Raw genomic sequence first — 57,286 nt, forward strand, 5'->3', positions numbered from 1 at the left:
TACAAAAGAAGGCGATTCAATCATCGGTGAAGGTGTTACAAGAGTACTTGATGGCGTTGTTATGATGCTGACTGGTACAGATGAAGGCGGAGTTCAGATCGGTGAGTTCGGTTCTTCAGAAGGATACCTTGATGAGAACATCATGTGGGGACGTCCGGGTTGCCCAGATAAAGGAGAGATCTTTATCAAAGGTAATATCGTAATCCAGGAGAAGACAAACATGGAGCGTCGTGGACCTATGGCTGCTCATACAGCATTTGACATCATTACACAGGAAATCCGTGAAGTGATGAAAGAGTTAGATGAAAGCCTTGTAACAGATACAGAGGAATTGAAATCTATCCGTCGTCCTGGAAAGAAAAAAGTTGTAATTGTTAAGGAAATCATGGGACAGGGAGCTATGCATGATAACTTCATCCTTCCTGTAGAACCTGTTGGTATCCTTGGCGCAAGAGCTAACGTAGACTTAGGAAACGTTCCGATCTGCGTATCTCCGCTGGAAGTACTGGATGGATGTATCCATGCATTAACATGTATCGGACCTGCATCTAAAGAGATGTCCAGACATTATTGGAGAGAGCCTCTTGTACTGGAAGCACTTCATGATCCGGAAGTTGACCTTTGCGGAGTTGTATTTGTAGGATCTCCTCAGATCAATGCTGAGAAGTTCTATGTATCTCGTCGTGTAGGTCATACAGTAGAGATGATGGATGCGGATGGTGCTTTCGTTACAACAGAAGGTTTCGGAAATAACCACATTGACTTCGCAAGTCATATCGAGCAGATCGGTATGAGAGGTGTTCCGACAGTAGGTATGTCTTACTGTGCAGTACAGGGAGCACTTGTTGTTGGTAATAAACACATGCAGTACATGGTTGATAACAACAAATCTGAGTCCGGTATTGAGAACGAAGTACTTGGTTGCAATACTCTTTGCCAGGAAGATGCAATCCGTGCACTTGCTATGCTGAAGACAGCAATGGCTGGTGAAGAAGTAAAAGCTGCTGAGAAGAAATGGAATCCAAACGTTAAATCTACAAACGTTGAGCTGATTGAAGAAGCTTATGGCAAGAAAGTTGATCTTGTTGACAATGAGCAGGCACTTCCGATGAGCCAGAAACGTAAAGAGAAATACGATTAATTCCGGGTGACCGTGAATGAATAATGAGCGTTTGAATTATGGAGACAGAATCATTTATATGGAGGGTGTTGTAGTTGACGTTGATGATTGCAGCATCAGCATAGACTTGAAAGGTCGTTTGGGATTCTTCAAAGCTCCGAAGAGAATGTTTATCTGTGATACCGAGCCAAAAGTTGGTCAGGAATTCGGATGGAACATGAGTTTTCCGGAACAATTAGGACCTGAAGTAAATGATAAATATGTCAGTAACATAGAAAAAGAACGACGCAAACAAGAAGAAATGCGCGCACGTTTGGATGATAATAAGGAGGATTAAAAATGAGTTTAACGGTTGTTAAAGGCTTACAGTCTGAAATATTCGTTCCTATTACTCCACCGGCTGTATGGACTCCTGTAACAAAAGAGCTGAAAGATATGTCTATCGCTCTTGCTACAGCAGCAGGTGTTCATAAGAAGAGTCAGGAGAGATTCAACCTTGCAGGTGACTTCACTTGGAGAAAGATAGAGAACACTACACCATCAAGCGATCTGATGGTATCCCATGGTGGATATGATAACAGTGATGTTAACAAAGACATCAACTGTATGTTCCCGATTGACAGAATTCATGAATTAGCAGCAGAAGGATTTATCAGAGCTTGTGCTCCGGTACATGCTGGATTCATGGGTGGTGGCGGAAACCAGGAGAAATTTAAACATGAAACTGGTCCGGCTGTCGCTGAAATGTTCAAAAATGAGGATGTTGATGCAGTAATCCTCACAGCTGGTTGAGGTACTTGCCACCGCTCTGCAGTATTGGTGCAGAGAGCGATTGAAGAAGCTGGAATTCCTACAATTATTATTGCAGCTCTTCCACCAGTTGTTCGTCAGACTGGTACTCCTCGTGCAGTAGCTCCGCTGGTACCTATGGGTGCTAATGCTGGTGGACCGCACAATGTAGAACAGCAGACACAGATTGTAAAAGCAACTCTGGAGCAGTTAGAGAAAATCCAGACACCTGGAACTATTGTTCCGTTGCCATACGAGTATGTAGCTAAAATCTAATTTAAGCTAAAAGGGGCAGATGCGTTTAGCGCATCTGCCTTTTTTATAAAGACACATTTGCTTTTATAAAAATATAAAGAATACATTAAAAAAGAAAAAATAATTGCATGATAATTTGTTGGAAGTTCGTAGAATTTATTGTATAATAAATATATAATGTGAAAACATTGACGAGAAAAATATGGAGGTAACGAAGATGGCTGAAAAAGAGATTAATTTACGTCGCCTTGTTATCAAAGCCTTTCATATGACGGATGTTGAATGGGGCGATGAAAACAATATTACAACGGATGGCCATATGACTGTCAGCAAGGGGATGCTGGAACAGTTGACAGCAGAAGATGATTGCATTGAGAAGATTGATATCCAGATTATCAAACCGGGAGATCATGATCGCTGGACGAACACGATTATGGATATTATCCCGATTTCTACAAAGGTTCTTGGAAAGCTGGGAGAAGGTATTACACATACGGTAACAGGTGTATATGTAATGTTGACAGGTGTAGATGTGGATGGCAAGCAATGTCATGAATTCGGATCATCAGAGGGTAATCTGAAAGATCAGTTATATTTGAATCGAGCTGGTACACCGGGAGATGATGATTATATTATTTCCTTTGACGTTACATTTGCATCAGGTATGGGGCAAGAAAGACACGGACCATTTACTGCACACAGACTTTGCGATAAATTTATTCAGACCTATCGTGAAAAACTGAAAAAGTTTAAAGGTGAGAAATGCACAGAAAGACATGAATATCATGATAAAGTAAGACCTGGAAAGAAGAGAGTGGTGATTATTCGCCAAGTTGCAGGCCAGGGAGCAATGTACGATACGCATCTGTTTCCGGATGAACCGTCAGGGGTTGAAGGTGGTAAATCAATCATTGAAATGGGCAATATGCCGGTCATGATCACTCCGAATGAGTATCGTGATGGTATTATTCGCTCTATGCAGTAGGAGGTGTTAGTATGGGAATTGGACCGTCAACAAAGGAAACATCGTTACATCACTTCAGAGATCCGTTATTGGAAGTAGTGGCTGAAGATACAGATTTGGACCTGATGGGACTTATTATTGTAGGTACACCGGATGATAACAAAGACAAGATCCGTGTGGGTACAAGAGCTGCTGCTATGGCAGAGATGATGCGGGCAGATGGCGTAATTATTTCATCTGATGGATGGGGCAACAGTGATGTAGACTTTACAAATACATGTGAGCAGTTAGGCATCCGTGATATTCCGGTTACCGGACTGAATTTCAGCGGAACTGTAGCACAGTTTGTTGTTGTTAATGACTATCTGGATGGTATCGTGGATATCAATAAGAGTGCGGATGGTACAGAGACAGACGTTGTAGGCGAGAATAATATGGTCAAACTGGACTGCCTGAAAGCGAAAGCTTTGCTGAAATTGAAGATGCGCCAGAAAGAGCAGCGCCGGGAGTAGATATATATATGGAATGCCGTTCGGACAAAAGATGTATAAAATGAGTGATTTTAATTTATCTACTGGTATTTCATAAGTATATAATGGAGGGATGCAGTTTCCGGATTAAGAATCTGTATCCCCTTTTTAATGTTATGAGAGGTGACAAGATGGAAAAGAAGACATCACAGGATCGCAGGCGAGTGCATTATGAGGTGCAGACAAGACGTGATACGAAGCTAATAAAGAGATTCATCAATTTTAAAAATCGAGTAGAACATCCAACGGTAACACCGGGCTTGATTCTGATAGGCATTACATTCATTCTATTGCCATTTGTGAGACCGGAGATAAAGATGGATATAGGAAAATCAGGGGTTGCTGTCAGCGCCCTTATTGGGGCATTTCTGACGTTTTTGGGAATAGGAAGACAATATATAACGATAGCTTTGATGAAGAGAAATCCGGATATTACTTTAAATGAAGAAATTAATTATTTATTTGGAAATGAGGATATCCGTGCAAAGAAAGAACATTCCGAAGAACGTGTAGGATATTATAAGAACGTATATAGTTTGTGGGAAGATGAGAAGACATTTTATCTGGGAATTGAAAACGATGAACTGGTCATACTTCCCAAAAATGGATTTCTGACTGGGGAAGCAGAGGCGTTTAAATTATTTATCATAGAGAAAAGTAATGCGAAATATATATGGATGCCAATGAAATGGAAAAATATTTATAAAGCAAGAATGGTCAGACGCCAGATGAATAAGCAGCCGGAAAAAAACGAATAATCTGCAGAGCTTGTCCCTTGAATGTTTTAGGAACAATGAAAAATAGAATTTTCGGTTAGAATTTGTATGTATTAGAAAAATATTAAAACTGTGATAAGAAAAGACCTGAATCATAATATAAATGTTTCAGGTCTTTTTCACTCTTGTAAAATATCGCATAAAATTGCAAAAAATATCTATTTGTCATATGCCGGATGAATTGGTCCGTAAGGAATATCCGGATGGTGTTCCTGCATCCAGGTTTTAAACTGTTCAGAATCACCTTCTGTAAAAGAATCCTTGTCTAGCATAACACCTTCGTTTTGATCTCCAGAAGCAAGTTTGTAATAAGATTTTGCCTCTTCAAATCTGTTAATATCTTTCCAGTCCACTTTGTTGTTCAGCTTATTGTTGATATAAAGGGTGATATTCTTCTCGCCGATTATTACTTTGCAGGTCCAGTTCTTCCCGTTAAAGTATTGGCCGCGTGTTACGCGAAATGTTTTATCAGCGTGCATCCATTTGAAAAATACACCGCGGTAAACGGATATAAAGACAAGGAATGCACATACGGTTTTCCATCTGAGCGGTACAGTTATTGTATTGAAGTAAATCCAACTCAGAGTTCCGATGATAAAAATAAAACACCAAATGAAAAACATAGGACCTGATTTCCAGAACTTGGGAACAGACCATTTGTCATAACGCTTGCGAGTCATTGTATACTCATTAATAAACATGTAAATAATCTCCGTAATTTTATTATTGTATTTTAAATGAAGTTTAAGCAATAAGACTTATAAAAAAACCAATATTGCTAAAATATATAAGGCAGTTCTTAATTTAAGAACCGCCTCGTATTATTGTTGTAACTAATATTCAATTATTGTTTAAGCAACACCTGCTTTAGCGTCTTTCTTAGCTGCGCTTAACAGTGTGTAAGATGTCCACAGAAGAACAACACAGATCAGGTTGATCAGCCAGAACATCGGAAGTCCTGTAACCAGTTTCCAGGCAATAAATACACCGATACATCCGCCGAGAGCGTTACCGATTGTATGTGGAACATCGTATCTCTTTGTCTTAATAAATTCGATAGAGCAAGCTGGCATCAGACATGCACAAGATCCCATGAATACAGGGAAGCAAGCCTGCGCATCAACTCCGAGCAGAAGACAAGTAGCCATACACGGAGCATACAGACCAAATCCGATATCCATCAGAGCACCCCACAGAATATTAAGAACTGCGGCTACGATTAATTTCCAGCCTGTAAGACCTGTTAAAGTTCCTACGAGACCGAAAGGTCCAACACCTGTATTCTTGCAGAGCATAACAACAGCAAGTGGAATCATAACTGTACCAAGAGCGATTCTGATTTTGTTACGAGGCCATTTGGTAACAATAGACGCAAAACCAAACGAACCAACTGCAGCACAAACAAACATTATGATTAGAAACATAGGATCACAATTAACTGATGTTGTGAAGATGAATGCCTCAAAAATAACAGGGAAAGTATCTCCAACATTCAGTGTACCAGGAATATCGATATCATCAATCTGGTTGAATAACTTATACATGAATGTAGATGGTGCATAAGAACCACATCCTAATGTATCAAGGAAGTTGGCAATGATACCTACTGCGAAAGCAGAAGCCCACTGTTTACCAGTCGCATCTTTGATTTTGTCCATTCGATTCTTGGCAACGTCAACAACGAGTCCGACACCTGTACCTGCGAATAAGACACCGAGTAAAATTTGGATAGCTAATAACATATTACTCCTCCTTCAGATTATAAAATAATATTAAATTGTAAATGTACTACAGACATAATACGTCCCTCCAGTTGAATTGAACACACCCCGATTTGTATTACAATTCATATTCCGTAAAATGCCTCTTTTCACTAGTTTATCAGTTAATATGTTAAAAGTCAATCAATGGGATAGAAAAGTATGAAAAAATATGAACAAAATAACAAAACAACCGACAGAATATGGCAAAGAAAAAACACAGCACCGATGCGCTGTGTTTTTTCTTTTTGGTATGTCATTGAGAGGTTTTCCTCGTTGCATTGCAGTTTTGTTAATATACAAAGCTGGGGAATGCTCCTTCCTTCCGGAAGGTATATATTAATTGGAGTTTATCTCTGCAGGATTGTTCTTGGGGGAAACAATCGGCATCGACATAACTGCAATAACAACCATAATGGTTATCAAACTTAAAAGTACTTGATTCTAAAATAGCAGTCCCCATCTTCTTCGTTATAGGAAACCGCCATTGGTTATCAAGTGATGTTCTTTTAAGTTGTTTTTAATATACCACTTTTGCGTATTAACGTCAAGAATTAATAATATTTTTATGAATTGTAACGAATAACTATTAAAATGAAAAGAGATATTGTGCAATTTTCAAGAACAAAACTTGCAAATAAAGATATGCCAAATAATAGGGATGGTTTTCGGTAAACGCAAAGAAGCGCATTTTCATGCACTTCTTTGAATGATTCCCCTGTTCAATTGTATCAAAAATCTTATCGTTTAGAATTATCTCGCTGCTTTTCTTGCATCATGGAAGAACATACATGCACAAATTACCATAACTACACATACCAAATAAGTAAGTACGGTAAGTGGCAGGCTAGTAACGATGAGTCCTGCAATCAATACACCGATAGATCCACTAATAACCATCGGGATTGCAGCTCCGCGGTGATATTTACCACTCTTGATAAATTCAAAACCGGAAGCAGGACACAGATAAGCACAAGATCCCATCATAATCGGGAAAGCTACATCTGTACTCATACCCAATAACAGGACAACAGCCATACAAGGTGCGTACAGTCCGATACCTACAGTCATCAGAATGCCAAGAATGAAGTTCGCTACGATACCGATCACAAGTTTTGTGCCGGTAAGTCCTCGTGCTGTCCCGATGATACCAAAAGGACCAAAAGCATTGATCTTGCATAAAGTGATGATTGCTACCAGAATCAGTGCAACACCCATAACTGTACGGATCTTTGTAATGTCGAGCTTGGATACCATCTTAGCACCAATGACTGCGCCGACAACAGATGCAGCGATCATAAGGACCAGTGTCAGAGAGTCGGCTTGCACTTTCTTAATGAAAATAGTTGCCTCCACACAGATCGGAATGGCAAAGCTTACATTCAAGGATCCTGGAATCAGGTCATCGCTATTAGATTTGGTGAACTTCCAGGCAGAAGTTGCAATTGCATAACTTCCGATCCCCAGCGTGTCGAAGAAGTTTGCTACCAGACTGATAATAATGTTGTGTGGCAGTTTGTCGTTGTTGATTTCGTCCTTGTGTGCGATAACATCTTTAAGCAGAAAGATAAAATAAACTGCTGCGTATACCCACATAACGACGAGTAAGATTGTTGCTACGTTCATAAGAATCCCCCTTTTTGGAAAAATATATATCTATTGGATAAATCCAAAGACATTCAAAATGACAATTACCATAAAAGCAGGTACAACTACAATTGTTAATATCTTATCATATAATGATAGTTTACCATATTTTCCATCATTTGTTAATTCTTTTTCGTAATTTTTAAATCCCCAAATTTTAGCTACGAAAACACAAACCAACCAGCACCCAAGTGGTAGTAAGATATATCCTGTGAATGTATCCAGCCAGTCGTAAAGACCAAGATGTGAAATGCCGGTTGCGTCGATCCATGGAAGCTTCACACCGCTTAACACACCAAAGCCGAGAGATACGATGATATTGCCGATACCGATAATCAGTGCAGTTACAACAGTTGCTTTCTTACGTCCCATTTTACAGTTGTCTTCGAATGTTCTTGTAGAAATCTCGAAGAATGTAAATAAAGAAGAAATAACAGCAAATATCAGGGCAAGGAAGAAACAACATCCAATAATACGTCCGCCTGGAAGTTTGCCGAAGATGTCAGTCATAACAAGGAATACAAGTCCCGGACCGCTCTGCACGTCAACGCCGCCTGCAAATGCAGAAGGGATAATAACAAATCCAGCTAAAAGAGCGGCTCCGGTATCGCAGATGGATACGAGGATTGCGTCGCTTTTTAAGTTATTTTCTTTCGGAATGTTAGCTCCTAAAGTTTCGTATATACCCCAGCCAATACCAACAGAAAAGAGCACCTGTGTAGCAGCTTTGGCAAATACGGAAAAACTGAATTTGCTAAAGTCTGGAAGAAGGTAGAATTTTAATCCTTCCATCGCGTTATCGGTTACAAATAATGCCCATATGCCACAGACGATTAGAAATACAAACAACAGTGGCATGATGAACTTAGTAAGCTTTTCAACAATATTTGTAATTCCAAATAAAAGCATTATGGATACGAATACTAATATAACCAGTGCCCAGATGATTGGTTCAACAGTAGAAGATGTAAAATTGTTGAAGTACGCCTGTTTGTCTTCACCGAAGTCACCGCTGATGATATACTGTACAGCATATTTTAATACCCAACCGCCGACAACAACATAGTACATATTAATCATCCATGTACAGATGTTGGCAATCCAGCCGACGAAGCCCCATTTCTTGTTGATCCGTTCAAAACAGGTGACGGTGTCAGAAGCGCTGTGGCGACCGATTGCGGTTTCCATCTCGACCATCGGGTGTGCCATTAATGCAATAACAATTATGTAAACGATCAGGAAGATTCCGCCGCCGCCTTGGTAAGCAAGATACGGAAATTTCCAGATGTTTCCGAGGCCGATTGCAGCTCCGGCAGCAACCATAATATAGCCAAAGCGGGAGTTCCATTGTTGAGGTGCTTGATTTGTATTGTTACTCATAATTTCACGCTCCTATCTTTATTAATTACTGGACGATCATCTAAATTGTCCTGAAGTTTCTGCTGAGATTCCACATGACAACCGGGATCCGGATCTTCTTTTTGGGTGTCATGGATATAAAAAAAGGTACTCTGCATGTATGCGAGAGCACCTTTGCCTATCTCAATCCTCTCTTTTATTGTAACCACAGGAGAATAGAAAGTCAATATAAATATTACAAATGCTTATACCTACATTAGAAATATTTATGCTAATAATATGAATAATGCTGTATAAAATCTAAATCAATGATTGGAAAACGGACAATATGTATAGGGGAGAAAGCACGATCATAAAAACGGGAAGGTATAAGAAACTGTAATAGGAATATAAAGAATACTCGTTTCACAAACAGTGAAAAATGGGCTATACTCAAGGCAGATAAAGAAATAAAACATTCTTGGTTATGTGGGAGGTGTAAGAAATGATCGGATGGACAATCGTTGGAGCAGTAGCGCTTTACGGAGTAGTAACTGTAGCACAGGATGAAATGCATAAATAATCATTTTCCAAAAAGCAAATTTTCAGAAAAATCAAGTGAATAATAAAGAAATGTTATATAAAAACAAGGAGCAACTTTCCTCGCAGTAAAGGTTGCTCCTTGTTTTTGTGTTATGGCGACAAGGAAAGTGCACGCGTTTGCGCAAATGCATTTGATGACAAATACTTACTCATCATCCAGTAAGAAGTCCTTCGCATATTCAAGAAAGATCTTCGATGCCGGAGAGAGTTCTTCTTTGGAAGCGTATGCGAGTCCGAGCTGGCGTGATACCGTTGGCTTGATCGGTCGTGTTATAAAGTTGCCGACCTGACCACGCAGAAGCAGTCCTGGAAGAATAGAAAGACCAAGTTCATGTTCTACCATGGAAATGATAGAAAACTCATTGATAGTGATATAACGGATATCCGGTTTGACTTTCGCTTGTTTCAGAATCCGGTGAACATCACTTCCCGGAGTATATTCTGTAATAATAAATGGCTGCCCTTCAAAAGCTTCGATTGGCACAGCATCACATTCAGCAAAAGGATGGTTCTTTGGAATGACTGCAAAGAGTTCATCGTCCATTACCGGGAGGAATTGATAATTATGTCCCTTCTGATGGCTGATAAAGCCAATGTCTACACGCCGCTCCTGGATCCAGTCGGCAAGTTCACCCTCGACTCCTTCTACTATTTTAAAATGAATATCCGGATGCTCATGCTGGAATTCCCGGATGATCTTCGGGATCCAGTGAATAGAACAGCTCAAATAGGTTCCTATTTTAATAGTACCAACCTGTGCGCCTTTCAAAGAAGCGATTTCCTGATTGATCACTTCATCTGCATTGAGCAGTGCACGGATGGAAGGAATCAGTGATTTGGCATCTGCGGTCAGAGTCATTCCGTGATTGTCTTTGACAAACAGAGAAAATCCGACTTCTTTTTCCAAGGATTTCATCATCTGTGTAATGCCAGACTGTGTATACCCCAATTCTTCGCCTGCGCGCGTGAAACTTCCGTAGTCATCCACTGCAAGCATAACTTTCCATCTTTTTATATCCATATAGTCATTCCTCATTTCTGCATTAAAAAACGTTATGTAAGTATTTATATTTCTAATACTAAAGCAAAAGGGTGGGGAATACAAGGGCAATGAGGAAAAAACATAGGAAAAACATGATATGTCAAAGAAAAGGTTGCTGAGATAGAAGATGCCTATATATAATATAGAAAGAATTAAAGCGCGTAAGCCTGTGTGAAACAGGGAGCGCTCAGCGGGTATTTTTATATAATAGTGCGAATCTGTTTGTTTTTATTTATAAGGAAAAAAAGACGGAGCAGAGTGCATGAGAGAGTGAATATACTGTGAATGTATTAATATAAGGAAGAAAAGGATGAGAGAAAGTGGAAAAGAGAAAAAATATAGCGACAAAGAAGAGCATGGTTGTACAGTTTGTGCTACTTGGTATCTGCACGGCAGGAACAGCATTTTCACAGACACTGGCGTTGAAAGCGAATATCGGTGTCTGCGCATGCTGGGATGCGGTGGGATTGAATGTTTACCAGATATTTGGAATTAAGGTCGGAACGGTCAGCATGTGCCTACATGCAGTCTGTGTACTGGTACAGTTTCTGATTCAGAGAAAGGATTTTGAGAAGAGAAAGATTCTCCAGCTTCCTTATGTAATTGTATTTGGAATGTTGTTGAATTTCTTCTATTATAATGTACTTACATTTGAAGTACATGCTTATGTGGCAAAAGTCTTACTTGTGATCACGTCTTATCTGGGACTGGGTCTGTTCCTTGGACCTATGCTGCTGCTTAATTTGATCACTATTCCGAGTGAAGCAATGTGTAATGTGCTCAGCGGATATGCAAAGGTGGATTACGCAAAGGTTCGGATTGGACTGGACGGAGTATGTATCGCGGCTTCTCTGGTGCTGTCGTTCCTCGGTGGCGTGTCCCTTAAAGTAAGAGAAGGTACTGTGATGGGAATGTTGCTTCTTGGACCGTTGGAAAAGCTGAGCATGAAAGTGTTTGAACCACAGATTGAGCGTGTAAAAGATATAAAATGAATTGTATGCGAAAAAATACAATAAAATAGAAAAAGAGCTTGCAAAACATATAAACATCTTGTATACTAAGAGAGCTGTGACATGATAGCAAAGAAGCGCGAGGTTGCTGCCACAATCTGGCAGGTTTTCCGTGGAGCGAATGTCAAGTTAGGAAACTGGCGACAAGTCACTGTACGAATCAAAACTGATTACTGCTTACCAACTGGTAAAAGGTATGAAACAACGTGTGAGTTTCTCACGACACACACGGGAGAGTGTACAGTCACCGCTTGTCGTACTGAAGTTAAAAGTACGAAAAGGAGGCGACTTTTTTTATGGCAAGTCAAGTAATGAGAATCACTTTGAAAGCGTATGATCATCAGTTAGTAGATGCATCCGCTAAGAAAATCATCGAAACTGTAAAGAAAAATGGAGCAAAGGTGAGCGGACCGGTACCGCTTCCGACTAAGAAGGAAGTAGTAACAATCTTAAGAGCGGTTCACAAATACAAAGATTCCAGAGAACAGTTCGAACAGAGAACTCATAAGAGACTGATCGATATCGTAACACCAACACAGAAAACTGTTGATGCATTATCAAGATTAGAGATGCCGGCTGGTGTTTATATCGACATCAAGATGAAGAACAAATAAGACTTCATCGACACAATAACGACACAGTAATTCCTATATTTAGGATGAACGCGTAAGCGTTCCGCTGTAAATCACAGGAGGTAATTATAATGAAGAAAGCTATTTTAGCTACAAAAGTCGGAATGACACAGATCTTCAGCGAAGACGGAACACTGACACCGGTTACAGTTCTTCAGGCTGGTCCTTGTGTAGTAACACAGATCAAGACAGTTGAGAATGACGGTTATGAAGCTGTTCAGGTTGGATTCGTTGACAAGAAAGACAAGATCATCAACAAAGACAAGAGCGGTAAGAAAGAGATCGTTCATCGTCACGGTGTAACAAAGGCTGAGCAGGGACATTTTGCAAAAGCTGGAGTATCCGGAAAGAGATTTGTAAAAGAATTCAAACTTGAGAATGCAAGCGAATATACACTTGCACAGGAGATTAAAGTTGATATTTTTGAAGCAGGCGACAAGATTGACGCTACTGCAATTTCAAAAGGTAAAGGATTCCAGGGTGCGATTAAGAGACATAATCAGCACAGAGGACCTATGACACACGGTTCTAAGTTCCACCGTCATGCCGGTTCTAACGGAGCTGCATCTGATCCGAGCAAGGTATTCAAAGGAAAGAAGATGCCGGGACACATGGGAAGCAAGAAGATCACAATTCAGAATCTTGAAGTTGTCCGCGTAGATGCTGAGAACAATCTGCTCTTAGTAAAAGGTTCTGTGCCGGGACCGAAGAAATCTTTAGTAACTATTAAAGAAGCAGTAAAAGCTAACTAGGCTTAGACGAGGAAGGAGGACTTAAGATGGCAAACGTATCTGTTTATAATATCGAAGGTAAAGAAGTTGGAACAATCGACTTAAACGATGCGGTATTTGGTGTTGAAATTAACGAACACCTGGTACACATGGCAGTTGTTAACCAGCTTGCAAATAATCGTCAGGGAACACAGAAAGCAAAGACACGTTCTGAAGTTTCTGGTGGCGGAAGAAAACCGTGGAGACAGAAAGGTACCGGTCATGCAAGACAGGGATCTACAAGAGCTCCGCAGTGGACAGGCGGTGGAGTAGTATTCGCTCCAGTACCGAGAGATTATTCTTTCAAGATGAATAAGAAAGAAAAGAGAGCTGCTCTGAAATCTGCGCTTACAGCTAAGGTTGAAGAGAAGAAATTTGTAGTAGTTGACGAGATCAAATTCGACGAAATCAAGACTAAGAATTTCGCAAACATTTTAAAGAACCTGGAAGTATCCAAAGCATTAGTAGTATTAGAAGATGGAAATGACAACGCAGTAATCTCTGCCAAGAACATTGCAGATGTTAAGACTGCTGCTATCAATACAATTAATGTGTACGATGTCTTGAAATACAACACAGTAATCGCTACGAAAGCTGCTGTTGCAAAAATTGAGGAGGTGTACGCATAATGGCAAACGTTCAGTATTATGATGTAATCCTTAAACCGGTAGTAACTGAGAAGAGTATGGAGCTTATGGGAGAGAAGAAATATACATTCCTTGTACATCCAGAAGCTAACAAATCTCAGATCAAAGAAGCTGTTGAGAAAATGTTCGAAGGAACAAAGGTTGCTAAAGTCAACACAATGAACTGCGAAGGTAAGAAGAAAAGAGTTCGTGGAACTATGCAGTTTGGTATGACAGCTAAAACTAAAAAAGCAGTTGTTCAGCTTACAGAGGACAGCGCTGATATCGAGATCTTCGAAGGTCTCTAAAATTAACGAGGGTGTGCATGCCGGATGAGACGTGGCTGTAAGACGCACAAAGCATACGGACAGAAACCGTGACAATAAACAATCGAAAGGAGAACAATCATGGGAATTAAAACATACCGCCCATATACGCCTTCCAGAAGACAGATGACTGGTTCTGATTTCTCAGAAATCACAAAGACAACACCAGAGAAGTCTTTACTTGCTTCAAAGAGCAGACAGGCAGGACGTAACAATCAAGGAAAAATCACTGTTAGACACCGCGGAGGCGGAGCTAAGAAGAAATATAGAATTATCGACTTCAAGAGAAGAAAAGATAATGTTCACGCAACTGTAATTGGTATCGAGTACGATCCGAACAGAACAGCTAACATTGCACTGATCTGTTATGAAGATGGTGAGAAGGCATACATCCTTGCACCGGAAGGACTGAAAGACGGAATGAAAGTTATGAACGGACCGGAAGCCGAAGTTAAGATCGGTAACTGCCTGCCACTTTCTGAGATTCCGGTAGGTACTCAGATCCACAATATCGAGCTTTATCCTGGAAAAGGCGGACAGCTTGTTCGTTCCGCAGGAAACAGCGCACAGTTAATGGCTAAAGAAGGAAAGTATGCTACACTGAGACTTCCGTCAGGAGAGATGAGAATGGTTCCGATCATTTGCAGAGCTTCTATCGGAGTTGTAGGTAATGGAGATCACAACCTGATCAACATTGGTAAAGCAGGACGTAAACGTCACATGGGTATCAGACCAACAGTTCGTGGTTCTGTAATGAACCCGAATGACCATCCGCATGGTGGTGGTGAAGGTAAGACAGGAATCGGTCGTCCGGGTCCGTGTACACCTTGGGGTAAACCAGCACTTGGTCTTAAGACAAGAAAGAAAAATAAATCTTCTAACAAGATGATCGTAAGAAGAAGAGATGGTAAAGCAATCAAATAATTAAGGAGGTTAGAACCTATGGCACGTTCAATTAAAAAAGGACCATTCGCAGACGCAAGCCTGCTTAAGAAGATCGACGCAATGAACGCTGCGGGAGAAAAATCTGTTGTTAAAACATGGTCTCGCCGTTCTACAATCTTCCCAAGCATGGTTGGACATACAATTGCCGTTCATGACGGAAGAAAACATGTACCTGTATATGTAACAGAGGATATGGTAGGACACAAACTCGGTGAGTTCGTAGCTACCAGAACTTATAGAGGACATGGAAAAGACGAAAAGAAATCAAAAGTTAGATAATTAGATTGTGAAAGGAGGGTTCATCCATGGCTAAAGGACATAGATCCCAGATTAAGAGAGAAAGAAATGCTAACAAAGATACAAGACCTTCTGCTAAGTTATCTTACGCAAGAGTTTCTGTTCAGAAAGCATGCTTCGTATTAGATGCCATCAGAGGTAAGGATGTAACAACAGCACTTGGTATTTTGACATACAATCCAAGATATGCTTCTAGTTTAATAAAGAAATTATTAGAGTCTGCAATTGCTAATGCTGAGAACAATAACGGCATGAATGCTGAGAACCTGTATATTGCAGAGGCTTATGCAAACAAAGGACCAACAATGAAGAGAATCAGACCGAGAGCACAGGGCAGAGCTTACAGAATCGAGAAGAGAATGAGCCACATTACACTTGTGCTTGATGAAAGATAAGGAGGGCAAACATGGGACAGAAAGTTAATCCTCATGGCTTGAGAGTCGGTGTTATCAAAGACTGGGACTCAAGATGGTATGCAGAAAAAGATTTCGCAGACTACTTAGTAGAAGACCATGAAATCAGAACGTATCTTAAGAAAAGATTATACAGCGCCGGTGTTTCTAAGATCGAGATCGAAAGAGCATCTGACCGCGTTAAAATTATTATTTATACAGCAAAACCTGGAGTAGTAATCGGTAAAGGTGGAGCAGAGATTGAAAAAGTAAAAGGTGAACTTACACAGTTTACTGACAAGAAGTTAATCGTAGACATCAAAGAGGTTAAGAGACCGGATAAAGATGCTCAGTTAGTAGCAGAAAATATCGCTCTTCAGCTTGAGAACCGTATTTCTTTCAGACGTGCTATGAAATCCTGCATGTCAAGAACTATGAAATCAGGAGCTCTCGGAGTTAAGACATCTGTTTCCGGACGTCTTGGTGGAGCTGATATGGCTCGTACAGAGTTCTACAGCGAGGGAACAATTCCTCTTCAGACACTTAGAGCAGACATCGACTACGGATTCGCCGAGGCAAACACAACTTACGGAAAAGTTGGTGTTAAAGTATGGATTTACAAAGGCGAGGTTCTTCCGGAAAAAGCACATAAGGAAGGAGAGAAATAAATCATGTTAATGCCAAAAAGAGTAAAACGTCGTAAACAGTTCCGTGGTACCATGAAAGGTAAAGCACTTCGCGGAAATAAGATTACAAACGGTGAATATGGTATTGTTGCAATGGAACCATGCTGGATCCGTTCCAACCAGATCGAAGCAGCCCGTATCGCTATGACACGTTACATCAAGCGTGGTGGTAAAGTTTGGATCAAAATATTCCCAGATAAACCTGTAACTACAAAACCAGCTGAAACACGTATGGGTTCTGGTAAAGGAACCTTAGAGTACTGGGTAGCTGTTGTAAAACCGGGACGCGTAATGTTCGAGATCGCCGGTGTATCAGAAGAAGTTGCAAGAGAAGCTCTTCGTCTGGCAACACACAAGCTTCCTTGTAAATGTAAAGTAGTTTCTCGCGCAGACTTAGAAGGCGGTGATAACAGTGAAAATTAATGCATTTGTAGAAGATTTAAAAACAAAATCAGCTGCAGAGCTGAATGAAGAATTAGTAGCTGCTAAAAAGGAACTTTTCAACTTAAGATTCCAGAACGCAACAAATCAGTTAGATAATACAAGCAGAATCAAAGAAGTAAGAAGAAACATTGCCAGAATTCAGACAGTAATTACTGAAAAGGCAGCTCAATAAGCATCCAATAAAAGAAAGGAGCAGAGACTGTGGAAAGAAATCTTAGAAAAACCAGAGTTGGTAAGGTTATCAGCAATAAAATGGATAAGACCATAGTAGTTGCAGTTGAAGATCATGTAAAGCATCCTCTTTATAAGAAGATCGTAAAGAGAACATACAAATTAAAAGCACATGATGAAGCAAATGAATGCAACATTGGTGACAAAGTAAAAGTTATGGAAACAAGACCATTATCTAAAGATAAGAGATGGAGACTTGTTGAAATTATGGAAAAAGCAAAATAGTATAAGGAGGGAAACCTGCATGATACAGCAAGAAAGCAGACTGAAAGTAGCAGACAATACAGGTGCGAAAGAGTTACTGTGTATCCGTGTACTTGGTGGATCTACAAGAAGATATGCAAGTATCGGAGACGTGATCGTTGCTACTGTTAAAGATGCAACACCAGGCGGCGTTGTTAAAAAAGGTGACGTTGTAAAGGCAGTTGTTGTTCGTACTGTAAACAGCACTCGTCGTAAAGATGGTTCTTACATTCGTTTTGATGAGAACGCTGCAGTTATTATAAAAGATGACAAGACACCAAGAGGAACCCGTATCTTTGGGCCTGTAGCAAGAGAGCTTCGTGACAAACAGTTCATGAGAATTGTTTCCTTGGCTCCGGAAGTACTGTAAGGAGGTGCGAACGAAGATGTCAATGTTAAAGATTAAAAAAGGCGATACAGTTAAAGTTATCGCTGGTAAAGATAAAGACAAAGAAGGAAAAGTTCTTTCCGTAGATCAGAAAAACGCAAGAGTTGTTGTTGAAGGCGTAAACATGGTTACAAAGCACACAAAACCTAGTGCAACAAACCAGGCTGGTGGAATCATCCAGCAGGAAGCTGCTATCGACGTTTCTAACGTAATGTACATCCACAAAGGAAAAGCTACAAGAGTTGGAATCAAGATGGACGGAGACAAAAAAGTACGTTTCGCTAAATCAACAGGCGAAGTGATCGATTAATTCTGGAAAGGAGGGTATACACTTTGAGTAGACTGAAAGAACAGTATCAGAACGAGATCGTTGATGCATTAACGAAAAAGTTCGGATATAAGAATATTATGGAAGTACCGAAGCTCGATAAAGTTGTTATCAACATGGGTGTAGGTGAAGCAAAAGACAATGCAAAACTGTTAGATTCTGCAATCGCTGATATGGAGAAGATTACAGGACAGAAAGCAGTTATCTGCCGTGCTAAAAAATCTGTAGCGAACTTCAAATTAAGAGAAGGAATGGCTATCGGATGTAAAGTTACTTTAAGAGGAGAAAAGATGTATGAGTTCGTTGATCGTCTGATCAACCTTGCACTTCCTCGTGTACGTGACTTCAGAGGTGTTAATCCAAACGCATTTGACGGAAGAGGAAACTACGCACTCGGAATTAAAGAGCAGCTCATCTTCCCTGAAATCGAGTACGATAAAGTAGATAAAGTAAGAGGAATGGACATCATCTTTGTTACAACAGCAAAGACTGATGAAGAGGCTCGTGAATTGTTAACACAGTTCAACATGCCGTTCACAAAATAAGGAGGTAAATTATGGCTAAGACAGCAATGAAAGTAAAACAGCAGCGTAAGCAGAAATTCTCCACAAGAGAATATAATCGTTGCAAAATCTGTGGTCGTCCACATGCATATTTGAGAAAATATGGAATCTGCCGTGTTTGCTTCCGCGAATTGGCATACAAAGGACAGATCCCAGGCGTTAAGAAAGCAAGTTGGTAAAGGAGGAAACAATTCATGACTATGAGCGATCCAATTGCAGATATGCTTACAAGAATTCGTAATGCAAATACTGCGAAACACGATACAGTTGATGTACCGGCATCTAAAATGAAACTTGCGATTGCAAACATCCTGTTAGATGAAGGATATATCACAAAATATGATGTCATTGAAGACGGAATCTTCAAGACAATTCATATTACACTGAAATACGGTGTAGACAAGAATGAAAAGGTAATCACAGGTCTTAAGAGAATTTCTAAGCCAGGTCTTCGTGTTTACGCTAACAGCGCAGACATTCCGAAAGTAATGGGCGGACTTGGAACAGCGATCATCTCTACTAACAAAGGCGTGATCACAGATAAAGAAGCTAGAAAACTTGGCGTAGGTGGAGAAGTACTCTGCTACGTTTGGTAGTAACTGCAAACTGAAAACAGAGTGGGCGTAAGCTCACTCCGAGAATCTAAGTTAAGGAGGAACAGGATATGTCACGTATCGGAAGACATCCAGTTGCTATTCCTGCAGGCGTTGAAGTAACAATTGCAGAGAATAACTATGTGACCGTTAAAGGTCCAAAAGGAACACTTGAAAAAGCTCTCCCTGTAGAGATGGAAATCAAACAGGAAGGCGACGAAATCGTCGTAACAAGACCGAATGACTTAAAGAAAATGAAATCTTTACATGGTCTTACAAGAACACTGATCAACAACATGGTAGTAGGTGTTACAGCAGGATATGAGAAAGTTCTGGAAGTAAACGGAGTTGGTTACAGAGCAGCTAAATCCGGAAACAAATTAACACTGAACCTTGGATATTCTCATCCGGTAGAGATGGAAGATCCAGAAGGTGTTGAGACTGTTGTTGAAGGTCAGAACAAGATCACTGTTAAAGGTATTGATAAAGAAAAAGTAGGCCAGTATGCAGCTGAGATCAGAGATAAGAGAAGACCGGAGCCATATAAGGGCAAGGGAATCAAATATGCTGATGAAGTAATTAGACGTAAAGTCGGTAAGACTGGTAAGAAATAAGAAAGGAGAGTGTGAAAATGGTTAGCAAAAAATCTAGAAGTGAAGTACGTGTAAACAAACACAGAAAGTTACGTAACCGTTTAAGTGGTACAGCACAGTGCCCACGTCTGGCAGTGTTCAGAAGTAACAATCATATGTATGCACAGATCATCGATGACGTAGCACAGACAACTCTGGTTTCCGCATCCACTCTTCAGAAAGATGTGAAGGCAAACTTAGAGAAAACAAACAACGTTGATGCAGCAGCATATCTTGGAAAAGTAATCGCTGAGAAAGCTCTTGAAAAAGGAATCAAAGAAGTAGTTTTCGACAGAGGTGGATTTATTTACCAGGGTAAAGTACAGGCATTAGCAGATGCAGCTAGAGAAGCTGGATTGAATTTCTAATAAGGAGGAGCACACATGAGACAGGAACGTATTGATGCTAGTCAGTTAGAGTTAAATGAAAAAGTGGTATCAATCAAGCGTGTAACCAAAGTTGTTAAAGGTGGCCGTAACATGAGATTCACAGCTTTAGTAGTTGTCGGAGACGGAAATGGTCATGTTGGTGCAGGCTTAGGAAAAGCTACAGAGATTCCGGAAGCAATCCGTAAAGGAAAAGAAGATGCAGCAAAGAATCTTATCAATGTAGCATTAGATGAAAATGAAAGTATTACACACGATTTTATCGGTAAATTCGGAGGAGCTTCCGTATTACTTAAGAAAGCTCCGGAAGGTACTGGAGTTATCGCCGGTGGTCCGGCGCGTGCCGTAATCGAGATGGCAGGAATCAAGAACATCCGTACAAAATCTCTTGGTTCTAACAACAAACAGAATGTTGTTCTTGCTACAATCGAAGGATTACGTCAGGTTAAGACTCCGGAAGCAGTAGCTAAGCTTCGCGGTAAATCTGTTGAAGAGATCTTAGGCTAAGGAGGGAGAACCAAATGGCAAATTTAAAAGTTACATTAGTAAAATCTACAATTGGTGCTGTACCGAAGCATAAGAAAACTGTAGAAGCACTTGGACTGAAGAAAGTCAACAAAACAGTTGAACTTCCGGATAATGCAGCTACCAGAGGTATGGTAAAACAGGTACAACACCTGGTAAAAGTTGAAGAAGCGTAAGAATTTAGATATCAGATAAGGAGGTGTTACAATGGATTTATCTAACTTAAGACCAGCTGATGGATCAAAACAGAGTGATAATTTCAGAAAAGGACGTGGACACGGATCTGGAAATGGTAAAACAGCCGGTAAGGGACACAAAGGTCAGAAAGCTCGTTCAGGAGGCACAAGACCAGGTTTCGAAGGTGGACAGATGCCGTTATACAGAAGAATTCCGAAGAGAGGATTTACAAACAGAAATTCTAAGACAATCGTTGGAATTAACGTAGATGCTCTTGAAGTATTCGAGAACGATGCAGTTGTTTCAGTAGAGACACTGATCGAACAGGGAATCGTTAAAAATCCTAGAGATGGAGTTAAGATTCTTGGAAACGGAGAGTTAACTAAAAAGCTTACAGTACAGGCTAATGCATTCAGCAAAGGAGCAATTGCTAAGATTGAGGCTTTAGGTGGAAAAGCAGAGGTGATCTAATGTTTGATACATTGCGAAGAGCATTTAAAATTAAGGATCTCCGGAGAAGAATCGGATATACATTTTTAATGTTAATCGTGATTAGACTCGGTTCAGAACTGCCGACACCGGGAGTTAACCCAAGCTATATCAAAGAGTTTTTTGCACAGAACACAGGTGAAGCGTTTAATTTATTTAACGCTTTCACCGGTGGATCTTTTGAGCAGATGTCCGTATTTGCTCTGAGTATTACACCATACATTACATCATCCATCATTATCCAGCTTCTTACAATTGCGATTCCGCAGTTGGAAGAGATGCAGAAAGATGGTGAAGACGGAAGAAAGAAACTTACAAAAATTACCCGTTATCTTACAGTTGTACTTGCTCTGATCGAATCAATTGCGATGTCAGTTGGATTTGGACGTCAGGGACTTCTGAAAGAATACAACTTTGTAAATGCTGCAATCGTAGTATTAACACTGACAGCCGGATCCGCATTCTTGATGTGGGCAGGTGAACAGATTACAGAGAAGGGCGTAGGAAATGGTATTTCCATCGTTCTGGTGATTAATATTCTTTCCCGTGTACCGAATGATATGACAACACTTTACAGTCAGTTCGTAAAAGGCAAGAGCATTGCCAAAGGCGGACTTGCGGCAGTAATTATTCTTGCAATCATTCTTGCACTTGTAGTATTTACTACATTGCTTCAGGATGCTGAACGCAGAATCGCGGTACAGTATTCACAGAAGGTGACAGGAAGAAGAACATACGGTGGACAGACAACACACATCCCGTTGAAAGTAAACACCGCAGGTGTTATTCCGATCATCTTTGCATCATCTCTGATGCAGTTTCCGATTGTCATTGCTTCACTGGCAGGCAAGGGAAACGGTAACGGAATTGGAAGTCAGATCTTAAAGGGAATGAACCAGGGTAACTGGTTGAATCCAGATCAGATCCAGTACAGCTGGGGATTAGTCGTATACATTATACTGACAGTATTCTTTGCTTACTTCTATACATCCATTACATTCAATCCATTAGAGATTGCAAATAATATGAAAAAAAGCGGTGGATTTATCCCGGGTATCCGTCCTGGTAAACCAACCGTAGAATATTTAACAAAGAGACTTAACTATATCATCTTTATCGGAGCATGCGGACTTGTCATTGTACAGGTTATTCCGATTTTCTTTAATGGATGGTTAGGTGCAAAAGTATCCTTTGGTGGTACATCACTGATCATTATTGTCAGCGTCGTACTTGAAACACTCAAACAGATTGAGTCACAGTTATTAGTACGTAACTACAAAGGATTTTTGAATAGTTAAGCATATAAGCAATTTGACTCGCGGATTTTATCCGCGGGTTAAAATGCTATAAGGAGGAACTCATATGAAAATTATTATGTTAGGAGCCCCTGGAGCGGGCAAGGGAACTCAGGCAAAGAAAATTGCCGCAAAATATAACATTCCTCATATTTCAACCGGAGACATCTTTAGAGCAAACATTAAAAATGGTACGGAATTGGGTAAAAAAGCGAAAACGTACATGGATCAGGGACTTCTTGTCCCGGATGAACTGGTTGTAGATCTCGTTGTAGACCGCGTGAACCAGGAAGATTGTAAAGAAGGATATGTTCTGGACGGATTTCCGAGAACAATCCCGCAGGCAGAAGCATTGGATGTTGCACTTGAAAAACTGGGACAGAAAATAGATTATGCGATTGATGTAGATGTGCCGGATGAGAATATAGTTCATCGTATGGGTGGCCGCCGTGCATGTGTAGGTTGTGGCGCAACATATCATCTGGAATATGCTCCGACCAAAGTAGATGGTATCTGCGATACATGCGGAAAAGAGCTAATTTTAAGAGATGATGACAAGCCGGAGACAGTGAAGAAACGTCTTGGGGTATATCATGAGCAGACACAGCCGTTGATTGACTATTATACAAAAGCCGGAATACTGACTACAGTCGATGGAACGATTGATATCGAGGATGTATTCCAGACAATCGTAAAGATTTTAGGAGAATAAGAACATGCCAATTACAGTAAAATCGTCCAGAGAAATTGAATTAATGACAGAAGCCGGACGTATATTGGAAATTGTTCATAAGGAATTAGAAAAAGCACTTCATCCGGGAATGACGACCAAGGCAATCGACCGCCTTGGTGAAGAGATTATCCGCAGCTATGGATGTATTCCGTCATTTCTGGATTACAATGGATATCCGGCATCGATCTGTGTGTCAGTGAACGATGAAGTGGTTCACGGAATTCCGAGTGAACACAGGATCATCAGAGAAGGCGACATTGTCAGTCTGGATGCAGGAGTTATTTATAAAGGATATCACTCGGATGCAGCACGTACACATTGCGTTGGAGAAGTATCCAAAGAGGCGCAGGATCTGGTACGCGTGACAAGAGAGTGTTTCTTCGAAGGTATAAAATACGCGAAAGAAGGCAATCATTTATTTGATATATCCGGGGCAATCGGAAGATACGCCGAAGAGAGAGGATACGGCGTTGTGCGTGACCTGTGCGGCCATGGCATAGGAACAGCACTTCATGAGGCACCGGAGATACCGAATTATGAGATGAAGCGTAAAGGTGTACTGTTAAAAGCCGGAATGACACTTGCTATTGAACCTATGATTAACATCGGTGGATGGGAAGTTGACTGGATGGATGATGACTGGACTGTAGTAACAAGAGACCATTCGTTATCTGCACATTATGAGAATACGGTATTGATCACAGAAAACGAACCGAAACTTCTTTCTTTAACTGAGGGCATATAGTATGGACAGATTTGAAAAAGGAATGCTTGTCAGATCGAAAGCCGGACATGATGCGGGAGAGATCTTTATCATAACCGGAACAGAAGATGCATATGTATATCTGGCGGATGGAAGACTACGCACGTTACAGAAACCAAAAAAGAAAAAGAAGAAACATGTGCAGATCATATTGCAGCAATATGATATACAGGATGCAGACGATGTAAAGATCAGACGGATCATAAAGGAATGGAATAAGAAAGAAGAAAATCAGGAGGATTAGAGATGTCAAAAGCTGACGTAATTGAAATTGAAGGAACTGTAGTAGAAAAATTACCTAACGCAATGTTTCAGGTAGAACTGGAAAATGGTCACCAGGTACTTGCACATATCAGTGGAAAGCTTAGAATGAACTTTATCAAGATTCTGCCAGGTGACAAAGTAACTTTGGAATTATCCCCATATGATCTTTCAAAAGGAAGAATTATCTGGAGAGATAAATAAATTATAAAAAGTCTATTGACTTTGCTGGACAAATGATGCTATACTATATAAGCGCGTTTTCGGGCATTTCTATGTGTAAAGACGAATGAGTTGCGGTTTTTACAGCGAAAAAGCGCAAGATACAAAAGGCAGAGCAATGGATGAAAGGAGGATCCCCGTGAAGGTTAGATCATCAGTAAAACCAATTTGCGAAAAATGCAAAGTAATCAAAAGAAAAGGAAGCGTTCGCATTATCTGCGAGAACCCGAAGCATAAACAGAGACAGGGTTAATTAAGGCGGCTGATAGACGACACACCAGGAGGTGTGTAGACTATTTGAAATATACAAGGAAACACCTGTAGCCGGTGACTATCCTCGTATATTGCTTCTAATGCCGGCTCGTCATTACCGTTTTATGAAACGGTGGCCGGAAAGGGTGTGGATACCGACACACCTGGGATTTCATTAAGAAATTCCCCTATTAAAGACAATGAAAACTAAGTGAAAAGAAAATGGAGGAACAATCACATGGCTCGTATAGCAGGTGTAGACTTACCAAGAGACAAACGTGTCGAGATCGGATTAACTTATATCTATGGAATCGGCAGAGCAAGTGCAACACGTATTTTAGCAGAAGCAGGCGTTGACGCTGATATCCGCTGCAGAGATCTGACGGACGAAGACGTTAAGAAGATCAGTGCAGTAATCGATGAGACACAGACAGTAGAAGGTGATCTTCGTAGAGAGATCGCTCTGAACATTAAGAGACTTCAGGAGATCGGATGCTACAGAGGTATCCGTCACAGAAAAGGACTTCCGGTTCGTGGTCAGAAGACTAAGACAAATGCAAGAACAAGAAAAGGTCCTAAGAGAACAGTAGCAAACAAAAAGAAATAATTAAAAAGGAAAGTGTAGGTTAGTTTTATTATGGCAAAGAAAGTTACAAAAAAAGTGACAAAGAGACGTGTCAAGAAAAACGTTGAACATGGACAGGCTCACATCCAGTCATCTTTTAATAACACAATCGTTACATTAACAGATGCTCAGGGAAATGCTCTTTCATGGGCAAGTGCAGGCGGTCTTGGATTTAGAGGTTCAAGAAAATCTACCCCTTATGCAGCTCAGATGGCAGCTGAAACAGCAGCTAAAGCAGCATTAGTACATGGTTTGAAATCAGTTGACGTTATGGTTAAAGGACCAGGTTCAGGTAGAGAAGCAGCAATTCGTGCCCTGCAGGCATGCGGAATTGACGTAACAAGTATCAAGGATGTTACTCCGGTACCACACAATGGCTGCCGTCCGCCGAAACGCAGAAGAGTGTAATACTTATTTTAGATTTATTATGCGCTTACCGTAAACTGATTGAAATTAGGAGGAAATAAAACATGGCAGTAAATAGAGTTCCGGTTCTTAAAAGATGCCGTTCTCTCGGAATGGATCCGGTATATTTAGGAATTGATAAAAAGTCCAACAGACAGTTAAAAAGATCCAATAGAAAAATGAGCGAGTATGGTCTTCAGTTACGTGAAAAACAGAAAGCTAAATTCATCTATGGTGTATTAGAGAAACCTTTCAGAAACTACTACAAGAAAGCTAAACAGATGTCAGGTATGACTGGTGAAAACCTGATGGTTCTTCTTGAGTCCAGACTGGACAATGTAGTATTCCGTATGGGACTTGCAAGAACAAGACGTGAAGCAAGACAGATCGTTGACCACAAACATGTACTTGTTAATGGTAAACAGGTAAACATCCCATCTTACCTTATCAAAGCTGGTGATGTGATCGAAATCAAAGAAGCTAAGAAGAGTTCAACAAGATATAAAGAGATCGTAGAAGTTACAGGCGGACGTATGGTTCCGGATTGGTTAGAAGTTGACGCTGAAGCTCTGAAAGGAACAGTTAAAGAACTTCCAAACCGTGAAGCAATCGATGTTCCAGTAGACGAGATGTTAATCGTCGAGTTGTATTCTAAATAATAACCCGTAACACCACAGGAGGTGGACTTAGTGTTTGATTTTAATAAACCCAATATTGAAATAACTGAGATTTCAGAAGATAAGAAATATGGAAGATTTGTTGTAGAACCACTCGAAAGAGGATATGGTACAACATTAGGTAACTCCCTTAGAAGAATCATGCTTTCATCTTTACCGGGTGCTGCAATCAGCCAGGTGAAGATTGATGGGGTACTTCATGAGTTCAGCTCCATTCCAGGGGTGAAAGAGGATGTTACAGAGATTATCATGAACTTGAAATCACTGGCTATCAAGAATACATCCGAGACAGATGAGCCTAAGACAGCTTATATCGAGTTCGAGGGTGAAGGTGTTGTAACAGCAGCAGACATTCAGGTGGATCAGGACATCGAGATCATGAATCCTGAGACAGTAATCGCTACACTGAACGGCGGTGCAGACAGCAAGCTTTACATGGAATTAACCATCACGAAAGGAAGAGGATATGTAAGCTCTGATAAGAATAAGAACGACGATTTGCCGATTGCGGTAATTCCGATTGATTCTATCTACACACCGGTTGAACGTGTAAATCTTACCGTTGAAAATACTCGTGTTGGTCAGATTACAGATTTTGACAAATTAACATTAGATGTATACACAAACGGAACACTGCTCCCGGATGAAGCAGTAAGTTTGGCAGCTAAGGTACTCAGCGAGCACCTGAAACTGTTCATTGATCTGTCAGAAGTAGCTCAGGCTGCAGAAGTAATGATCGAAAAAGAAGATGACGAGAAAGAGAAAGTGCTTGAGATGAGCATTGACGAATTAGAGTTATCTGTACGTTCTTACAATTGTCTGAAGAGGGCTGGTATTAACACGGTTGAAGAACTGACAAACAGAACACCGGAAGACATGATGAAAGTTCGTAACCTTGGACGTAAGTCCTTAGAAGAAGTACTTGCTAAGCTTGATGAATTAGGATTAAGCTTAAGCAAAGGAGAGGAATAAATCGGGTTTCCACGGTTTTTCCTAAAAGTGCCTTCTGCTGATAAGTCTGAAAGTGCACAGCAGAGCATTTGGCTAGTAAGCCCGAAGAGTATAACCAAGTGTAAATATGGAGGATATGAATAATGGCAAAGTATAGAAAACTCGGCAGAACATCAAGCCAGAGAAAAGCTTTATTAAGAAACCAGGTAACAGCATTACTTAACAATGGTAAGATCAAGACTACAGAAGCTAAAGCTAAAGAGATCCGCAAGATCGCTGAAGGTCTGATCGCTATGGCTGTCAGAGAAAAAGACAACTTTGAAGAAGTAACTGTTAAAGCTAAAGTTGCTCGCAAAGACAAAGACGGAAAACGTGTAAAAGAAGTTGTAGACGGTAAGAAAGTTACAGTATACGATGAAGTTGACAAGACAATCAAGAAAGATATGCCTAGCAGACTTCACGCACGTCGTCAGATGTTAAAAGTTCTCTATCCTGTAAAAGAAGTTCCGACAGCACAGGCTGGAAGAAAGAAAAATACAAAAGATGTTGACCTTGTTGCAAAACTCTTTGATGAGATTGCACCAAAATATGCTGATCGTAACGGTGGTTACACAAGAATCATCAAGATCGGACAGCGTAAAGGTGATGCAGCAATGGAAGTTCTGATCGAACTGGTTTAATTATCAGATTGCTGAAAGAATATCGGAAGACTATGAAGCAGAGTTGTTTCATAGTCTTTTTTTGCATAAAAAAGTGAAAGGGTTGAAATTGTAGGTGTTCTTGTGAAAATCATTACGCAGGGAATTGTAATTGTCTTCAACTATATTATTGCTAAATGTTACTTATTCGAAGATTAATTTAGAAAAAGTTAAAGAAAACTGTACAAGTAAGTATAGATGAAATAAATAAATTGTGACAAAATCATCAATAAATCGTTAAATTATCTACTTTTGCTGTGCATGATTACAAATGAGAAAAAAAATGCTATAATAAGAAAACTGCATCAATAATAATACAAAGAAGGGATGTATGAAATGAGTAGGTTAGAAATTGCCTCTCCAAAAAAGGCGAAAATCGTTATGGAAGGCCTTTACAAAGATCTGGAGAGAAGAATCGAATCAAGCCCTCCGGGCTTATGTCCGGTTGATATGGCAAGAGCATTTTTGGAGTTATGTCACGCACAGACATGTGGAAAGTGTGTACCATGCCGTATTGGATTGGGACAGTTAAACCAGTTCATCAAAGATGTACTGGATGGTAAAGCAACAATGGAGACATTAGACACTATGGAGCAGACAGCATTGTCTATTATGGAATCAGCGGACTGTGCGATTGGTTACGAAGCTGCGAACATGGTATACAAAGGACTGATCGGATATCGCGATGATTATGTAGAGCATATTCAGAGAGGACGTTGTACCTGTACATATAATCAGCCGGTACCTTGTGTGTCTTTATGTCCGGCACATGTTGATATTCCGGGATATATTGCATTAGTAGGAGAAGGAAGATATGCGGATGCAATCCGCCTGATCCGTAAGGATAATCCATTCCCGACGACATGTGGATTTATCTGTGAGCATCCTTGTGAGGCAAGATGCCGCAGAAACATGGTAGATGATTCTGTAAATATCCGCGGACTGAAACGTGTTGCGGCTGATTTCGCAGGAGAAGTAGAGCCGCCGAAGTGTGCAAAGAGCACAGGTAAGAAGATCGCAGTACTCGGTGGAGGACCGGGAGGATTAAGTGCAGCATATTATCTTCAGTTAATGGGGCATCAGACAACTGTATATGAGATGCTTCCGAAACTGGGAGGAATGTTACGTTATGGTATTCCAAACTATCGTCTGCCGAAAGAGAGACTCGAAGATGACATTAACGCAATTCTGAAGACCGGAGTAGAAGTCAAATACGGTCTGAAGATTGGTCAGGATATCAATATTCAGGAATTAAGAGAACAGTACGATGCAGTGCTGATTACAATCGGAGCTAGTACAGATAAGAAACTGGGCCTTGACGGGGAAGACGCAGATGGAATCTTATCCGCAGTGCAGTTCTTACGTAATGTAGGAAAGAACGAGATCATGGATTTGACCGGAAAAGAAGTTGCTGTCATCGGTGGCGGTAACGTATCCATGGATGCAGTTCGTACAGCTAAGAGACTGGGCGCTAAGAAGGTAAGTATCGTATATCGTAGACGAGTAGCAGATATGACAGCTCTTCCGGGGGAAATAGAAGGCGCTGTAGCAGAAGGTATCGAATTACAGACACTCAAAGCACCTGCTTCACTCGATATTGATGAGAAGCACCATATTAAGGGAATTTATGTAACTCCGCAGATGATCAGTTCTATCAAAGATGGAAGAGCAAGCATCAAACCGACCGGAGAAGACGACATTTATATCCCATGTGATGTACTGATCGTAGCAATCGGACAGAATATCGAGACACGTCATTTTGAAGAAGCAGGTATCCCGGTTGAGCGTGGTAAGATCGTTACAAAGAGTACAGGAACATTTGAGAATATGCCAGGTGTATTTGCCGGTGGAGACTGTGCAAGTGGTCCGGCATCTGTTATTAAAGCAATTGCTGCTGCAAAAGTTGTTGCTGCCAATATTGATGAATATCTGGGATACCATCACGAGATTTCCTGTGATGTTGAGATTCCGGAAGCAGCCCTTCGTGACAGAACTCCATGTGGAAGAGTCAATCTGACAGAGCGTGAAGCATGTGAGAGAGTCTGTGATTTTGAAGGCGTAGAAAACTGTATGACAGAGAAGGAAGCAAAACAGGAGGCAAGCAGATGCCTTCGCTGCGATCACTTTGGATACGGAATATTTAAAGGAGGCAGAGAGACATTATGGTAAATCTTACAATAGATGGAAAAAAGATCTCAGTAGAAGAGAATACCACAATTATGGAGGCTGCCGCATCAAATGGAATTCCGATTCCAAAACTTTGTTATCTCAAAGGAATTAACGAGATTGCAGCCTGTCGTGTTTGTGTTGTTGAATTAGAAGGAAAAGAAAAACTCATCACATCCTGTAACAATGTTGTAAAAGAAGGCATGGTGATCTATACAAACAGCCCGAAGGTACGTAGACATAGAAGAACAACAGTGGAACTGATTTTATCTCAGCATGATTGCGAGTGTGTGACATGCTCAAGAAGTGGCAACTGTAGTTTACAGACAGTGGCGAATGATCTGAATATTTTTGATATTCCGTTCAAGATGCAGCTGGAGAAACAGCCATGGGACAAACATTTCCCGTTGATCCGCGATTCTTCCAAATGTATCAAGTGCATGCGTTGCGTACAGGTTTGTGATAAGATCCAGGGACTTGGAATCTGGGATGTAGAAGGTACCGGTTCCAGAACAACGATCAATGTTGCAGGTCACAGAAGTATTGATGAAGCAGACTGTGCACTTTGCGGTCAGTGTATTACACATTGTCCGGTAGGAGCGCTTCGTGAGCGTGACGATACAGAGAAAGTATGGAAAGCAATTGAGGATAAAGACAAGATCGTAGTAGCTCAGGTTGCACCGGCTGTTCGTACAGCATGGGGTGAAGAGTTAGGTCTTGCACCGGAAGATGCCAAAGTTGGAAAGATTCTGGATGCTTTGAAGAGAATGGGCGTTGATTATGTATTTGATACCACATTCTCAGCAGATCTTACGATCATGGAAGAAGGAACGGAGTTCCTGAAACGTTTCACATCCGGAGAGTTAAAAGAACGTCCGATGTTCACATCCTGCTGTCCGGGCTGGATTCGTTTCATTAAGTCACAGTTCCCACATCTGGTAAAACAGCTCTCAACTGCAAAATCACCACAGCAGATGTTCGGTGCTGCTATGAAGACGTATTTCGCAGAAAAACTGGGCGTAGAGCCGGAGAAGATCTACACACTGTCCGTAATGCCATGTGTGGCTAAGAAGGGCGAGCGTGAGATGGAACTGTATTATGAAGAGTATGCAGGACATGATATTGACGCAGTTATTACAACAAGAGAGCTGGTAAGAATGATCCGCTCTGCTCATATCAGTCCGGATACATTAGAAGATATTGCAAGTGACAGACCGATGCAGGAAGGTTCCGGAGCAGGTGTGATCTTCGGAGCAACCGGTGGAGTGATGGAGGCTGCACTTCGCAGCGCTTACTACCTGCTTAAGAATGAGAATCCGGAAGCTGACGCATTCAAAGTTGTCAGAAGCCAGGGATTCCAGGAGAACGACGGTGTTGTAGAAGCTGATTTTGCCATTGACGATATCACTGTAAAGACGGCAGTTGTCAGTGGACTTGCAAACACAAGAGCCTTGCTTGAGAAGATCGAGCGCGGAGATGTCCATTACGATTTCGTAGAAGTTATGGCTTGCCCAGGCGGATGCGTAGGCGGTGGCGGACAGCCGATCCACGATGGAGAAGAGCTTGCGTTTGAGCGAGGAAAGAATCTGTATTATCTGGATAAGAATGCAGATATCCGTTTCTCACATGAGAACAAAGATGTACTTAAGATGTATGAAGAATATTTTGAGAAACCAAATTCTCACAAAGCACATATGCTGCTTCACACAGACCACATCGCAAGTATGGAAAGATAGAATTAATTATAAACTCATTTATAAAACTCCTAAAAAACTAACTAAACGTATCAGGCAGGAAATCTGTCTGGTGCGTTTTTTTCATTGGATTTTCCGGCATGATTTGTTAGAATGATATTAAGATCAAAAAATATTATGAAAGCGGATGTCGAAATGGGGTTATTAAATACATTTGATATGTTGGAGGAATTACTGGCACAGAACCAGTTTGAGCTGTTGCCTCCGAATGAAGAGAAAAAAGAAATTCGTCTTGTTTATCTGATGAATGATGCAGTTGAGAGCTTTCTTGTATTCAAAGAAGCAAAGATGACCGGATTTTATGAAGAAGGTTATGAAGGTTCGGTTGATGCAACCTTGAAGCGGGACAAGGATCGTTATATTCTGGCGGTACTTTGCGGCGATTCAATGGTAACGATATTTTTTCAGCGGCTGGAATTTGAATATATGCTGTATGATTACGGAGAAATCGGGCATTTCTGGGTGAGAGGCTATGAATATCTCAGACAGCTGGAATATAAAATTGCTATTTTACAGGACAAATGGAAATACCTGGGTGATACCTACTGCACAGAAAGGGAGCAGTGGCTTGTGAAACTTGCCGGATTTCCACCGCTTAGTTATGGCTGTTATCCTTCAGCGCCGAGGAAATATATTGTTCCGAAAGAGCATTTGTGGGTTCCGGACGAAGAAGGAATCAAAGTTCTGGAAGAGATCGCGGCAGAGGCAGAGGATATGAGCCTCGTGCACAGTCTTAAGACTTACCGGAAATATGCATCCGAATGTGTATCGAATCCGGTTCTTGCACGCGTGATGGCAAAATGGATTGCTGTGAAACTGCACCGCAAAAGCCACGCCAAGACAATTGATATCTTGATGCGGAAGTTCCGTCATGCAGGCGCTGTTTATCCAAAACGTAAATACGATGAAGCGTCGATGGAAAAATATAAGCTCATCATGGATGCAGCAAGAAAGCGCAAAATGGAATTAAAAAGAGAAGGAAGAGAAACGGTGATTCTCCGGGAAGAGCCTTTTATTACAGCAAGAGACAGTATTGAATTTCATGTGTATCTGATGATATGGAGAGAAGGAAGACTGAATCGGATGGTGGATATAGAGACATTTGCGCTACCGGGAGATGATTCCGTAGCTCATCAGGTGGAGCAGAGGTAATAGTGAAGTACATAAAATGAAGCAGGCAGAGAACAAAAGCGAAAAGATGAAGTATCGTCTGGCAGAGGCGATGAAAATCTGTATGAAAAAGAAAAATTGTTTTTTCGTGCAGCATTTAAAACAGATGAACAGAATTGTCTGCGGCAGCATGATTTTAAACTGATATTTGAATTTTATACGAGACAGATAGAATCCAGAACCGGTCAGAAACTTAATGAAAAACTTAAATTTCTGCTGGAAATGCATTGCCAGGGCTCCGTGTATATGACAACGCAGTGGGTATTGGGATATAGAAAATCTACACCGGAGAAGATGCATGCTGTCCGGGTAACCCGAAAGATACAAATGTAGAAGAGTTGAAAGACGTCTTTAGAAAATTAATGTAATTTCGATATCTGTAATTTGCAATATATAAGAAATGAGCAGGCAAAATGAATGCCTGCTCGTTTCTTTTTTTATAATTAGATTATTGAATATATAGTATTAAATCTACCAGAATACATTGCCACCTACATTAATCCCGGCATGTCCGGTAAAGGCAGCCCAGAAGAAATAACAATTCCGGACTCTGTTATGTCTGGCTCCGCCGAGCACTGCTTTGGCAGCAGAATAAGCGGAAGAGGAAGGCCCACGTCCAAGTACACGGTTCAATGCACCATTCCATGTCGGTGCAAACTGACCGGATTGATAAACAACACCGGAAATCGTATTTGGAAAACGGGAACTCTCCACACGATTCATAATGACTGTTCCAACTGCAAGCATGCCTTCATAAGTAGCACCGGCTTCACATTCCAGAATACCGGCGAGGAGCGCAACATCGGAAGTGTTCGCATTGAACTTCTTGCCGGAATTGGAAGTACCGCCGCCATTGCCGGAACTCTGCTTACCGGTGTTGCCGGATACATCGTTGTTGCGGGCAGTACGCATCGCTTCTTCGGCAGCTTTTGCCTTCTTAAGCTGTGCATTATAATCAGACAGTTTGCTCGAAGTATTGGAAATCTTATCACTTAAGTTACTTTTCTGTTCGTTCAGAGAACTCTGCATAGAAGCCAGATCAGCCTGCTGCTTTTTCAATCCGGATTCCTTCTTTGCAACTTCTTCGCGCGCAGTCTGGAACTTATCCAGCATGTTGCGGTCATAGTCACTGATGTTAGAAACGTACTCTGCCTTGTTCAGAAAATCTGCCATATTCTCAGAAGTCAGCAGAATCTCGAACAGAGATACACTCCCACCTTCATACATAAATTTGATACGTTCTTTCATAGACTTGAACTGTGCCTCTTCGTTTAGCTTCGCAGCGGCCAGATCAAGTTTGGCTTTCTCGACCTGTTCGGACATCTTCTCAATCTTACCAGATGTTTTATCCAGCTTCTTGCTAAGTGAAGCAAGATCACTGTTCATGCTATGCAGATCATCCTTGAGATCCGATGTCTTTTTTTCAAGATCTTTTGTAGAAGGGGCAGCATATACGAAAGTCTGGGCAGAAGCAATGGATACGGCACACAGAAGCCCTGTAGCTGCCAGTAAAACTCGTTTCTTTCTATTATTCATTATATACATATCCTTTCTGTTTCTGTGCAAGTGTCAGTATATTATACCGTAACACAGAGGAAGCGTCAAGGCGGTGAGAAGAGGAAAAGGCGGATGTAATTGCTTTCTATAAGAAATTTTGGTAAAATAAAAGATAATGGAAATTTATATATTATTTAACTAATCTAAAGAAAATATTCCAAATTAAGAGATAAACTATATTTGTATAAAGAAGAAAGGGATTCATGAGATGCGCAAATATGAAGAAGAACACTATCAATATGATAAGATCAAAGACAAGATTTATCCGTGGGTGAAAAATGAGCTGACAGATCAGCAGGCACTTAATGGTAAGAATTTCTCAGAGAAAGATACACCGGTGATTGGGTTTGCCGGAGATCTGAAGATCATTTTTGTAATTAAGAGAGGCGAAGAAAGCTACGAAGTATTAAAAGATGCTATGCTCCCACCGGAGATCACAGTGGAGGAGCTGTATCACACAGCATGCGAGAATCTGGTGCGTGACGTAGAATTTGTCATTGGAAATACATGGTACGGCGGATTTGGAATTATTGCGGATGGCGTACATGAGGCAAGTTCTGTGTGCTTTCGCCATATCTGGCAGGTGTGTGCTGACAAATTAAAAGACGATCTGGTTATCTATGTGCCGCACAAAGATACCGTAATCTTTGCACCGGCGAGCCAGCAGAAGGTTGTAGAGCAGCTTCGCGATCATGCAAAAGGAGCCTATGAAGCAGAAGGCGATAAGATCAGTCTGCAGCCGTATTTCTTTTCAAAAGAGAGAAAGGAACTGACAACCTATGAAAATTAAGTGCAGGATTATCGGATTTGATCTGGATGGGACATTGCTGAACAGCGAGAAGCATATCGCAGAGCATACAAGAGAAGTACTGACAAGAGCAGTCGAACAGGGAATCTGGATTCTGCCGGTCACAGGAAGACCACTTGGCGGACTGCCAAAAGAAGTCGTAGAATTTCCGGGAGTCCAGTATGCGATTACAGCGAACGGCGCAAGGATCATGGAGACACAGACAGGTGGATGTCTCTATGAACGGCTTGTACCTGTGAAGACAGCTGAGCAGATCATGGAGATTTTCAGTGACTATGACGCACTGCGCGAAGTTTATTATGGTGGAAAAGGATATGCAGAAGCAGAAGAATTTTCCAGAGTCGGAGAATATATGCGTTCTCCGCAGATGGCGGCATATGTACGTGCGACTAGAACACCGGTGCCCGATATTTTACAACTGATTCGTGAAAAAGGGCAGGACACAGACAAAGTACAGGGAGTATTTAAGATAGATGAAGAGCGGACAGAAGCACGTAAGCGTCTGGAAGCAGTAGAAGGTATCGAAGTGACCGGAGCACTTTCCAATAATATAGAAGTAAATGCTGTTGGCGTAGATAAAGGCAACGCAATTTTGTGGTTTGCAGATCATCTGGGAATCCCGCATGAGGAAGTGGCCGGTTTCGGCGATGGCAATAATGATATCCAGCTGCTTAAGAAAGCAGGGGTTGGAGTTGCAATGGCAAATGCGACCGATCAGGTAAAAGCAGTTTCCGATTATATTACCGGAACGAACGACGAAGACGGTGTCGCAACATTTATTGAAAAATACATATTGTAAAACACGAAGAAATTAACAGGTGGCAAAGTTTGGAGCTTTTCCACCAGACATTACTATATATTATAGTAGAAAGGAAAGAAACTATGTTAGACGCATTAAAAGTTATTATTCTCGGAATTGTAGAAGGAATTACCGAGTGGCTTCCGGTCAGCAGTACCGGACATCTGATTCTGGTAGGTGATGTATTGTCACCGAATTTAAGTCATGATTTTATGGAAATGTTTAATGTCGTGATCCAGCTTGGAGCGATTATGGCGGTCGTTGTATTATATTTCCACAAATTGAACCCATTTTCACCGAAGAAGACTCATAAGCAGAAATTGCTGACATGGCAGATGTGGATCAAAGTAGCCATTGCATGTGTACCGGCAGCAGTTGTTGGTATTTTGTTAAATGACTGGCTGGATTCTGTATTTTATAAACCACTTCCGGTTTCAATCATGCTGATCATCTATGGTATTCTGTTTATTGTTGTTGAAAATCGTAATAAAAACAGAAAACCAGAGGTTACGAAGATTTCAGAACTGGATATCCGTATGTTGCTCTGGATCGGTGCCTTCCAGATGCTTGCACTGATTCCGGGGACATCCAGATCCGGTGCAACAATCGTCGGAGCATTGCTAATCGGTGTGTCCAGAGAAGTGGCAGCAGAATTTACATTTTTCCTTGCAATTCCGGTTATGTTCGGAGCAAGTTTACTGAAGCTTGTCAAATTTGGATTTGCATTTACAGGAGCTGAGTTTGGCTATCTGATGCTCGGATGTATCGTATCCTTCGGACTGTCCATCGTAGCGATCAAGTTCTTAATGAATTATATTAAGAAGAATGACTTCAAAGTATTTGGATATTACCGTATCATTCTCGGTGCAATCATCATAATTATGACGGTTGTAAAAGCATTTCTTGCATAAAAATACTTGCCTTTTATTTGAAACATGGTAAAATGAAGGTTATAGCTGTATGATTATACAGAATCTTGTTTAATACGATACAAGTTGTATGAATGAGAAAGATCATTTTAGGAGGAAGAAATATGAAGTTCAAGAAGTTAGTAAGTGTTGTTTTAGTAGCTGCCTGTGTATTTTCACTTGCAGCATGCGGAAGTGACAAGAAAAGCGAAGACAAAAAAGTAGAAGTAACAAAAGCAGAAGATCTGAAAGATCTTACAATTGGTGTTCAGCAGGGAACAACCGGAGATCTGGAGAGTTCTAAGATCGTAAAGAAAGATACACAGATGAAACGTTATCCAAAGGGTGCAGCAGCAGTACAGGCTCTGGAATCTGGGAAATTAGACTGTGTTGTTATCGACGCTCAGCCGGCTAAGAAGTTTGTTGAGAAGAATGACAATTTGAAGATCATTGACGGTATCTTTGATGATGAGCAGTATGCAATCTGCGTGAAAAAAGGTAATTCCAAACTGTTAAAAGAAATGAATGCAGCATTAGAAGAACTGCAAAAAGACGGAACAGTTGATAAGATCATCGGTAACTACATCGGTGATGATGCAGGTAAATATCAGTACAAAACTCCGGAAGGAACAGATACTTCCAAAGGAACACTTGTAATGGCAACAAATGCTGAGTTTGAACCATATGAATATCACGAAGGAGATGCTATTGTAGGTATCGATGTTGATATGTCACAGGCAATCTGCGATAAGATGGGATACAAATTAAAAGTAGAAGATATGGAATTTGATTCTATTCTCCCGGCAGTTGCAGCAGGAAAAGCTGATTTCGGTGCAGCAGGTATGACAGTAACAGATGAGAGAAAAGAAAATGCCGATTTCACAGATACATATGCTAACGCTTCACAGGTAGTGATTGTTAAGAAATAGGAGTAATCATGGCAGATTTTTCAGCAAAGTTTTATGCGAACTTTATAAAGGATGACCGTTGGCTCGGTCTTGTGAGCGGTCTCAAGGTGACAATTATTGTCACCTTAGAGGCTTTGCTTTTAGGTGTTATCATTGGTTTTATTGTAGCGATCATTCGTTCTTACCATGATAAGACAAACAAATTAAAGATATTAAATGCAATCTGTAAAGTGTACCTGACAGTGATCCGTGGAACACCGACGATGATCCAGATCTTGATCATGTATCTGGTTGTGTTCGGCTCTTCTTCACTGGATTCCATTATCATCGGTGGTATTGCCTTTGGTATTAATTCCGGTGCATATGTTGCAGAGATTGTGCGTTCCGGTATTATGTCTATTCCAATCGGACAGACAGAAGCAGGACGAAGCCTGGGACTTAATTATGCACAGACAATGCGTCTGATCATTGTTCCGCAGGCATTTAAAAATGTGCTTCCGGCGCTGGTAAATGAGATGATCGTGCTGATCAAAGAGACAGCAATCATCGGTTATATCGGGGAGCAGGATTTGACAAAGGCGGCAATGATCATTCAGAGCCGTACATTCGATGCATTTATGCCTCTTCTGGCGGCAGCAGTCATTTATCTGGCACTTGTTATGCTGCTGACATTCTTTATGAATAAGCTGGAAAGGAGGTTGAGAAACAGTGAGCGATAATAAGGATACAATGATCCAGGTCAAAGACCTGCATAAATCATTTGGAAAAAATAATGTACTCAACGGTATCTCAACAGATATTAAAAAAGGTGAAGTGGTTGTAGTTATCGGGCCATCCGGTTCCGGTAAATCTACATTTCTCCGTTCTTTAAATCTTCTGGAGCAGCCAACAAGCGGTTCGATCATTTTTGACGGAGATGAGATTACAGATCCGAAGACCAATATCGACCTGCACAGACAGAAGATGGGAATGGTATTCCAGCATTTTAATCTGTTTCCACACAAGACGATCCGTGAAAATATTACGCTGGCTCCGGTCACACTGAAAAAAATGACAAAAGAAGAAGCTGATAAAAGAGCGGATGAGTTACTGGAACGAGTAGGACTTGCTGACAAAGCAAATGCTTACCCGGAGCAGTTATCCGGTGGACAGAAACAGCGAATTGCCATTGTAAGATCACTGGCGATGGATCCGGAAGTGATGCTTTTCGATGAACCGACTTCCGCACTTGATCCGGAGATGGTTGGAGAAGTTCTGGATCTCATGAAGCAGCTCGCGAGAGAAGGAATGACAATGGTCGTTGTCACACATGAGATGGGATTTGCCAGAGAAGTTGGAACACGAGTTGTGTTCATCGATGAAGGCAAGATCAAAGAACAGGCAGAACCGGAGGAATTTTTCAGTAATCCAAAAGATGAGAGACTGAAAGAATTTTTGAGTAAGATATTATAAATAATAACTATTCAGAACTCTTATGAATAAGAAAACTGATACTTCATATTTATGGGGCATCAGTTTTTTGTTAGGAAATGTTTTACAAAATGTTTTCTTTGAAAGCGATAGTAGTTTATAATAGTGAATAACAGAAAATAGCAATTTATATCATACAACAGGAAAGAGAGTATAAACTAATGACGCAAAAACAAAGCACATTAACCAGAACCGGCATCGTGGCGCTTCTTGCCTGCGTTTGCTGCATTTTATGGGGCAGTGCAATACCAATGATAAAAACAGGATATCACCTTATGCAGATGGATTCAGCAGATACGGCAAGCCAGATTGTCTTTGCCGGAATACGGTTTACGCTGGCGGGACTGCTGGTTCTGGCATTTACATCAATAAGAGAGAAAAAGGTGATGTTTCCTGATAAAGAAGTCCTGAAATACGCGATACCGGTTTGCCTGGCGCAGACAGTCGGACAGTATTTTTTCTTTTACATAGGTGTTGCAAATACATCAGGTGTGAAAGGTGGCATTATTACCGGACTTGGCAATTTTATTGCAATTTTGCTATCCTGTCTGGTATTTAGAAATGAACGTATGACGGTACGAAAATCAGCAGGCTGCATACTGGGATTTGCCGGAGTTGTTGTGATCAACATCATGGGAAATTCTCTGGACATGGGATTTAAGCTGACTGGTGAAGGGTTTATTCTGATCGCACAGCTTTCCTATGGAATTTCTACCGTATTGATCAATATATTTTCAAGAAAAGTTTCTCCGGTAATATTAAGCGGAACACAGTTTACAATGGGCGGAATCGTGCTGACATTGATCGGCACCGGAATGGGCGGACACCTTGGAAATGTCACGATTGGCGGTGTAGCAATTATTTTCTATCTTGCAATGGTTTCGGCGGTTGCATATACGCTCTGGTCGGTGCTTCTTGCATGGAATGATGTCTCAAAAGTTGCGATTTTCGGGTTTGTGAATCCATTATGCAGTGTGATATTATCTGCGCTGATATTAGGAGAGGTACGTCAGGCATTTAATATTGGAAGTCTGGTGGCTTTACTTTTGGTCTGCACCGGAATATATATTGTCAATCATAAGAAATAGTAGGATATTAAAACCACAAAGAAAGGAACACGCATGGGAAATGAATCAGGCGAATGGATCATTTCATAAGAAGAGACGGAAGACACAGAGATTTTCTCGAACGAATCGAAGAAATTAGGAAATATTTTATGATTATTATTAGGTGGCATTTTAATGGGGCTTTTATGGCTTGCCATCAGCTGCATCTGGTGCATTACGATTGTGGGAATTCCGATGGAATTACAGTGCTTCCGGTGTGTGGCATTTACTCTGCGCATTATTGGAAGAAAATAATGTGGCAAGAACAACAGTTCTGTGCTATACTTAAATGCGAATATATGTTCGAGGACAGAGGGCTGGAAATACATGACAGAAGAATTCAGAGATTATATTATTCATACAAGAAAGATACCGGCAAAAGAGGCGGTTTGTGAAGCATATCCAGAATCGCTTAAGGATGAGCTGAGAGATTATCTTAAAGAGAACGGATATCAGCAGCTTTATTCGCATCAGGTGGAGATGTTCAAAACTGCGGAAGCGGGAAAGAATGTCGTGATCACAACTTCAACGGCGAGTGGTAAGACGCTGGCATTTCTGCTTCCGGTTTTGCAGGAGATTCTTGAGAATCCGCTGGCGAGAGCGATTTTTGTTTACCCGACGAAGGCACTGGCAAGCGACCAGTATCGTGCCCTGCAGCCGGCGATTGAGTTTTTCGGTGACGGGAAGATATCTGCCGGGGTATACGATGGAGATACGAAACCGGCAGAGCGTACGAGAATCAGACAGAGCGCAAATATTATCCTGACGAACCCGGAGATGTTAAATGGAGCTTTTTTACCAAATCACAGCAATTACGGGTTTGATACGATTTTCGCAAATCTTAAATATATTGTTATTGATGAATTACATTCTTACCGCGGAGCGTTTGGAGCGCATTTGTCGAATATTTTCCGGAGACTTCACCGGATCTGCACATATTACCGCTCAGAACCGCAGTTTCTCTGTAGCTCTGCGACGATTGCCAATCCGATAGAGCTTGCAGAGAAGATCTGTGGTGTACCGTTTTCGCTGATCGACCGGAACGGTGCTCCGGCACCGGATAAAATCTATCAGATTGTCCAGCCGCCGGAGATCAAAGGAAAGAATGATAAAGTATATGGACGAATCGCGGCATCGGCAGTAGCGGCAAAATTAATCCCGAATCTTGTGGCAGAAGACAGACACTTCATTGCATTCGGACGTTCCAGAAGGAATGTGGAAGTCATTTTAAAAGAAGCCAGAGATAAGATGAGTGCTGCAGGATTTCTTGGCGCATTCGGAAGAGCAGGAAAACAGCCGGAGGAGTTGATTGCCGGATACCGGAGTGGTTATACGCCACTTGAGAGAAGAGAGATTGAACGAAAGATGACACATGGAGAACTGGCTGGGCTGGTATCCACCAATGCGCTGGAACTTGGAATTGACATCGGTAAGCTGGATACGACCGTGATCGTTGGCTATCCGGGAACAAGAGCTTCGTTCTGGCAGCAGAGCGGACGTGCCGGAAGAAGTGGTGTCTCCTGCGTCAACTACCTTCTTTTGGAGAACCGCCCCTTTGACCAGTATATTGCAATTGATCCGGAATGGCTTTTCTCAAATGAGAGTGAGAATGCAATCGTTGATCCGGACAATCTTCTCATTGAGCTGGCGCATCTGCGTGCGGCGGCAGCAGAACTACCATTGTCGCTGGATGATATTGCACTGTTCCCGGATCTGGGAGAGATGATTCCGGTTCTTTTAAGTGCAGGAGAAGTGAAGAGCCTTGGAGGACGGTTCATATGGGCAGGACCGGCATATCCGGCAGGTGACTACAGCCTCCGCAATATGGACAAGACGAGATTCAAACTTCTTGCAAAGAAAGACGGACATGAGATCACGGAGATGGATGAATTGCAGGCGTATCATGAGATCCACCCAGGTGCAGTTTATATGCATGAGGGAACACTGTATGAAGTTGTGAAGATGGATCTGGTCGGAAGAACCGCAGAGGTAGTTGATTTTGATGGAAATTATTACACAGTCCCGTCAGGAACAAAAGAGACGCGCATTTTACGATGCTTTGAAGAAGAGGAATATAAGAGGACAAAACTTCATTTTGGGGATGTGAATGTCAATGAAGTGATTTCCATGTTCCAGAAATTACAGTTTCACAATCACCAGAATCTTGGCTATGTAACACTGACTCAGCCTTTAAAGAAAGACTACGACACAGAAAGTGCATGGATCACACTGCCGGAGAATGTAGTGCGTGCTTACCGGAGTCTGCTGGTTCCGAACCGTCAGGGGCAGTATATACTTAATGACCATTTTGAAGGAATGAAATATGCGATAAAGAATGCATCTATGATGATTACGATGACAGAGCGTGATGATATAGATGTTGCGGTGTCGAACAATGCGACGATCCCGGATGATTATTATCATGAAAAAGTCTCTCTTTTTATTTATGATAAATACGAAGGCGGTCTTGGGTATTCGGAGAAGATCTATGGACTGGTGCCGGAGATCCTGTACAATGCGATCAGGATGGTGAAAGGTTGTCCATGTGAAGACGGCTGCCCAGCATGCGTGGGCGATTACACGCTGGATAAAGGAATGATACTCTGGGGACTTGAGAATCTTCTGGAAGAGACAGAAGCACCGGAGTATGTGCGTAAGAACATAAAAGAGCCACATCCTGCAATAACGAAAGAATTTTCCTTTTTTGAATTGCCGGAGAAATGGCAGAGTTTCTGTGCGGCAGTTCTGAAAAACGGGGAAAGCGGCGGTCGTTTCCTTAGAACAGTAAAAGCAGTGTGTGTAGAAGAGCACAAACTGATTCTTACTGTGGAGAATGCATTTTATGCCGGATGGATACAGGAAGCAGAGAATCGGAAGAGCCTGGAGAATATTCTCAGATACTATGCAATCTGTCCGGGTGATATGAAGATAGAAGTTATTCTTGAAAACAGGCAGGGAGAGAAGGAAGAGAAAAAGCGGGAACGAAAGAAAGCCCGCCTGCAAAGGAAATATGATGAACAGCTTGGAAAGAAAAAGACTGAATAGTTACCAGAAAGAAGCCGTATTAGATGAAAGCCCGGCATGTCTTGTGAATGCGAATGTCGGCAGTGGCAAGACGACAGTATTGACGGAAAAAGTACGCTATCTGCATGAGGAGAGGCTTGTTCCTTATGAGAAAATGATGGTGCTTACATTTACGAATAAGGCAGCGGACGAGATCGCGGAGCGGCTGGGTATTGAAAAATCTATGTGGGGATTCGGCACATTCCACAGTGTAGCAAGACAGCTTCTCTGTAAGTATCTTCCTGAAAAATGTACAGTCGAAGGCACAGATAGAGCAGTGAATCAGAATGAGACAACCGACTGGAATCGTGAATTTGAAGTGATAGAACCGGAAGAAGAGCTGCAGATGCTGCTTGACCTTGCAGATGCGAACGGATATAAGATCAAGTATAAGAACCGTCTGCAGGCGAGACTGGAGAATGACTATGAAGCATATCTGCAGGGAAAACCAAAGGGAAAATATAAGGATGACCTGTTCCGGGTATTTCCGCTTCTTGATCGAAAGAAACGTCAGGAGAACAAGATGTCTTTCGCAGATCTTATCCGTGAGGGAACGAAATGTGCAGAGGAACACAGAAAAGAGTTGGGACTTCAGTGGATTATTGTAGATGAAGTGCAGGATAGCGACCAGAAGCAGCTGGATTTTATCGAAGCACTGAAAGATGCACAGACCCGGTTTTTCGCAGTAGGAGATCCGAATCAGGTGATCTACAGCTGGAGAGGAACCGCACCGAATATGTTCTTCATGATCAAGCACCGGTTTGAAGCAAAAGAACTTTCCCTGCCGGTCAATTATCGTTCAAGTGATGTGATTCTGGAAGCTGCGAACCGTTTTCTGCAATTTGGAGGAAAGATTGAGGGCAGCGGTGTGAAAGGTGATAAGATTCTGATAAAGAATCATTATGATCCGTTTATAGAGGCAGAATATCTGACAGAACGAATCCGGAAACTTCACGAAGATGGTCTGCCATACAGCCAGATCGCAGTTTTTTACCGTGTGCAGAAGCAGGCGGAGATTTTGGAAAAGGTATTTGAAAGAGCGGAATTGCCAGTTACATTTTCCAATGTCGGAAAAGAAGGAGAAGTACTACATTTTATGACGTTGCATGCATCAAAAGGTCTGGAATTCGATTATGTATTTATTGTCGGATTGAATCAGGGACTGATTCCCCTTCGGTGCACCGGTATGGAGCAGGAAGAAGAGGAGATGCGTCTGTTTTTTGTAGGGCTTACCCGTGCGAGAAAGAATCTGGAATTATCTTATTACACGAATCCGACAATTCCCGGTGTGTTTGAAGCACCGAGCAGATATCTGAAGCGTCTGCCGGAGCATCTGCTTGACTGGGAAGAAAAACCGGGAAGCGAAGAGCGAAAAGCAAATTTACAGAGTTTAAGACGGCAGGCAGTAGAAACGATAAGGAGAAAATCTGCGGAGAAAAATATGGCAGAAACGGAGCCTGTAAAACAAGAAGAAAGACAGACAGAAACAGAGTCTGTAAAACAAGAAGAAAGACATACAAATACAGAAGAGCGGGTTGTACGGAGAGGCAGACATCCAAAGTACGGTGAAGGCATCATCACATCAGAAGATAATATGACGATAGAAGTGGAATTTCCGGGATATGGCAAGAAACAGTTTCTGAAAGCATTCGGAGAAATAGAAGTATTATAATAAGAAAACTTAAAGAAATATTAACTATTTAAGAAAGCGCAGAGGAAGGAGCATATGTTATAATCAATAGATAAAACGACAACATACGAAAGACAGCATACGAATGAGGAAAAGAAAATGGAAAAGAAAATACAGAAAAAGAGAAAGTATATCAAAGAAATTGACGGATTAAGGGCACTTGCTGTAATCATGGTTCTGGCATATCATCTGAAGATGCCATTTGCGAAGAGCGGGTTATTGGGAGTAACCGTATTTTTTGTAATATCCGGCTACTTGATCACAGGAATTCTGATAAATGAGATAGAAGAAAGCGGCGGCGTAGATCTGAAGAACTTCTGGCTGCGGCGAATCCGAAGACTGCTGCCGGCAGTACTCTCCATGGCAGTTGTGATGATCTTCGTCAGCGCAGTCGTGAACCGAGTTGTATTTACGAAAGGTTGTAATGATTTGTTATCCGCAGTGTTTGGGTATAACAACTGGTGGCAGATTTTCAGAAAAGTATCCTATTTTGAAAATGCAGGAGCGCCTTCTCCATTTACCCACTGCTGGTCATTGGCGATTGAGACACAGTTTTATTTGATTTATCCAATCCTTTTGATTCTGTTATCGAAGGCAAGAAACAGAGGAAAAGTATTTGCGGCAGTCACAGCAGTGCTTGCGATGATCTCAGTAGTATTGATGGGCGTACTCTACAGCCCGGACGGAGATCCGAGCCGCGTATATTATGGAACAGACACAAGAGCATTTTCTCTTCTGATCGGGGCGTTGGCTGCGATCCAGAAGGAATATCATATTATAAAGGTAAAGCTGCAGGTAAAACTATGGGCAGTGATCGGAAGTATTTCTGTATTGATCCTGATCGGAATGATGATGCTCATCAGCTCCTACAGCAGTTTCTTATATTATGGAGGTCAGGCAATCGTATCTGTCCTGGTGGCATTTGTCGTATATGCAGTGACAGTAAGCAGAAGCCTTTTAAATATAATATTAGACTCCAGCATACTGAAATGGATCGGAGACCGCTCTTACAGTATTTATCTGTGGCACTATCCGATTATTGTGCTGATGAGCGGCGGAAAGAGAGCGGCATGGTGGATTGTGATTTTAGAAGTAGTCTTAAGTGTGGGGTTTGCAGAACTTTCCTATCGTTTTATTGAGACACCGGTCCGTCATGGGATCATCGGAGAATATATCGGAATCATCAACAGCAGACCGCATAACAGAAGAGAACGTCACAGACAGATCCAGGTGGCACGGAGAAGTCTTAAGGCGATGGCAGCAGTATTAGCCACAGGACTTGCATTAAGCTTATGTATTGCATTTGTTCCGAAGAAGACAACACTGGATACGGTAGCAAAGCGTGAAAAGAAAGCAACTGAAGTAACAAAGCTGACGAATCAGAAACTAAAAGAACAGAAAGCAAAAAAGACAGCAAAGACCAGCAAGAGTACAATGACGGATGAAGAACTGCTGAAAAATGTACAGATGCTGCTGATCGGTGATTCCATTACTGTAGATGTAACAGATTATTTTTACAAAGTACTTCCAAACAGTATCAGCGATACGAAGATCGGACGTTCTACCCTGACAGGAGTGAAAGTATTTGACGAATACCAGACACAGAAGAAATGGGACGGCGATGGCGTGATCTTTGCACTTGGAACAAATGGTCCAATGTACGATACACTTGGACGAATAAGACAGAAAGTCGGAGACAAACCACTGTTCCTGACCACTGTCCATGCTCCGAAGGAAGATTTTGAGAGTTCTAATAATGAAGAAATCCGCAAGTTTGTCAAAGAACACGAGCATACCTATCTGATCGACTGGTATACGGCAAGTGCAGATCATCCGGAATATTTTGACCAGGACGATACACATTTGCTTCCGAAAGGGGCAGAAGCTTATGCGCAGTGCATCAAAGATGCTGTTTTAAAGGCAATGCGCGCGGAAGAAAAGGTGAATGATAAAGTATAAAGCCTTCTTGCGAACCGGCGTCTGACAGGGTATACTGACTCTAACTATAGATAAATATTCAGGCTGCCATAGCATTTCTAAGAGATCTGCTCCCGGAGCATCAGAAGAACCAGCAGGAGATCTTAAAGATTATGAACGCATCCAGTGCGGAAAATGCCTACACGCACTGGGAGATCTGTTTTCCGGATGAGAGTGGCGTGCGGACAAATGGAGAAACCTTTAAGTTGCTGCCGAAGTATTCGTTCAGGGATCGTGTTAAAAAGGGTTTCACAGTATCGGAGCGCAGAACATCATTGAAAGACGACAAGACGCAGATCATCATGCTGTCGAATCCTATATTTAAAGATGGAAAATGTGTTGGAATCATATCAGCAGTTATTGAACTGAAAGGGTTTGCAAGAGCATTTCACAGCAATACAGCAAATGCATTTGCAGAAGATATCCGCAAGAGTAAAGAAGCAGGAATGAAGGCACATATTTCCAAGCCGATACAGTTAGATAAGATGGTCTGTGTAATCGCAGGACTGGTACAGGATAACTGATTACAGTAGATGAAATTAGGACTGGATAAAACAGTACGAGAAGACCACCGCCGGCAGTGTATTATATAAGAAGCTGGTGTTCCTGGCTCCAGAGTGCGGCAAATTCCATGAACTGCTTCAAAGCCGGAGTCGGCTCTGCCGATGGAGAATGTGCCACAACAAGAATTCGTTTGCAATGTTCTGTAAATGGACGTACACATACATCAAAAGGAATATGGAGCAGAAGAAGCTTTGGGAGAATGGCGATGCCAAACCCCTGCTCCACCATTTTGACTACGGTATAATCTTCGTTGATGTGAAAACGGACATTTGGCTGAATCTGATGGATGCGGAACAGTTCTCCGGTTTCATAGTCGGTATTATCCGCGGACATAATAAAGTCCTGACCGTTCACATCGGAAAGAGAAACGGAAAATTTATTGGCAAGTGGATGATCTTTTGATGTAACAAGCATTAATTCATCCTTACCTAACGTTATACAGGGAAGGTTCCCCATAATATATTTTGAAGTAAAAATACAGTCCAGTTTTCCTTCTTTTAATTTTGCACTCAATTCCTGAAAACCGCCGACATAGAGGTTGAACGTGATATTCGGATATTCATCTGTAAATTTTTTTAAAATTCCGGGTAACCAGTGGTAAGAAATACTCTGGATAGTACCAATGCGGATCAACCCGCTTTCTAATCCATTGATATGTGCTGCAATCTGTTCAATATGATTTTCGGAAGCCCGAATTTTCTTTAATTCTTCAAAAATGCTGTCTGTTCCGGTAAGTGGAGACATACCGGTTTTAGAACGTTTGAATAAAGTCACTCCGATTTCTTTTTCATAATTACGGATTGCCTGGCTGACAGCCGACTGTGTGTATTTCAGTCTGCCTGCCGTTTTGGAAATACTATGTGTTTCATATACATCTAAAATTATATTGATTTTTGACATGGATATCAGCCTCCGGTGCTGTCACTTGTTTACCTGTATGATGTCAGGGTCAAAAGATGCCATACGAATTGTTCCGTACTTCGTACTACCACAATTCGTAGTTTTAGGCTTTTGACTCTGGCATCTTATATTTTAGTAAAATTTGAAAAGTTATGCAATAGATGAGCGGCAGTGTATATAAGAAAAAGTGCATATATCCATCAGATAATGTGAATGTAATCTTAAAATCTTTCGATGTCTGGTATCGTTCAGAAAAAATGAACATAACTATCAATTTCCTGTTCTATCCAATGTTAAAAAAATGACATATGATGTAAGAAATAGGAAAACGGTAGACAAGATTAGAAAAGTGCATGGCATAGAACAATCTACAGGAATTATAAAATAAGGAGGTTGTAAGATGGGAGAGAGCTATTGGAACGGAGCGCAGGCGGCACATCGACGTGTTATGATGAAGGCAGCAGGGTATTCAGATGAGGACATTCGCAAAAAGCCACATATCGGCGTGCCAAATTCTTATATGGCTGGTTCGCCGGGAACAGCACATTTAAGACAGGTGACAGAGGCTGTTAAGGAAGGCATCTGGGCAGCGGGCGGAATCCCGGTAGAATTTGGAATCCCGGCAACATGTGGAAATATGGCAAATGGCGCAGATGAGATGAAATATGAACAGGTCGGCCGTGACATTGTTGCGATGTCGATAGAGTTTGTATCGAGAGTACATAATTTTGATGCAATCTGTTGTGTCGCATCCTGTGACCTGATTATTGCGGGATGTTATCTGGCAGCATGCCGGCTAGATATTCCGGCGATGGTTGTGACAGGTGGTTCGATGCAGGCAGGAAATCATTGTGGACAGACGGTTGTAGAAGCAGATCTGGACGCAGCAAGATTTTCTGGCGCATCGGAAGAGGAACTCTTTGACATGGAAGAGTGTGTATGTCCGTCTTTTGGAGCCTGTCCTTCTATGGGAACTGCGAACACGATGCAGATGCTTGGAGAAGTCCTGAATCTGGTAATGCCGGGTACTTCAACAATTCCGGCATCCGATAATGCGAGACTCCGTGCGGCAAGAACAGCAGGAAAATACATGGTTCAGCTTGCAAAATCCGGAAGAACGCCGAAGGATCTCATTACAAAAGAAGTATTGGAAAATGCAATCATGTTTGATATGGCAGTTGCCGGATCTACGAATGCGGTACTTCATATTCTGGCATATGCATATGAACTAGGAATTAAAATTACATTGGCAGATTTTGAAAAATATGCGAAAGAAATTTATTGTATTAACGCGGTTATTCCAAGCGGACCATATACGGTTGTTGATTTTCATTATGCCGGCGGCGTGAAAAATGTAATGAAACAACTGGAGAGTAAATTACATACAGAAGCTCCTACAATTTATGGAAATACATGGAGAGAATTGCTGGAAACAGTGAAAGGCGAGCCAAATAAAGTGATTCACTCGCTGGAAGATCCGGTTGCAAAAGAACCGGGCCTTAAGATTTTACGCGGAAATATTTCCCCGGCAGGATCGATCGTACGTCCAACGGCTGTATATGAAGAAGTAAAATACATCAAAGGCGCGGCAAAAGTATACGAATGCGACCAGGATGCTTATAAAGCAATTATGGATGGTGAGATCGTTCCGGGAGACATTCTGGTCATCCGCTATGAAGGCTGTAAAGGTGCACCGGGTATGAAGGAACTGATGCTTAGTATTGATGCGTTGATCGGGCTTGGGCTGGACAAGAAAGTCGGACTGATCACAGATGCAAGGTTTTCAGGATTCAATTATGGAGCAATTGTCGGACATGTTTCTCCGGAGGCGTATGACGGAGGCGTGATCGCGTTGATTAAAAACGGAGACAAAATTGAAATGGATATTGCAGGAGGAACGGTAAATTTACTTGTTTCAGACGAGGAACTTGCCGAAAGAAAGAAATCCTGGGTACGTCCACCGTTAAAACAGCAGAAGGGTGTATTGAATATTTATGCACAGAACTGCAGACCGGCCGAAGAGGGCGGAGCTATGCAGCCATGGGCACTGGATGCAGATTATGGATATCATCATGAATAGAGAAAAAGGAGGAAGAGTATGTTATTACTTTCAAGAGAAGATATTAAAAGTGTAGTTACAATGAAAGATATGATCGAGGCAGACAAAACTGCGTTTAAAATGACAGTTGACGGAACAGTAAAAACGCCTCTGCGTACAGTTATTGACGGCAAATATGATGGAGCATTTTTGTTTATGCCTGCATATGCGCCGGAATTAGATGCGGCAGCTATGAAGGTAATCGACATTTTCCCACACAATGTGGATAATGGGAAAATGACATCACCGGCACAGGTGATGTTGATTGACGGAAAAGACGGATACGTGATCGCATTGCTGGATGGAACTTATGTTACACAGCTCAGGACGGGTGCGTCTTCCGGTGCAGCATTTGATCTGCTTGCAAAAAAAGAGTGCAAAAAAGGAGCAATGATCGGAACCGGAGGCCAGGCAGCGACACAGCTAGAGGCGATGCTTGCAGCAAGAAAGCTGGATGAAGTAAAAATCTATGATCTCAATGCAGAAAGATGCCAGGTATTTGCCGAACAGATGCAGAAAGAGTTAGCCGATTATGGGGCAAAGATTATAGCAGCAGAAAATTCAGATGCATGTATAGAAGATGCAGATCTAATCATTACCGTTACTCCATCGGCAAAGCCGGTATTTGATGGGACAAAAGTCAAAGCCGGAGCAACGATCAGTTGTGTCGGCACTTATGAGCCACATAAGCATGAAATGGATCCGGCGATCCTTCCAAGAGCATCTAAAATCATCTGCGATTCCAAAGAGGCGGCGCTTTCTGAGACCGGAGATTTATTGATTCCGATAAAGGACGGTATCATTTCAGAAAAGGATATACTTGGAAGCCTTGGTGATGTAATAAACGGTACAATAAAAGGAAGAGAAAATGATGATGAAATCATTGTTTATGAAACAGTTGGCGTAGCGGCACAGGATCTGGTGGCAGCAAAAGTTATTTACGACAAGGCTCTGGAAGCAGGAAAAGGAATGAACTGGGGTTAAGGCAGATATATAACATAGAGATATTAAGAGGTACAGCAACAATGAAAAATGGTTGCTGTACCTCTTAACTTTTAAGATTATTCCTGACAGGAACGGATAAAATATATGAATTATAGACAAAAGAGAAAGTGCTTATTAATAAAAATGATACTATAGAGCATTGATTTTTCTTGAGAGAATGAAAGGTTAGTGCTATTATGAAGAGGTTAGAACAATTTCAGAAAGGAAATAGAAACGTGACTTATAAAGAAGCAAGGGTATATCTGGATGCGATGTCCAGATACGGAAGTGTACTTGGCTTGGATACGATTCGGGGACTGCTTGAGGAACTGGGGAATCCACAGGAGGATTTAAAGTTCATTCATATTGCCGGAACAAACGGAAAAGGATCTGTGCTTGCGTATACTTCAACAATATTAAGTAAAGCAGGATACAGGACAGGACGATATGTTTCACCGACAGTGCTCTCCTATCGTGAGAAGATTCAGGTGGATGGAGAATGGATCTCCGAAAACGAACTTACAGAGTTGACGGAAGAGATAAAAGAAGCGATTGCCGGATTAGAAACAGCAGGTGCACCGATACCGACGCTGTTTGAAGTTGAGACGGCAATGGCTTTTTTATATTTTAAGAAAAAAAGCTGTGATCTGGTTGTGCTGGAATCCGGACTCGGCGGAAGACTGGATGCAACGAATATTGTAAAGACAACTGTGTTGGCGGCATTTGCAACAATCAGTATGGATCATATTGGGATTTTGGGAAATACAATCGAAGAAATTGCAGCAGATAAATGTGAGATTATTAAATCGGGATGTAAAGTTGTGTCTGCAAAACAGAAGCCGGAAGTGAAAAAGATACTGGAAGAAAAGGCAGAAAGAACAGGCTGCCCGTTTACGGAGGCAAAACCGGAACTTTTGATAATACAAAAAGAAACATACAAAGGAATGGATGTAGAAACACCGGATTTTGGAAACCTTCATAGCGGACTTACAGGTGAATACCAAAAAGAAAATCTGGCAACAGCGCTGGAGATAGTTTGTGCGCTTCGAAAAGAAGGATACAAAATACCGGAAGAAGCTGTGCAAATTGGTGTGGCAGAGACAAAGTGGCCGGGAAGATTTACCAGTCTGCGGGAGAATCCCCCTTTGATTGTTGATGGCGCACACAATGAAGATGCAGCAAAAAAGCTCGCTATATCAATAAGACGATATTTTCCGAATTACAGGATCCACCTGGTCATGGGCGTTTTTAAAGATAAAGAATATAAAAAGATCACAGCATTGTTGTGTTCGGACGCAGAGTGTGTATATGCGATTCATCTTCCGAATGAAGAACGCACATTATTGGCAGGAGTGCTTGCGGAAGACGCAGCGAAATATTGTGAGAACGTAATTGTATTTGAAAAAGCGGACGCACATAGTGATTTGGAAGAGGCATTGAAGACTGCATATAGAAATGCAAAAAAAGAGACAGAAGAGAATCAGAAATCCGTTGTGATTGCCTGCGGTTCTCTATCTTATCTGGGAGATGTGATTCAGATTGTGGAAACATGGGATAAAGCATGAAAGTGATATATTTGCAGAAAACAACATTTTTGATAGAATAAAACAGATAGTAGAAATATAGAGGGAGAGAGACATGATCGATCATGAGAAAATAGAACAGGCAGTCCGTTTATTACTGGAAGGTATGGGAGAGGATGTAACAAGGGAAGGCCTTAAAGATACACCGGACAGAATTGCCAGAATGTACGAGGAAATTTATGGCGGAATGGACGAAGATGCAGGAGTCCATCTGACAAAAACATTTACCGTAGACAGCAGCGAGATGGTTATCGAAAAAGACATCACATTTTATTCAACCTGTGAACATCATCTGCTTCCGTTTTATGGGAAAGCACATATCGCTTATATTCCGGACGGAAAAGTTGTAGGACTTAGCAAACTGGCACGAACAGTAGAAGTGTTTGCAAGAAGGCTGCAGTTACAGGAACAACTGACCGGACAGATTGCCGATGCGCTGATGCAGTATATGTGTCCGAAAGGCGCAATGGTTATGGTAGAAGCAGAGCATATGTGTATGACAATGCGCGGCATTAAAAAGCCGGGAAGTCAGACCGTGACAATTGCAAGAAGAGGCGTATTTGAAACCGATCCGACTCTGGAAGAGCGGTTCTTCCGGATGCTTGGGAAATAGATGAAATGGTGAAGATGAAGTCAATGAAACATGCAGAGAAAGAACAGAAGATGGAACGACTAAATACAGTACTCAGACATCCGTTATATCAGCAGTATTACAAAGAACTGAGAGAAGAAGAAAGAGACAGGATCTTCTGCTGTCATCAGATGGAACATTTGTTAGATGTTGCAAGAATTGCATATATTCGGAACTTAGAAAACAATCTTGGATATTCGAAGGAATTGCTGTATACAACAGCGATTTTACATGATATCGGAAAAGCATTGCAATACAAAGAAAAAATTCCGCACGAGATTGCCGGAGCGCAGATTGCAGAGAAAATTCTGGATTCACTGCCAGAGGCAGTCGCCTATACGGAAGAAGAAAAAAAAGAAATTTTGACAGCCATCCGTGGGCATCGCAGGGAACGAAAAGATATGACAAAGTTGGAAAGACTTTTATACGAAAGTGATAAATGTTCCAGAAATTGCTTTGCCTGCCAAGCGAAAAAAGAATGTAACTGGAGTGAAGAAAAGAAAAACAGGGAGATACAGATATGATCATCGGGAAAAAAGAGTTTGATATAAAAAATGAAACGTATGTAATGGGAATTTTAAACGTAACGCCGGATTCATTTTCGGATGGAGGAAAATATAACGGTATGGATAGAGCACTTGCACATGCAAAACAGATGATAGACGAAGGTGCTGCGATCATTGATGTAGGGGGCGAATCGACAAGACCGGGGCATGTACAGATTACGGAGAATGAAGAGATTGCAAGAGTAACACCGGTTATCGAAAGACTGAAACAGGAGTTTGCTGTTCCTGTTTCCATCGACACTTACAAGAGCAGAGTTGCCGAAGCGGCACTTCAGGCGGGTGCTGATCTGGTGAATGACATCTGGGGATTAAAATACGACCCGAAGATGGCAGGAGTGATTGCAAAGTATGATGTGGCATGCTGCCTGATGCATAACCGGGAAAAAGCAGAATATACAGATTTTCTGACGGATTTCATGACAGATATGGAGGAGTGTGTGACACTTGCAAAAAAAGCAGGTATTTCAGAGGATAAGATTATTCTTGATCCGGGTGTAGGATTTGGAAAAACTTATGAGATGAATCTGGAAATCATTGATAAAATGGAATGCCTGAACAAGCTCGGCTATCCGGTACTTCTCGGTACGTCGCGCAAATCTGTGATCGGACTTACTCTTGATCTTCCGGTAGAAGAAAGAGAAGAAGGAACGCTTGTTACAACTGTATATGGTGTACAGAAAGGTTGTGCGTTTGTGCGTGTGCATGATGTACAGAAAAATCTTCGCGCAATCCGCATGACGCAGGCAATTATGCGTGAGCATGAAGTGTAAAATATGGGAAACAGGTAGCTGATTAGGACAATAATACTCATGAAGTTTTGCAAACAGGAAAGCAGACTGGCAGAAAGAGTGACAGGTGTGAGGAATAATAATTATGAAATATATAAATAAAAAAACAAGTCAGGATTATGACCAGATAAAAATTACAGATCTGGAAGTATTTGCCAATCACGGTGTATTTCCAGAGGAAAACAAACTGGGGCAGAAATTTCTTGTGTCAGCAGTGCTTTATACAGATACAAGAAAAGCCGGGAAGACAGATGATCTGACGGCATCTATCCATTACGGTGAAGTCAGTGCATTTATCACAAAATATATGAAAGAACATACCTACCAACTGCTAGAACGGGTGGCAGAAACCCTTGCGGAAGAGATGCTTAAGAGCATATCGGGACTTTGCAAGATCGATCTGGAGATCAAGAAGCCATGGGCACCGGTAGGACTTCCGCTGAAAACAGTCAGTGTGAAGATTTCGCGCGAATGGCATACAACATATATCGCACTTGGCTCTAATATTGGTGACAGTGAAACTTATCTGAATGAAGCAGTCGAAAAAATAGGACAGATTCCTACTTGTACAGTTGAAAAAGTTTCTTCTTATCTTGTAACAGAGCCTTACGGAGTGACAGATCAGCCGGATTTTTTAAATGCATGTCTGAAAATGCGGACGCTATTATATCCGGAAGAATTGTTAAAAGAATTAAACCGGATCGAGAAAGAAGCGGGCAGGGAGCGGATTATACACTGGGGACCGAGAACACTGGATCTGGATATTCTGCTGTATGATGACATCGTACTGGAAGAAGATGATCTCTGTATTCCACATGTTGAAATGCACAAAAGAAGCTTTGTGTTGGAACCATTGGCCGAAATTGCACCGTACAAACGCCATCCGGTATATGGAAAAACAGTGCGGGAAATGTTAGAGGAAATTCAGGCACAGTTATAGTATAATAAACAGGGGCAATGAGGTAGAGAAACTGCAGACAGTAATATCAAGACAGAAGAAGGAGGCAGAAGAATGGAACTTTGGGATATTTATGACAAAGACAAAAATCCAACCGGTCGCACGATGAAGAGAAATGACTGGTGCTTGAAAGATGATGAATATCATCTGACAGTACTTGGAGTAGTTGCAAGACCAGATCACACGTATCTTATCACAAAACGTGTAATGACAAAAGCGTGGGCACCGGGATGGTGGGAAGTATCCGGAGGCGCAGCACAGGCAGGAGAAACTTCGGAAGAAGCTGTTATACGCGAAGTGAAGGAAGAGACAGGGCTGGATGTAAGGAATGCGGAAGGTGGATATTGTTTCACATATCACAGAGAGAACCCGGGAGAAGGAGATAATTACTTTGTAGATGTTTATCGCTTTGTTCTGAATATTGACGAGAGTGATATACATTTACAGGA

69 protein-coding genes and 1 pseudogene (2 of these 70 only partly in view) are annotated in these 57,286 nt (G+C 41.5%); 63 read left to right on the top strand and 7 right to left on the bottom strand.

The genetic code is table 11. The annotated features are described in order from the left end of the window. The 6 genes from prdA to DWY31_RS06755 all read left to right on the top strand — a co-directional run. On the top strand, positions 1–1,141 hold the 3' portion of the coding sequence (gene prdA, locus DWY31_RS06730; protein ID WP_118519869.1) for a D-proline reductase (dithiol) proprotein PrdA. It extends 710 nt beyond the left edge of the window; 1,141 of the gene's 1,851 nt are visible here — the last part of the coding sequence; its start codon lies beyond the left edge, outside the window; the stop codon is at positions 1,139–1,141. Positions 1,142–1,157: 16 nt separating this feature from the next. Next, complete coding sequence (locus DWY31_RS06735; protein ID WP_021859781.1) at positions 1,158–1,457, top strand: CBO2463/CBO2479 domain-containing protein; 300 nt, start codon at positions 1,158–1,160, stop codon at positions 1,455–1,457. Positions 1,458–1,459: 2 nt separating this feature from the next. Then, positions 1,460–2,185, top strand: coding sequence for a D-proline reductase (dithiol) protein PrdB (gene prdB / locus DWY31_RS06740; protein ID WP_117537783.1), 726 nt, complete (start codon positions 1,460–1,462; stop codon positions 2,183–2,185). Between the two features lie 196 nt (positions 2,186–2,381). Beyond that, the gene (gene prdD, locus DWY31_RS06745) at positions 2,382–3,149 is read left to right on the top strand and encodes a proline reductase cluster protein PrdD (protein WP_021859779.1); all 768 of its coding nucleotides are present in this window, start codon (positions 2,382–2,384) and stop codon (positions 3,147–3,149) included. Positions 3,150–3,160: 11 nt separating this feature from the next. Next, on the top strand, positions 3,161–3,640 hold the full coding sequence (locus tag DWY31_RS06750) for a glycine/sarcosine/betaine reductase component B subunit (protein WP_021859778.1): 480 nt from the start codon (positions 3,161–3,163) through the stop codon (positions 3,638–3,640). 149 nt (positions 3,641–3,789) lie between these two features. Next, complete coding sequence (locus tag DWY31_RS06755; protein WP_158575493.1) at positions 3,790–4,416, top strand: YcxB family protein; 627 nt, start codon at positions 3,790–3,792, stop codon at positions 4,414–4,416. Between the two features lie 176 nt (positions 4,417–4,592). Here DWY31_RS06755 and DWY31_RS06760 read toward each other — a convergent pair whose 3' ends face one another. The 5 genes from DWY31_RS06760 to DWY31_RS06780 form a co-directional block, all read right to left on the bottom strand. Beyond that, a complete protein-coding gene (locus DWY31_RS06760) occupies positions 4,593–5,135 on the bottom strand; it encodes a YcxB family protein (protein WP_118519871.1) in 543 nt (180 codons plus the stop codon). A gap of 150 nt (positions 5,136–5,285) precedes the next feature. Then, positions 5,286–6,176: a permease gene (locus DWY31_RS06765; protein WP_118519872.1), complete on the bottom strand. Its 891-nt coding sequence runs from the start codon at positions 6,174–6,176 to the stop codon at positions 5,286–5,288. A gap of 771 nt (positions 6,177–6,947) precedes the next feature. Further along, a complete protein-coding gene (locus tag DWY31_RS06770) occupies positions 6,948–7,820 on the bottom strand; it encodes a sulfite exporter TauE/SafE family protein (RefSeq protein ID WP_118519873.1) in 873 nt (290 codons plus the stop codon). A gap of 30 nt (positions 7,821–7,850) precedes the next feature. Next, positions 7,851–9,221, bottom strand: a complete 1,371-nt coding sequence (locus DWY31_RS06775; RefSeq protein WP_118519874.1) for a sodium-dependent transporter — start codon at positions 9,219–9,221, stop codon at positions 7,851–7,853. A 706-nt stretch (positions 9,222–9,927) separates the two neighbouring features. Beyond that, positions 9,928–10,803, bottom strand: a complete 876-nt coding sequence (locus tag DWY31_RS06780) for a LysR family transcriptional regulator (protein ID WP_118519875.1) — start codon at positions 10,801–10,803, stop codon at positions 9,928–9,930. Positions 10,804–11,144: 341 nt separating this feature from the next. Between DWY31_RS06780 and DWY31_RS06785 the strand changes: the two genes are divergently transcribed. The 37 genes from DWY31_RS06785 (at position 11,145) to DWY31_RS06970 (ending at position 33,812) form a co-directional block, all read left to right on the top strand. Further along, positions 11,145–11,816: a YczE/YyaS/YitT family protein gene (locus DWY31_RS06785; RefSeq protein ID WP_021859771.1), complete on the top strand. Its 672-nt coding sequence runs from the start codon at positions 11,145–11,147 to the stop codon at positions 11,814–11,816. A gap of 314 nt (positions 11,817–12,130) precedes the next feature. Beyond that, a complete protein-coding gene (gene rpsJ, locus DWY31_RS06795) occupies positions 12,131–12,448 on the top strand; it encodes a 30S ribosomal protein S10 (RefSeq protein WP_117537792.1) in 318 nt (105 codons plus the stop codon). An 89-nt stretch (positions 12,449–12,537) separates the two neighbouring features. Next, positions 12,538–13,218: a 50S ribosomal protein L3 gene (gene rplC, locus DWY31_RS06800; RefSeq protein WP_021859839.1), complete on the top strand. Its 681-nt coding sequence runs from the start codon at positions 12,538–12,540 to the stop codon at positions 13,216–13,218. A 26-nt stretch (positions 13,219–13,244) separates the two neighbouring features. Continuing rightward, entirely contained in the window at positions 13,245–13,865 is a 621-nt protein-coding gene (rplD, locus tag DWY31_RS06805) for a 50S ribosomal protein L4 (RefSeq protein ID WP_117537794.1), read from the top strand. Continuing rightward, complete coding sequence (gene rplW, locus DWY31_RS06810) at positions 13,865–14,170, top strand: 50S ribosomal protein L23 (RefSeq protein WP_021859837.1); 306 nt, start codon at positions 13,865–13,867, stop codon at positions 14,168–14,170. The genes rplD and rplW overlap by 1 nt, the downstream gene beginning before the upstream one ends. Positions 14,171–14,269: 99 nt before the next feature. Continuing rightward, positions 14,270–15,112 (top strand): 50S ribosomal protein L2, encoded by an 843-nt coding sequence (gene rplB / locus DWY31_RS06815; protein ID WP_117537795.1) that lies wholly within the window; start codon positions 14,270–14,272, stop codon positions 15,110–15,112. An 18-nt stretch (positions 15,113–15,130) separates the two neighbouring features. Then, positions 15,131–15,412, top strand: a complete 282-nt coding sequence (rpsS, locus tag DWY31_RS06820; RefSeq protein ID WP_021860954.1) for a 30S ribosomal protein S19 — start codon at positions 15,131–15,133, stop codon at positions 15,410–15,412. Positions 15,413–15,438: 26 nt separating this feature from the next. Continuing rightward, positions 15,439–15,825, top strand: a complete 387-nt coding sequence (gene rplV / locus DWY31_RS06825; RefSeq protein ID WP_004607294.1) for a 50S ribosomal protein L22 — start codon at positions 15,439–15,441, stop codon at positions 15,823–15,825. Positions 15,826–15,836: 11 nt separating this feature from the next. Continuing rightward, positions 15,837–16,490 carry a 30S ribosomal protein S3 gene (rpsC, locus tag DWY31_RS06830; RefSeq protein ID WP_021860586.1) on the top strand — a complete coding sequence of 218 codons (654 nt, stop codon included), beginning with the start codon at positions 15,837–15,839 and terminating at the stop codon, positions 16,488–16,490. Between the two features lie 3 nt (positions 16,491–16,493). Continuing rightward, a complete protein-coding gene (gene rplP, locus DWY31_RS06835) occupies positions 16,494–16,931 on the top strand; it encodes a 50S ribosomal protein L16 (protein WP_117537796.1) in 438 nt (145 codons plus the stop codon). Continuing rightward, a complete protein-coding gene (rpmC, locus tag DWY31_RS06840; RefSeq protein WP_021860015.1) occupies positions 16,921–17,124 on the top strand; it encodes a 50S ribosomal protein L29 in 204 nt (67 codons plus the stop codon). The genes rplP and rpmC overlap by 11 nt, the downstream gene beginning before the upstream one ends. A gap of 29 nt (positions 17,125–17,153) precedes the next feature. Beyond that, positions 17,154–17,408: a 30S ribosomal protein S17 gene (gene rpsQ, locus DWY31_RS06845; RefSeq protein ID WP_021860016.1), complete on the top strand. Its 255-nt coding sequence runs from the start codon at positions 17,154–17,156 to the stop codon at positions 17,406–17,408. Between the two features lie 19 nt (positions 17,409–17,427). After that, the gene (gene rplN / locus DWY31_RS06850; protein ID WP_006427393.1) at positions 17,428–17,796 is read left to right on the top strand and encodes a 50S ribosomal protein L14; all 369 of its coding nucleotides are present in this window, start codon (positions 17,428–17,430) and stop codon (positions 17,794–17,796) included. A 16-nt stretch (positions 17,797–17,812) separates the two neighbouring features. Further along, the gene (rplX, locus tag DWY31_RS06855) at positions 17,813–18,124 is read left to right on the top strand and encodes a 50S ribosomal protein L24 (RefSeq protein ID WP_021859535.1); all 312 of its coding nucleotides are present in this window, start codon (positions 17,813–17,815) and stop codon (positions 18,122–18,124) included. A 23-nt stretch (positions 18,125–18,147) separates the two neighbouring features. Further along, a complete protein-coding gene (gene rplE, locus DWY31_RS06860; protein ID WP_117537797.1) occupies positions 18,148–18,687 on the top strand; it encodes a 50S ribosomal protein L5 in 540 nt (179 codons plus the stop codon). An 11-nt stretch (positions 18,688–18,698) separates the two neighbouring features. Next, positions 18,699–18,884 (top strand): type Z 30S ribosomal protein S14, encoded by a 186-nt coding sequence (locus DWY31_RS06865; protein WP_021859524.1) that lies wholly within the window; start codon positions 18,699–18,701, stop codon positions 18,882–18,884. A 15-nt stretch (positions 18,885–18,899) separates the two neighbouring features. Next, positions 18,900–19,301: a 30S ribosomal protein S8 gene (rpsH, locus tag DWY31_RS06870; RefSeq protein WP_021859525.1), complete on the top strand. Its 402-nt coding sequence runs from the start codon at positions 18,900–18,902 to the stop codon at positions 19,299–19,301. A 68-nt stretch (positions 19,302–19,369) separates the two neighbouring features. After that, the gene (gene rplF, locus DWY31_RS06875) at positions 19,370–19,912 is read left to right on the top strand and encodes a 50S ribosomal protein L6 (protein WP_021859526.1); all 543 of its coding nucleotides are present in this window, start codon (positions 19,370–19,372) and stop codon (positions 19,910–19,912) included. Between the two features lie 17 nt (positions 19,913–19,929). Continuing rightward, on the top strand, positions 19,930–20,298 hold the full coding sequence (gene rplR, locus DWY31_RS06880) for a 50S ribosomal protein L18 (protein WP_021859527.1): 369 nt from the start codon (positions 19,930–19,932) through the stop codon (positions 20,296–20,298). A 15-nt stretch (positions 20,299–20,313) separates the two neighbouring features. Next, positions 20,314–20,823: a 30S ribosomal protein S5 gene (gene rpsE / locus DWY31_RS06885; RefSeq protein WP_021859528.1), complete on the top strand. Its 510-nt coding sequence runs from the start codon at positions 20,314–20,316 to the stop codon at positions 20,821–20,823. Positions 20,824–20,837: 14 nt separating this feature from the next. Continuing rightward, positions 20,838–21,017, top strand: coding sequence for a 50S ribosomal protein L30 (rpmD, locus tag DWY31_RS06890; RefSeq protein WP_021859529.1), 180 nt, complete (start codon positions 20,838–20,840; stop codon positions 21,015–21,017). Positions 21,018–21,048: 31 nt separating this feature from the next. After that, the gene (gene rplO / locus DWY31_RS06895; RefSeq protein ID WP_021859530.1) at positions 21,049–21,489 is read left to right on the top strand and encodes a 50S ribosomal protein L15; all 441 of its coding nucleotides are present in this window, start codon (positions 21,049–21,051) and stop codon (positions 21,487–21,489) included. Next, positions 21,489–22,805, top strand: coding sequence for a preprotein translocase subunit SecY (gene secY, locus DWY31_RS06900; protein ID WP_021859531.1), 1,317 nt, complete (start codon positions 21,489–21,491; stop codon positions 22,803–22,805). Before rplO ends, secY begins: the two co-directional genes overlap by 1 nt. 64 nt (positions 22,806–22,869) lie before the next feature. After that, positions 22,870–23,514: an adenylate kinase gene (locus DWY31_RS06905; RefSeq protein WP_118519877.1), complete on the top strand. Its 645-nt coding sequence runs from the start codon at positions 22,870–22,872 to the stop codon at positions 23,512–23,514. Positions 23,515–23,518: 4 nt separating this feature from the next. Continuing rightward, the gene (map, locus tag DWY31_RS06910) at positions 23,519–24,280 is read left to right on the top strand and encodes a type I methionyl aminopeptidase (protein ID WP_021859533.1); all 762 of its coding nucleotides are present in this window, start codon (positions 23,519–23,521) and stop codon (positions 24,278–24,280) included. Position 24,281: 1 nt separating this feature from the next. Continuing rightward, positions 24,282–24,542 carry a KOW domain-containing RNA-binding protein gene (locus tag DWY31_RS06915; protein WP_021859534.1) on the top strand — a complete coding sequence of 87 codons (261 nt, stop codon included), beginning with the start codon at positions 24,282–24,284 and terminating at the stop codon, positions 24,540–24,542. Positions 24,543–24,544: 2 nt separating this feature from the next. Beyond that, entirely contained in the window at positions 24,545–24,763 is a 219-nt protein-coding gene (infA, locus tag DWY31_RS06920; protein WP_004607275.1) for a translation initiation factor IF-1, read from the top strand. Between the two features lie 157 nt (positions 24,764–24,920). Further along, positions 24,921–25,034, top strand: coding sequence for a 50S ribosomal protein L36 (gene rpmJ, locus DWY31_RS06925; RefSeq protein WP_005339020.1), 114 nt, complete (start codon positions 24,921–24,923; stop codon positions 25,032–25,034). A gap of 237 nt (positions 25,035–25,271) precedes the next feature. Then, on the top strand, positions 25,272–25,640 hold the full coding sequence (gene rpsM / locus DWY31_RS06930; RefSeq protein WP_117537798.1) for a 30S ribosomal protein S13: 369 nt from the start codon (positions 25,272–25,274) through the stop codon (positions 25,638–25,640). A 30-nt stretch (positions 25,641–25,670) separates the two neighbouring features. Continuing rightward, positions 25,671–26,066 (top strand): 30S ribosomal protein S11, encoded by a 396-nt coding sequence (gene rpsK / locus DWY31_RS06935; protein WP_117537799.1) that lies wholly within the window; start codon positions 25,671–25,673, stop codon positions 26,064–26,066. 62 nt (positions 26,067–26,128) lie between these two features. Continuing rightward, positions 26,129–26,722 (top strand): 30S ribosomal protein S4, encoded by a 594-nt coding sequence (gene rpsD / locus DWY31_RS06940; RefSeq protein ID WP_021860258.1) that lies wholly within the window; start codon positions 26,129–26,131, stop codon positions 26,720–26,722. A 30-nt stretch (positions 26,723–26,752) separates the two neighbouring features. Beyond that, positions 26,753–27,712, top strand: a complete 960-nt coding sequence (locus DWY31_RS06945; RefSeq protein WP_021860953.1) for a DNA-directed RNA polymerase subunit alpha — start codon at positions 26,753–26,755, stop codon at positions 27,710–27,712. Between the two features lie 122 nt (positions 27,713–27,834). Then, positions 27,835–28,371 carry a bL17 family ribosomal protein gene (locus tag DWY31_RS06950; protein ID WP_021860952.1) on the top strand — a complete coding sequence of 179 codons (537 nt, stop codon included), beginning with the start codon at positions 27,835–27,837 and terminating at the stop codon, positions 28,369–28,371. Positions 28,372–28,725: 354 nt separating this feature from the next. Then, positions 28,726–30,558 carry an NAD(P)-binding protein gene (locus tag DWY31_RS06955; protein WP_117537801.1) on the top strand — a complete coding sequence of 611 codons (1,833 nt, stop codon included), beginning with the start codon at positions 28,726–28,728 and terminating at the stop codon, positions 30,556–30,558. Then, complete coding sequence (locus DWY31_RS06960; protein WP_021860950.1) at positions 30,552–32,291, top strand: [FeFe] hydrogenase, group A; 1,740 nt, start codon at positions 30,552–30,554, stop codon at positions 32,289–32,291. The genes DWY31_RS06955 and DWY31_RS06960 overlap by 7 nt, the downstream gene beginning before the upstream one ends. A gap of 153 nt (positions 32,292–32,444) precedes the next feature. Beyond that, positions 32,445–33,461 carry a DUF3878 family protein gene (locus DWY31_RS06965; protein WP_118519878.1) on the top strand — a complete coding sequence of 339 codons (1,017 nt, stop codon included), beginning with the start codon at positions 32,445–32,447 and terminating at the stop codon, positions 33,459–33,461. 96 nt (positions 33,462–33,557) lie between these two features. After that, on the top strand, positions 33,558–33,812 hold the full coding sequence (locus DWY31_RS06970; RefSeq protein ID WP_243060465.1) for a TetR/AcrR family transcriptional regulator C-terminal domain-containing protein: 255 nt from the start codon (positions 33,558–33,560) through the stop codon (positions 33,810–33,812). A gap of 138 nt (positions 33,813–33,950) precedes the next feature. Here the strand turns inward: DWY31_RS06970 and DWY31_RS06975 are convergent, their stop codons facing one another. Beyond that, positions 33,951–35,015: a coiled-coil domain-containing protein gene (locus DWY31_RS06975; protein WP_243060467.1), complete on the bottom strand. Its 1,065-nt coding sequence runs from the start codon at positions 35,013–35,015 to the stop codon at positions 33,951–33,953. 229 nt (positions 35,016–35,244) lie between these two features. Between DWY31_RS06975 and DWY31_RS06980 the strand changes: the two genes are divergently transcribed. The 12 genes and pseudogenes from DWY31_RS06980 to DWY31_RS14150 all read left to right on the top strand — a co-directional run bounded on the left by DWY31_RS06980 (position 35,245) and on the right by DWY31_RS14150 (position 48,289). Further along, entirely contained in the window at positions 35,245–35,826 is a 582-nt protein-coding gene (locus DWY31_RS06980; protein ID WP_118519879.1) for a DUF1444 family protein, read from the top strand. Further along, on the top strand, positions 35,816–36,643 hold the full coding sequence (locus DWY31_RS06985; RefSeq protein WP_117537803.1) for a Cof-type HAD-IIB family hydrolase: 828 nt from the start codon (positions 35,816–35,818) through the stop codon (positions 36,641–36,643). Before DWY31_RS06980 ends, DWY31_RS06985 begins: the two co-directional genes overlap by 11 nt. 83 nt (positions 36,644–36,726) lie before the next feature. Continuing rightward, the gene (locus tag DWY31_RS06990) at positions 36,727–37,554 is read left to right on the top strand and encodes an undecaprenyl-diphosphate phosphatase (protein ID WP_117537804.1); all 828 of its coding nucleotides are present in this window, start codon (positions 36,727–36,729) and stop codon (positions 37,552–37,554) included. A 122-nt stretch (positions 37,555–37,676) separates the two neighbouring features. Continuing rightward, the gene (locus DWY31_RS06995) at positions 37,677–38,480 is read left to right on the top strand and encodes a transporter substrate-binding domain-containing protein (RefSeq protein ID WP_118519880.1); all 804 of its coding nucleotides are present in this window, start codon (positions 37,677–37,679) and stop codon (positions 38,478–38,480) included. Positions 38,481–38,488: 8 nt separating this feature from the next. After that, complete coding sequence (locus tag DWY31_RS07000; RefSeq protein ID WP_021860943.1) at positions 38,489–39,178, top strand: amino acid ABC transporter permease; 690 nt, start codon at positions 38,489–38,491, stop codon at positions 39,176–39,178. Positions 39,179–39,188: 10 nt separating this feature from the next. Then, the gene (locus DWY31_RS07005; RefSeq protein ID WP_147323698.1) at positions 39,189–39,911 is read left to right on the top strand and encodes an amino acid ABC transporter ATP-binding protein; all 723 of its coding nucleotides are present in this window, start codon (positions 39,189–39,191) and stop codon (positions 39,909–39,911) included. 179 nt (positions 39,912–40,090) lie between these two features. Continuing rightward, positions 40,091–41,017 carry a DMT family transporter gene (locus DWY31_RS07010; protein WP_118519881.1) on the top strand — a complete coding sequence of 309 codons (927 nt, stop codon included), beginning with the start codon at positions 40,091–40,093 and terminating at the stop codon, positions 41,015–41,017. A 144-nt stretch (positions 41,018–41,161) separates the two neighbouring features. Next, positions 41,162–41,290: pseudogene (locus DWY31_RS07015) on the top strand (YccF domain-containing protein); the annotation flags it as partial. Between the two features lie 72 nt (positions 41,291–41,362). After that, a complete protein-coding gene (locus DWY31_RS07020; protein ID WP_118519882.1) occupies positions 41,363–44,080 on the top strand; it encodes a DEAD/DEAH box helicase in 2,718 nt (905 codons plus the stop codon). Beyond that, on the top strand, positions 44,049–45,770 hold the full coding sequence (locus tag DWY31_RS07025) for an ATP-dependent helicase (RefSeq protein WP_243060470.1): 1,722 nt from the start codon (positions 44,049–44,051) through the stop codon (positions 45,768–45,770). The genes DWY31_RS07020 and DWY31_RS07025 overlap by 32 nt, the downstream gene beginning before the upstream one ends. 117 nt (positions 45,771–45,887) lie before the next feature. Beyond that, entirely contained in the window at positions 45,888–47,747 is a 1,860-nt protein-coding gene (locus DWY31_RS07030; RefSeq protein WP_243060472.1) for an acyltransferase family protein, read from the top strand. A gap of 131 nt (positions 47,748–47,878) precedes the next feature. Continuing rightward, complete coding sequence (locus DWY31_RS14150) at positions 47,879–48,289, top strand: hypothetical protein (RefSeq protein ID WP_118519884.1); 411 nt, start codon at positions 47,879–47,881, stop codon at positions 48,287–48,289. A 61-nt stretch (positions 48,290–48,350) separates the two neighbouring features. Here the strand turns inward: DWY31_RS14150 and DWY31_RS07040 are convergent, their stop codons facing one another. Further along, positions 48,351–49,229, bottom strand: coding sequence for a LysR family transcriptional regulator (locus tag DWY31_RS07040; RefSeq protein ID WP_021860927.1), 879 nt, complete (start codon positions 49,227–49,229; stop codon positions 48,351–48,353). Positions 49,230–49,629: 400 nt separating this feature from the next. Between DWY31_RS07040 and ilvD the strand changes: the two genes are divergently transcribed. The 8 genes from ilvD to DWY31_RS07080 form a co-directional block, all read left to right on the top strand. Then, positions 49,630–51,309, top strand: coding sequence for a dihydroxy-acid dehydratase (gene ilvD, locus DWY31_RS07045; RefSeq protein ID WP_118519885.1), 1,680 nt, complete (start codon positions 49,630–49,632; stop codon positions 51,307–51,309). An 18-nt stretch (positions 51,310–51,327) separates the two neighbouring features. Further along, a complete protein-coding gene (locus tag DWY31_RS07050; RefSeq protein WP_118519886.1) occupies positions 51,328–52,311 on the top strand; it encodes an ornithine cyclodeaminase family protein in 984 nt (327 codons plus the stop codon). 236 nt (positions 52,312–52,547) lie between these two features. Further along, positions 52,548–53,876 (top strand): bifunctional folylpolyglutamate synthase/dihydrofolate synthase, encoded by a 1,329-nt coding sequence (locus DWY31_RS07055; RefSeq protein ID WP_243060474.1) that lies wholly within the window; start codon positions 52,548–52,550, stop codon positions 53,874–53,876. 73 nt (positions 53,877–53,949) lie between these two features. After that, positions 53,950–54,507: a GTP cyclohydrolase I FolE gene (gene folE, locus DWY31_RS07060; protein WP_118519887.1), complete on the top strand. Its 558-nt coding sequence runs from the start codon at positions 53,950–53,952 to the stop codon at positions 54,505–54,507. A gap of 50 nt (positions 54,508–54,557) precedes the next feature. After that, positions 54,558–55,049 carry an HD domain-containing protein gene (locus tag DWY31_RS07065; RefSeq protein WP_118519938.1) on the top strand — a complete coding sequence of 164 codons (492 nt, stop codon included), beginning with the start codon at positions 54,558–54,560 and terminating at the stop codon, positions 55,047–55,049. After that, entirely contained in the window at positions 55,046–55,861 is an 816-nt protein-coding gene (folP, locus tag DWY31_RS07070) for a dihydropteroate synthase (RefSeq protein ID WP_118519888.1), read from the top strand. The genes DWY31_RS07065 and folP overlap by 4 nt, the downstream gene beginning before the upstream one ends. Positions 55,862–55,964: 103 nt before the next feature. Next, on the top strand, positions 55,965–56,819 hold the full coding sequence (folK, locus tag DWY31_RS07075) for a 2-amino-4-hydroxy-6-hydroxymethyldihydropteridine diphosphokinase (protein ID WP_118519889.1): 855 nt from the start codon (positions 55,965–55,967) through the stop codon (positions 56,817–56,819). Positions 56,820–56,891: 72 nt separating this feature from the next. Then, on the top strand, positions 56,892–57,286 hold the 5' portion of the coding sequence (locus DWY31_RS07080) for an NUDIX hydrolase (protein WP_118519890.1). 106 nt of this gene lie beyond the right edge of the window; only the first 395 of its 501 coding nucleotides appear in the window; it begins with the start codon at positions 56,892–56,894; the stop codon falls past the right edge of the window.

It is taken from the genome of Dorea sp. AF24-7LB, from assembly GCF_003478575.1.
Taxonomy (GTDB): Bacteria; Bacillota; Clostridia; order Lachnospirales; family Lachnospiraceae; genus Dorea_D; species Dorea_D hominis.

Coding starts and splice junctions, on each gene's coding strand:
- DWY31_RS06735 (WP_021859781.1), top strand. CDS start 1,158: ATGAATAATGAGCGTTTGAATTATGGAGACAGAATCATTTATATGGAG.
- prdD (WP_021859779.1), top strand. CDS start 2,382: ATGGCTGAAAAAGAGATTAATTTACGTCGCCTTGTTATCAAAGCCTTT.
- DWY31_RS06750 (WP_021859778.1), top strand. CDS start 3,161: ATGGGAATTGGACCGTCAACAAAGGAAACATCGTTACATCACTTCAGA.
- DWY31_RS06755 (WP_158575493.1), top strand. CDS start 3,790: ATGGAAAAGAAGACATCACAGGATCGCAGGCGAGTGCATTATGAGGTG.
- DWY31_RS06760 (WP_118519871.1), bottom strand. CDS start 5,135: ATGTTTATTAATGAGTATACAATGACTCGCAAGCGTTATGACAAATGG.
- DWY31_RS06765 (WP_118519872.1), bottom strand. CDS start 6,176: ATGTTATTAGCTATCCAAATTTTACTCGGTGTCTTATTCGCAGGTACA.
- DWY31_RS06770 (WP_118519873.1), bottom strand. CDS start 7,820: ATGAACGTAGCAACAATCTTACTCGTCGTTATGTGGGTATACGCAGCA.
- DWY31_RS06775 (WP_118519874.1), bottom strand. CDS start 9,221: ATGAGTAACAATACAAATCAAGCACCTCAACAATGGAACTCCCGCTTT.
- DWY31_RS06780 (WP_118519875.1), bottom strand. CDS start 10,803: ATGGATATAAAAAGATGGAAAGTTATGCTTGCAGTGGATGACTACGGA.
- rpsJ (WP_117537792.1), top strand. CDS start 12,131: ATGGCAAGTCAAGTAATGAGAATCACTTTGAAAGCGTATGATCATCAG.
- rplC (WP_021859839.1), top strand. CDS start 12,538: ATGAAGAAAGCTATTTTAGCTACAAAAGTCGGAATGACACAGATCTTC.
- rplD (WP_117537794.1), top strand. CDS start 13,245: ATGGCAAACGTATCTGTTTATAATATCGAAGGTAAAGAAGTTGGAACA.
- rplW (WP_021859837.1), top strand. CDS start 13,865: ATGGCAAACGTTCAGTATTATGATGTAATCCTTAAACCGGTAGTAACT.
- rplB (WP_117537795.1), top strand. CDS start 14,270: ATGGGAATTAAAACATACCGCCCATATACGCCTTCCAGAAGACAGATG.
- rpsS (WP_021860954.1), top strand. CDS start 15,131: ATGGCACGTTCAATTAAAAAAGGACCATTCGCAGACGCAAGCCTGCTT.
- rplV (WP_004607294.1), top strand. CDS start 15,439: ATGGCTAAAGGACATAGATCCCAGATTAAGAGAGAAAGAAATGCTAAC.
- rpsC (WP_021860586.1), top strand. CDS start 15,837: ATGGGACAGAAAGTTAATCCTCATGGCTTGAGAGTCGGTGTTATCAAA.
- rplP (WP_117537796.1), top strand. CDS start 16,494: ATGTTAATGCCAAAAAGAGTAAAACGTCGTAAACAGTTCCGTGGTACC.
- rplN (WP_006427393.1), top strand. CDS start 17,428: ATGATACAGCAAGAAAGCAGACTGAAAGTAGCAGACAATACAGGTGCG.
- rplX (WP_021859535.1), top strand. CDS start 17,813: ATGTCAATGTTAAAGATTAAAAAAGGCGATACAGTTAAAGTTATCGCT.
- DWY31_RS06865 (WP_021859524.1), top strand. CDS start 18,699: ATGGCTAAGACAGCAATGAAAGTAAAACAGCAGCGTAAGCAGAAATTC.
- rpsH (WP_021859525.1), top strand. CDS start 18,900: ATGACTATGAGCGATCCAATTGCAGATATGCTTACAAGAATTCGTAAT.
- rplF (WP_021859526.1), top strand. CDS start 19,370: ATGTCACGTATCGGAAGACATCCAGTTGCTATTCCTGCAGGCGTTGAA.
- rplR (WP_021859527.1), top strand. CDS start 19,930: ATGGTTAGCAAAAAATCTAGAAGTGAAGTACGTGTAAACAAACACAGA.
- rpsE (WP_021859528.1), top strand. CDS start 20,314: ATGAGACAGGAACGTATTGATGCTAGTCAGTTAGAGTTAAATGAAAAA.
- rpmD (WP_021859529.1), top strand. CDS start 20,838: ATGGCAAATTTAAAAGTTACATTAGTAAAATCTACAATTGGTGCTGTA.
- rplO (WP_021859530.1), top strand. CDS start 21,049: ATGGATTTATCTAACTTAAGACCAGCTGATGGATCAAAACAGAGTGAT.
- secY (WP_021859531.1), top strand. CDS start 21,489: ATGTTTGATACATTGCGAAGAGCATTTAAAATTAAGGATCTCCGGAGA.
- DWY31_RS06905 (WP_118519877.1), top strand. CDS start 22,870: ATGAAAATTATTATGTTAGGAGCCCCTGGAGCGGGCAAGGGAACTCAG.
- map (WP_021859533.1), top strand. CDS start 23,519: ATGCCAATTACAGTAAAATCGTCCAGAGAAATTGAATTAATGACAGAA.
- DWY31_RS06915 (WP_021859534.1), top strand. CDS start 24,282: ATGGACAGATTTGAAAAAGGAATGCTTGTCAGATCGAAAGCCGGACAT.
- infA (WP_004607275.1), top strand. CDS start 24,545: ATGTCAAAAGCTGACGTAATTGAAATTGAAGGAACTGTAGTAGAAAAA.
- rpsM (WP_117537798.1), top strand. CDS start 25,272: ATGGCTCGTATAGCAGGTGTAGACTTACCAAGAGACAAACGTGTCGAG.
- rpsK (WP_117537799.1), top strand. CDS start 25,671: ATGGCAAAGAAAGTTACAAAAAAAGTGACAAAGAGACGTGTCAAGAAA.
- rpsD (WP_021860258.1), top strand. CDS start 26,129: ATGGCAGTAAATAGAGTTCCGGTTCTTAAAAGATGCCGTTCTCTCGGA.
- DWY31_RS06950 (WP_021860952.1), top strand. CDS start 27,835: ATGGCAAAGTATAGAAAACTCGGCAGAACATCAAGCCAGAGAAAAGCT.
- DWY31_RS06955 (WP_117537801.1), top strand. CDS start 28,726: ATGAGTAGGTTAGAAATTGCCTCTCCAAAAAAGGCGAAAATCGTTATG.
- DWY31_RS06960 (WP_021860950.1), top strand. CDS start 30,552: ATGGTAAATCTTACAATAGATGGAAAAAAGATCTCAGTAGAAGAGAAT.
- DWY31_RS06965 (WP_118519878.1), top strand. CDS start 32,445: ATGGGGTTATTAAATACATTTGATATGTTGGAGGAATTACTGGCACAG.
- DWY31_RS06975 (WP_243060467.1), bottom strand. CDS start 35,015: ATGAATAATAGAAAGAAACGAGTTTTACTGGCAGCTACAGGGCTTCTG.
- DWY31_RS06980 (WP_118519879.1), top strand. CDS start 35,245: ATGCGCAAATATGAAGAAGAACACTATCAATATGATAAGATCAAAGAC.
- DWY31_RS06985 (WP_117537803.1), top strand. CDS start 35,816: ATGAAAATTAAGTGCAGGATTATCGGATTTGATCTGGATGGGACATTG.
- DWY31_RS06990 (WP_117537804.1), top strand. CDS start 36,727: ATGTTAGACGCATTAAAAGTTATTATTCTCGGAATTGTAGAAGGAATT.
- DWY31_RS06995 (WP_118519880.1), top strand. CDS start 37,677: ATGAAGTTCAAGAAGTTAGTAAGTGTTGTTTTAGTAGCTGCCTGTGTA.
- DWY31_RS07000 (WP_021860943.1), top strand. CDS start 38,489: ATGGCAGATTTTTCAGCAAAGTTTTATGCGAACTTTATAAAGGATGAC.
- DWY31_RS07005 (WP_147323698.1), top strand. CDS start 39,189: ATGATCCAGGTCAAAGACCTGCATAAATCATTTGGAAAAAATAATGTA.
- DWY31_RS07010 (WP_118519881.1), top strand. CDS start 40,091: ATGACGCAAAAACAAAGCACATTAACCAGAACCGGCATCGTGGCGCTT.
- DWY31_RS07020 (WP_118519882.1), top strand. CDS start 41,363: ATGACAGAAGAATTCAGAGATTATATTATTCATACAAGAAAGATACCG.
- DWY31_RS07025 (WP_243060470.1), top strand. CDS start 44,049: ATGAACAGCTTGGAAAGAAAAAGACTGAATAGTTACCAGAAAGAAGCC.
- DWY31_RS07030 (WP_243060472.1), top strand. CDS start 45,888: ATGGAAAAGAAAATACAGAAAAAGAGAAAGTATATCAAAGAAATTGAC.
- DWY31_RS14150 (WP_118519884.1), top strand. CDS start 47,879: ATGAACGCATCCAGTGCGGAAAATGCCTACACGCACTGGGAGATCTGT.
- DWY31_RS07040 (WP_021860927.1), bottom strand. CDS start 49,229: ATGTCAAAAATCAATATAATTTTAGATGTATATGAAACACATAGTATT.
- ilvD (WP_118519885.1), top strand. CDS start 49,630: ATGGGAGAGAGCTATTGGAACGGAGCGCAGGCGGCACATCGACGTGTT.
- DWY31_RS07050 (WP_118519886.1), top strand. CDS start 51,328: ATGTTATTACTTTCAAGAGAAGATATTAAAAGTGTAGTTACAATGAAA.
- folE (WP_118519887.1), top strand. CDS start 53,950: ATGATCGATCATGAGAAAATAGAACAGGCAGTCCGTTTATTACTGGAA.
- DWY31_RS07065 (WP_118519938.1), top strand. CDS start 54,558: ATGGAACGACTAAATACAGTACTCAGACATCCGTTATATCAGCAGTAT.
- folP (WP_118519888.1), top strand. CDS start 55,046: ATGATCATCGGGAAAAAAGAGTTTGATATAAAAAATGAAACGTATGTA.
- folK (WP_118519889.1), top strand. CDS start 55,965: ATGAAATATATAAATAAAAAAACAAGTCAGGATTATGACCAGATAAAA.